The sequence below is a fragment of the Pseudomonas sp. P7779 genome (genome assembly GCF_013386315.1).
Lineage (GTDB): Bacteria > Pseudomonadota > Gammaproteobacteria > Pseudomonadales > Pseudomonadaceae > Aquipseudomonas.
Map to the genome: position 1 here is coordinate 1 of NZ_JACARZ010000034.1, position 53015 is coordinate 53015.

54 protein-coding genes are annotated in these 53015 nt (G+C 60.9%); 21 read left to right on the top strand and 33 right to left on the bottom strand.

The window, feature by feature from the left end; translation table 11 throughout:
- Window positions 1–314 precede the first annotated feature (314 nt).
- The gene (locus HX869_RS11465) at window positions 315–1106 is read right to left on the bottom strand and encodes a crotonase/enoyl-CoA hydratase family protein (protein WP_134326003.1); all 792 of its coding nucleotides are present in this window, start codon (window positions 1104–1106) and stop codon (window positions 315–317) included.
- A 423-nt stretch (window positions 1107–1529) separates the two neighbouring features.
- Here HX869_RS11465 and HX869_RS11470 point away from each other — a divergent pair, with 423 nt between their 5' ends.
- The gene (locus tag HX869_RS11470; RefSeq protein ID WP_003209050.1) at window positions 1530–3203 is read left to right on the top strand and encodes a DEAD/DEAH box helicase; all 1674 of its coding nucleotides are present in this window, start codon (window positions 1530–1532) and stop codon (window positions 3201–3203) included.
- Window positions 3204–3272: 69 nt separating this feature from the next.
- Here the strand turns inward: HX869_RS11470 and HX869_RS11475 are convergent, their stop codons facing one another.
- Window positions 3273–4040 (bottom strand): class III extradiol ring-cleavage dioxygenase, encoded by a 768-nt coding sequence (locus HX869_RS11475; protein ID WP_003209052.1) that lies wholly within the window; start codon window positions 4038–4040, stop codon window positions 3273–3275.
- Between the two features lie 102 nt (window positions 4041–4142).
- Between HX869_RS11475 and HX869_RS11480 the strand changes: the two genes are divergently transcribed.
- The gene (locus tag HX869_RS11480) at window positions 4143–4799 is read left to right on the top strand and encodes a thiopurine S-methyltransferase (protein WP_177069003.1); all 657 of its coding nucleotides are present in this window, start codon (window positions 4143–4145) and stop codon (window positions 4797–4799) included.
- Window positions 4800–4850: 51 nt separating this feature from the next.
- On the opposite strand, the gene htpX is transcribed toward HX869_RS11480, so the two are convergent.
- Together htpX and HX869_RS11490 are read right to left on the bottom strand one after the other, a co-directional pair.
- The gene (htpX, locus tag HX869_RS11485; protein WP_003209055.1) at window positions 4851–5738 is read right to left on the bottom strand and encodes a protease HtpX; all 888 of its coding nucleotides are present in this window, start codon (window positions 5736–5738) and stop codon (window positions 4851–4853) included.
- Between the two features lie 314 nt (window positions 5739–6052).
- On the bottom strand, window positions 6053–7264 hold the full coding sequence (locus HX869_RS11490; RefSeq protein ID WP_003209058.1) for a pyridoxal phosphate-dependent aminotransferase: 1212 nt from the start codon (window positions 7262–7264) through the stop codon (window positions 6053–6055).
- A 202-nt stretch (window positions 7265–7466) separates the two neighbouring features.
- On the opposite strand from HX869_RS11490, the gene msrB reads away from it, so the two are divergent.
- The 3 genes from msrB (at window position 7467) to HX869_RS11505 (ending at window position 8925) form a co-directional block, all read left to right on the top strand.
- Window positions 7467–7859, top strand: a complete 393-nt coding sequence (msrB, locus tag HX869_RS11495; protein WP_003209059.1) for a peptide-methionine (R)-S-oxide reductase MsrB — start codon at window positions 7467–7469, stop codon at window positions 7857–7859.
- Between the two features lie 131 nt (window positions 7860–7990).
- Entirely contained in the window at window positions 7991–8476 is a 486-nt protein-coding gene (locus HX869_RS11500) for a glutathione peroxidase (RefSeq protein ID WP_003209061.1), read from the top strand.
- Entirely contained in the window at window positions 8473–8925 is a 453-nt protein-coding gene (locus HX869_RS11505; RefSeq protein WP_087694772.1) for a MarR family winged helix-turn-helix transcriptional regulator, read from the top strand. Before HX869_RS11500 ends, HX869_RS11505 begins: the two co-directional genes overlap by 4 nt.
- Here HX869_RS11505 and HX869_RS11510 read toward each other — a convergent pair.
- The gene (locus HX869_RS11510; protein WP_003209064.1) at window positions 8909–11218 is read right to left on the bottom strand and encodes a response regulator; all 2310 of its coding nucleotides are present in this window, start codon (window positions 11216–11218) and stop codon (window positions 8909–8911) included. The genes HX869_RS11505 and HX869_RS11510 overlap by 17 nt on opposite strands.
- A 167-nt stretch (window positions 11219–11385) precedes the next feature.
- Between HX869_RS11510 and HX869_RS11515 the strand changes: the two genes are divergently transcribed.
- Window positions 11386–12276: an ATP-binding protein gene (locus HX869_RS11515; RefSeq protein ID WP_003209065.1), complete on the top strand. Its 891-nt coding sequence runs from the start codon at window positions 11386–11388 to the stop codon at window positions 12274–12276.
- On the top strand, window positions 12273–12755 hold the full coding sequence (locus HX869_RS11520; protein WP_003209067.1) for a GAF domain-containing protein: 483 nt from the start codon (window positions 12273–12275) through the stop codon (window positions 12753–12755). The genes HX869_RS11515 and HX869_RS11520 overlap by 4 nt, the downstream gene beginning before the upstream one ends.
- Before the next feature lie 44 nt (window positions 12756–12799).
- Here HX869_RS11520 and HX869_RS11525 read toward each other — a convergent pair whose 3' ends face one another.
- The 8 genes from HX869_RS11525 to HX869_RS11560 all read right to left on the bottom strand — a co-directional run bounded on the left by HX869_RS11525 (window position 12800) and on the right by HX869_RS11560 (window position 21651).
- The gene (locus HX869_RS11525; protein WP_177080299.1) at window positions 12800–16432 is read right to left on the bottom strand and encodes a transporter substrate-binding domain-containing protein; all 3633 of its coding nucleotides are present in this window, start codon (window positions 16430–16432) and stop codon (window positions 12800–12802) included.
- 8 nt (window positions 16433–16440) lie between these two features.
- Complete coding sequence (locus HX869_RS11530; RefSeq protein ID WP_003209072.1) at window positions 16441–17067, bottom strand: response regulator transcription factor; 627 nt, start codon at window positions 17065–17067, stop codon at window positions 16441–16443.
- A 249-nt stretch (window positions 17068–17316) separates the two neighbouring features.
- On the bottom strand, window positions 17317–17724 hold the full coding sequence (locus HX869_RS11535) for a response regulator (protein WP_003209073.1): 408 nt from the start codon (window positions 17722–17724) through the stop codon (window positions 17317–17319).
- A gap of 225 nt (window positions 17725–17949) precedes the next feature.
- Window positions 17950–19281 carry a deoxyguanosinetriphosphate triphosphohydrolase gene (locus tag HX869_RS11540; protein WP_003209075.1) on the bottom strand — a complete coding sequence of 444 codons (1332 nt, stop codon included), beginning with the start codon at window positions 19279–19281 and terminating at the stop codon, window positions 17950–17952.
- A 72-nt stretch (window positions 19282–19353) separates the two neighbouring features.
- Window positions 19354–20517 carry an EAL domain-containing protein gene (locus tag HX869_RS11545; protein WP_008432158.1) on the bottom strand — a complete coding sequence of 388 codons (1164 nt, stop codon included), beginning with the start codon at window positions 20515–20517 and terminating at the stop codon, window positions 19354–19356.
- A 92-nt stretch (window positions 20518–20609) separates the two neighbouring features.
- Window positions 20610–20951, bottom strand: a complete 342-nt coding sequence (locus tag HX869_RS11550; protein ID WP_008432159.1) for a hypothetical protein — start codon at window positions 20949–20951, stop codon at window positions 20610–20612.
- A complete protein-coding gene (locus HX869_RS11555; protein ID WP_003209078.1) occupies window positions 20948–21334 on the bottom strand; it encodes a phage holin family protein in 387 nt (128 codons plus the stop codon). Before HX869_RS11555 ends, HX869_RS11550 begins: the two co-directional genes overlap by 4 nt.
- A 2-nt stretch (window positions 21335–21336) precedes the next feature.
- A complete protein-coding gene (locus HX869_RS11560) occupies window positions 21337–21651 on the bottom strand; it encodes a YqjD family protein (RefSeq protein ID WP_003209080.1) in 315 nt (104 codons plus the stop codon).
- A gap of 348 nt (window positions 21652–21999) precedes the next feature.
- Between HX869_RS11560 and HX869_RS11565 the strand changes: the two genes are divergently transcribed.
- Entirely contained in the window at window positions 22000–23208 is a 1209-nt protein-coding gene (locus HX869_RS11565; protein WP_003209083.1) for an ammonium transporter, read from the top strand.
- Here HX869_RS11565 and HX869_RS11570 read toward each other — a convergent pair.
- Window positions 23195–24916, bottom strand: coding sequence for a monovalent cation:proton antiporter-2 (CPA2) family protein (locus HX869_RS11570; protein WP_102368451.1), 1722 nt, complete (start codon window positions 24914–24916; stop codon window positions 23195–23197). The two genes, HX869_RS11565 and HX869_RS11570, sit on opposite strands and share 14 nt — an antisense overlap.
- 141 nt (window positions 24917–25057) lie before the next feature.
- On the opposite strand from HX869_RS11570, the gene HX869_RS11575 reads away from it, so the two are divergent.
- The 3 genes from HX869_RS11575 to HX869_RS11585 all read left to right on the top strand — a co-directional run bounded on the left by HX869_RS11575 (window position 25058) and on the right by HX869_RS11585 (window position 26659).
- Window positions 25058–25294, top strand: a complete 237-nt coding sequence (locus HX869_RS11575) for a glutaredoxin family protein (RefSeq protein ID WP_177035738.1) — start codon at window positions 25058–25060, stop codon at window positions 25292–25294.
- Window positions 25295–25368: 74 nt separating this feature from the next.
- A complete protein-coding gene (locus HX869_RS11580; RefSeq protein ID WP_003209087.1) occupies window positions 25369–25704 on the top strand; it encodes a hypothetical protein in 336 nt (111 codons plus the stop codon).
- Between the two features lie 70 nt (window positions 25705–25774).
- On the top strand, window positions 25775–26659 hold the full coding sequence (locus HX869_RS11585; RefSeq protein ID WP_177080300.1) for a pseudouridine synthase: 885 nt from the start codon (window positions 25775–25777) through the stop codon (window positions 26657–26659).
- Between the two features lie 57 nt (window positions 26660–26716).
- On the opposite strand, the gene HX869_RS11590 is transcribed toward HX869_RS11585, so the two are convergent.
- Together HX869_RS11590 and mobA are read right to left on the bottom strand one after the other, a co-directional pair.
- Window positions 26717–26938, bottom strand: coding sequence for a YgdI/YgdR family lipoprotein (locus HX869_RS11590; protein ID WP_003209090.1), 222 nt, complete (start codon window positions 26936–26938; stop codon window positions 26717–26719).
- 80 nt (window positions 26939–27018) lie between these two features.
- Entirely contained in the window at window positions 27019–27621 is a 603-nt protein-coding gene (gene mobA / locus HX869_RS11595; RefSeq protein WP_178903111.1) for a molybdenum cofactor guanylyltransferase MobA, read from the bottom strand.
- A gap of 75 nt (window positions 27622–27696) precedes the next feature.
- Here mobA and moaB point away from each other — a divergent pair, with 75 nt between their 5' ends.
- Together moaB and glp are read left to right on the top strand one after the other, a co-directional pair.
- Window positions 27697–28236, top strand: coding sequence for a molybdenum cofactor biosynthesis protein B (moaB, locus tag HX869_RS11600; RefSeq protein ID WP_003209092.1), 540 nt, complete (start codon window positions 27697–27699; stop codon window positions 28234–28236).
- Entirely contained in the window at window positions 28220–29446 is a 1227-nt protein-coding gene (gene glp, locus HX869_RS11605; protein WP_178903112.1) for a gephyrin-like molybdotransferase Glp, read from the top strand. Before moaB ends, glp begins: the two co-directional genes overlap by 17 nt.
- A gap of 143 nt (window positions 29447–29589) precedes the next feature.
- Here glp and HX869_RS11610 read toward each other — a convergent pair whose 3' ends face one another.
- The 5 genes from HX869_RS11610 to minC form a co-directional block, all read right to left on the bottom strand.
- Window positions 29590–30879, bottom strand: a complete 1290-nt coding sequence (locus HX869_RS11610) for a M18 family aminopeptidase (protein ID WP_003209095.1) — start codon at window positions 30877–30879, stop codon at window positions 29590–29592.
- 171 nt (window positions 30880–31050) lie between these two features.
- On the bottom strand, window positions 31051–31686 hold the full coding sequence (locus HX869_RS11615) for an RluA family pseudouridine synthase (RefSeq protein ID WP_008432172.1): 636 nt from the start codon (window positions 31684–31686) through the stop codon (window positions 31051–31053).
- A gap of 96 nt (window positions 31687–31782) precedes the next feature.
- Complete coding sequence (gene minE, locus HX869_RS11620; RefSeq protein WP_003175252.1) at window positions 31783–32037, bottom strand: cell division topological specificity factor MinE; 255 nt, start codon at window positions 32035–32037, stop codon at window positions 31783–31785.
- Window positions 32038–32040: 3 nt separating this feature from the next.
- The gene (gene minD, locus HX869_RS11625; protein ID WP_003209098.1) at window positions 32041–32853 is read right to left on the bottom strand and encodes a septum site-determining protein MinD; all 813 of its coding nucleotides are present in this window, start codon (window positions 32851–32853) and stop codon (window positions 32041–32043) included.
- A gap of 199 nt (window positions 32854–33052) precedes the next feature.
- A complete protein-coding gene (minC, locus tag HX869_RS11630; protein WP_003209099.1) occupies window positions 33053–33790 on the bottom strand; it encodes a septum site-determining protein MinC in 738 nt (245 codons plus the stop codon).
- A gap of 118 nt (window positions 33791–33908) precedes the next feature.
- Between minC and HX869_RS11635 the strand changes: the two genes are divergently transcribed.
- Complete coding sequence (locus HX869_RS11635; protein ID WP_003209101.1) at window positions 33909–34844, top strand: lipid A biosynthesis lauroyl acyltransferase; 936 nt, start codon at window positions 33909–33911, stop codon at window positions 34842–34844.
- A gap of 32 nt (window positions 34845–34876) precedes the next feature.
- The gene (locus tag HX869_RS11640) at window positions 34877–36028 is read left to right on the top strand and encodes a patatin-like phospholipase family protein (protein WP_087694783.1); all 1152 of its coding nucleotides are present in this window, start codon (window positions 34877–34879) and stop codon (window positions 36026–36028) included.
- 140 nt (window positions 36029–36168) lie between these two features.
- Here the strand turns inward: HX869_RS11640 and HX869_RS11645 are convergent, their stop codons facing one another.
- The 8 genes from HX869_RS11645 to puuE form a co-directional block, all read right to left on the bottom strand.
- Window positions 36169–36954: an outer membrane protein OmpK gene (locus tag HX869_RS11645; RefSeq protein ID WP_003209104.1), complete on the bottom strand. Its 786-nt coding sequence runs from the start codon at window positions 36952–36954 to the stop codon at window positions 36169–36171.
- Window positions 36951–37346, bottom strand: coding sequence for a hypothetical protein (locus HX869_RS11650; protein ID WP_134326009.1), 396 nt, complete (start codon window positions 37344–37346; stop codon window positions 36951–36953). The genes HX869_RS11645 and HX869_RS11650 overlap by 4 nt, the downstream gene beginning before the upstream one ends.
- A gap of 43 nt (window positions 37347–37389) precedes the next feature.
- Window positions 37390–38742, bottom strand: a complete 1353-nt coding sequence (locus tag HX869_RS11655; protein ID WP_087694784.1) for a nucleobase:cation symporter-2 family protein — start codon at window positions 38740–38742, stop codon at window positions 37390–37392.
- A gap of 196 nt (window positions 38743–38938) precedes the next feature.
- Entirely contained in the window at window positions 38939–40246 is a 1308-nt protein-coding gene (locus HX869_RS11660) for a urate hydroxylase PuuD (RefSeq protein WP_178903113.1), read from the bottom strand.
- 50 nt (window positions 40247–40296) lie between these two features.
- Window positions 40297–40800: an ureidoglycolate lyase gene (locus HX869_RS11665; protein ID WP_003209110.1), complete on the bottom strand. Its 504-nt coding sequence runs from the start codon at window positions 40798–40800 to the stop codon at window positions 40297–40299.
- 137 nt (window positions 40801–40937) lie between these two features.
- Entirely contained in the window at window positions 40938–41933 is a 996-nt protein-coding gene (gene alc / locus HX869_RS11670; RefSeq protein ID WP_003209112.1) for an allantoicase, read from the bottom strand.
- Between the two features lie 80 nt (window positions 41934–42013).
- Window positions 42014–42529 carry a 2-oxo-4-hydroxy-4-carboxy-5-ureidoimidazoline decarboxylase gene (gene uraD, locus HX869_RS11675; protein WP_102606293.1) on the bottom strand — a complete coding sequence of 172 codons (516 nt, stop codon included), beginning with the start codon at window positions 42527–42529 and terminating at the stop codon, window positions 42014–42016.
- Window positions 42526–43452 carry an allantoinase PuuE gene (puuE, locus tag HX869_RS11680; RefSeq protein ID WP_008432189.1) on the bottom strand — a complete coding sequence of 309 codons (927 nt, stop codon included), beginning with the start codon at window positions 43450–43452 and terminating at the stop codon, window positions 42526–42528. The genes uraD and puuE overlap by 4 nt, the downstream gene beginning before the upstream one ends.
- A 462-nt stretch (window positions 43453–43914) precedes the next feature.
- On the opposite strand from puuE, the gene uraH reads away from it, so the two are divergent.
- Window positions 43915–44268 carry a hydroxyisourate hydrolase gene (gene uraH, locus HX869_RS11685; RefSeq protein WP_134326010.1) on the top strand — a complete coding sequence of 118 codons (354 nt, stop codon included), beginning with the start codon at window positions 43915–43917 and terminating at the stop codon, window positions 44266–44268.
- A 130-nt stretch (window positions 44269–44398) separates the two neighbouring features.
- Here the strand turns inward: uraH and HX869_RS11690 are convergent, their stop codons facing one another.
- From HX869_RS11690 to HX869_RS11700, 3 genes are all read right to left on the bottom strand, one after another.
- The gene (locus HX869_RS11690; protein WP_008432192.1) at window positions 44399–45025 is read right to left on the bottom strand and encodes a LysE family translocator; all 627 of its coding nucleotides are present in this window, start codon (window positions 45023–45025) and stop codon (window positions 44399–44401) included.
- A gap of 63 nt (window positions 45026–45088) precedes the next feature.
- Complete coding sequence (locus HX869_RS11695) at window positions 45089–46435, bottom strand: NCS2 family permease (RefSeq protein ID WP_177022157.1); 1347 nt, start codon at window positions 46433–46435, stop codon at window positions 45089–45091.
- Window positions 46436–46626: 191 nt separating this feature from the next.
- A complete protein-coding gene (locus HX869_RS11700; RefSeq protein WP_003212841.1) occupies window positions 46627–47061 on the bottom strand; it encodes a MarR family winged helix-turn-helix transcriptional regulator in 435 nt (144 codons plus the stop codon).
- 82 nt (window positions 47062–47143) lie between these two features.
- Here HX869_RS11700 and HX869_RS11705 point away from each other — a divergent pair, with 82 nt between their 5' ends.
- Window positions 47144–48310, top strand: coding sequence for a PLP-dependent aminotransferase family protein (locus HX869_RS11705; RefSeq protein WP_134326011.1), 1167 nt, complete (start codon window positions 47144–47146; stop codon window positions 48308–48310).
- A 10-nt stretch (window positions 48311–48320) separates the two neighbouring features.
- The gene (locus tag HX869_RS11710; RefSeq protein WP_008432197.1) at window positions 48321–48923 is read left to right on the top strand and encodes a glutathione S-transferase family protein; all 603 of its coding nucleotides are present in this window, start codon (window positions 48321–48323) and stop codon (window positions 48921–48923) included.
- 105 nt (window positions 48924–49028) lie between these two features.
- On the opposite strand, the gene HX869_RS11715 is transcribed toward HX869_RS11710, so the two are convergent.
- Window positions 49029–49925: a LysR family transcriptional regulator gene (locus HX869_RS11715; RefSeq protein ID WP_178903114.1), complete on the bottom strand. Its 897-nt coding sequence runs from the start codon at window positions 49923–49925 to the stop codon at window positions 49029–49031.
- A 131-nt stretch (window positions 49926–50056) separates the two neighbouring features.
- Here HX869_RS11715 and HX869_RS11720 point away from each other — a divergent pair, with 131 nt between their 5' ends.
- From HX869_RS11720 to HX869_RS11730, 3 genes are read left to right on the top strand one after another with little or no spacing between them, the layout of a single operon-like run.
- Window positions 50057–51349 carry a CitMHS family transporter gene (locus tag HX869_RS11720; protein WP_003213142.1) on the top strand — a complete coding sequence of 431 codons (1293 nt, stop codon included), beginning with the start codon at window positions 50057–50059 and terminating at the stop codon, window positions 51347–51349.
- Window position 51350: 1 nt separating this feature from the next.
- The gene (locus HX869_RS11725) at window positions 51351–52682 is read left to right on the top strand and encodes an acyclic terpene utilization AtuA family protein (RefSeq protein WP_178903115.1); all 1332 of its coding nucleotides are present in this window, start codon (window positions 51351–51353) and stop codon (window positions 52680–52682) included.
- Entirely contained in the window at window positions 52679–52999 is a 321-nt protein-coding gene (locus HX869_RS11730; protein WP_087694789.1) for a hypothetical protein, read from the top strand. Before HX869_RS11725 ends, HX869_RS11730 begins: the two co-directional genes overlap by 4 nt.
- Window positions 53000–53015 lie beyond the last annotated feature (16 nt).

Sequence of the window (53015 nt, forward strand, 5' to 3'; positions counted from 1 at the left end):
CTTTTGATCTGCTTTTGATTTTGATCTGCGGGCCCCGTCAACCACGATGGCCGCAAGTAGGCACGGTGGAGCGGGTAAATCGGCAAGGATGCCGATTTAGCCGCGCCGGGCCATGGATGGCCCGTCGCGGCGGCCCGCGGAACCGGGCCGGAGTGCGGGCATGCCGAGCCTAGGCGAGGCACCGAGTGGTGGGGCAAAGACCTTTTGGTTACTTTTGGGGCGTTTGCCAAAAGTGACCCGCTGTAAGAGCGGAACCATAAGCGGCCGTTACCTAAATAACGGATATGTACCCCACCCCAAGCCCCCCTCCACAATCAACAGCCTTTAAAAACCCCAGGCCGCTTCTCGACCATCGCCCGTACACCTTCCTTGGCATCCTCACTATTCAGCAGTTTCTCCACCAAAACGGGCAACCCGGCCGCCGCCGCGGTCTCCCCCTCGATCCGTGCCTGGCGCGCCGACATCAGCGTGGCCTGCACCCCCAGCGGCGCCTGCTGGGCAATGCGGTTTGCCAGCGCCACCGCCCGGGGCAACAAATCCTCGCTGGCCATTACCTCCTGCACCAACCCCAACCGCAGCGCTTCATGGGCATCAAACTCATCCCCCGTGAGCAACCAGCGCATGGCATTCCCCCACCCCGCGATCTGATGAAAGCGCAACGTCGCGCCCCCAAAAGGAAAAATCCCGCGCTGCACTTCCATCTGCGCAAACCGGGTGTTGCTGGCACACAGATTGATATCCGCCGCCAACATCAACTCGATACCAATGGTCAGGCAGTACCCCTGAGCCGCAACAATCACCGGCTTACTGACCCGGGGCCCCGCGAAAACGCCCCACGGATCACAACCACCCAACGGCGGTTGCCAGCCTTGTGCCATCGTGGGCCCCACATTGGCCAGGTCCAATCCGGCGGTAAAGTGATCGCCATGCCCGAAGACAATGGCCACCCGCGCTTGCTCATTGCGATCAAATTCGCCATACGCCAGGCTCAAATCATTGAGCAATTCCAGGTCGAACGCATTGCGCTTGGCCACGCGATCCAGGCCCAGCAACAGGATATGACCCTGCTGTTCACGGCTGACGCGGCTGTTGGTGGCTTGGTTCATGGGGTGTGCCCTCGGGCGCAAAGGGAGGTTTCGGACCGAAGGGCCCGCTGTTAAGGGTGAACCGTTTAAGCGTCATGACCAACAGGGCCGGGCCTTTGAAAAATAGACCCTGCTGCCTGGATGCGCAAAGCCTTTGATGCAGAGGCGTTTACCTGCGGTTTGCGATAAAAAAAGCTCCCTTTTTCAGCGATTTCCGGTATAGTGCGCGCCGGCCTTTAACCGGGCCGCGTTTAGGTAGCGCAATTCCCCGAAGTCAGCTTCGGCTGCACGTCCGCACAGCGGACTCTTCCTTGACGAATCTTTTTCATTCATTCGTTTTCGCAAATCCCCGCCGACAAAGCAGCCAGGGCGACTCTTGAGTCTCAACACGGCATGCGCAGCTTTGGAGCATGGGTCTTTGCGGATGCACTTAGAGGCAGACCCATGACCCAGGAAACCGGCGGCTTCGCCGCTTTTAATCTTAACCCGAACATTCTTGCTGCCGTCATCGCGACTGGCTACGAAGAACCTTCGGCTATTCAGCAGCAATCGATCCCGATCATCATGGCCGGCCAAGACATGATTGGCCAAGCGCAAACCGGTACCGGTAAAACCGCCGCGTTCGCCCTGCCAATCCTGCACTGCATCGATCCTGCCAAGCGCGAGCCGCAAGCCCTGATCCTGGCGCCAACCCGTGAGTTGGCGCTGCAAGTAGCAACCGCTTTCGAAACCTACGCCAAGCAAATGCCGGGCGTTACCGTTGTGGCCGTTTACGGCGGCGCGCCTATGGGCCCACAACTGAAAGCAATCCGTAACGGCGCACAGATCGTTGTCGCCACTCCGGGCCGTCTGTGCGACCACCTGCGTCGCGACGAAAAAGTGCTGTCGACCGTGAACCACCTGGTTCTGGACGAAGCTGACGAAATGCTCAAGCTGGGCTTCATGGACGACCTGGAAGTCATCTTCAAGGCACTGCCAGCAACCCGTCAGACCGTACTGTTCTCGGCTACCCTGCCACAGTCGATCCGTGCCATTGCCGAACGCCATCTGCGCGATCCGCAACACGTGAAGATCCAGACCAAGACTCAGACCGTTACCGCGATCGAACAGGCTCACCTGTTGGTTCACGCTGACCAGAAGACCTCGGCTGTATTGAGCCTGCTGGAAGTCGAAGACTTCGACGCCCTGATCATGTTCGTGCGCACCAAGCAAGCGACCCTGGACCTGGCCAGCGCCCTGGAAGCCAAAGGCTACAAAGCCGCTGCGCTGAACGGTGACATTGCTCAGAACCAGCGTGAGCGCGTGATCGACTCCCTCAAGGATGGCCGTCTGGACATCGTTGTGGCGACCGACGTTGCTGCCCGTGGCCTCGACGTTCCACGTATCACCCACGTGTTCAACGTTGATATGCCTTACGATCCAGAGTCCTACGTTCACCGTATCGGCCGTACCGGCCGTGCTGGTCGCGAAGGTCGTGCATTGCTGCTGGTGACTCCACGTGAGCGCCGCATGCTGCAAGTGATCGAGCGTGTAACCGGTCAGAAAGTTGCCGAAGTCCGCCTGCCGGATGCCCAGGCCGTTCTCGATGCGCGCATCAAGAAACTGACCAACAGCCTGTCGCCACTGGTGGCTGATGCTGAATCGACCCACGGCGATCTGCTGGACCGCCTGACTGCCGATATCGGTTGCACCCCGCGTGCCCTGGCTGCAGCCCTGCTGCGCAAGGCTACCAACGGTCAGGCCCTGACCCTGGCTGCCATCGAGAAAGAACGTCCACTGGTGCCGAACAACGCTCCGCGCGGTGATCGTCCAGAGCGTACTGGCGACCGTCCGGACCGTGGTGATCGTGAGCGTCGTGCTCCGGTTCCATTGGCTGAAGGCCGTGCTCGCTGCCGTACCGCGCTGGGCGCGCGTGATGGCATCGCTGCCAAGAACCTGCTGGGCGCTATCCTCAACGAGGGTGGCCTGGCACGTGAAGCGATCGGTCGCATCCAGGTGCGTGACAGCTTCTCCCTGGTGGAGCTGCCGGAAGATGGTCTGGAGAAACTCCTGACCAAGCTGAAGGACACCCGCGTTGCCGGTAAGCAGTTGAAGCTGCGTCGCTACCGCGAAGATTGATCCGCCCCCGGGCTGATTGATCGAACATAAAAAATCCCCGACTGGTTCGGGGATTTTTTTTGCCTGCAATCAGGCGAAACGGTAGATGTCCATGCCCAGCGCACCCATGGTAAAGCCTTGGTGGGCCGCGCTGAATTCACCGCCGGCGCCCCGGGCGAAATACAGCGGCAGCAAATGCTCGTCGCTGGGGTGGCTGCGCACGGCATGAGGTGCCTGGCGACGATAGTCGTGCAGCGCGGCTTCATCGTTGGCTGCCAGTTTGCTGACCATCCAATCGCGAAAATCCCGCGCCCAGGGCTCGATGCTCTCCGGCCCGGCATGCCAGTCCAGTTCGCCGAGATTGTGGGTAATGCTGCCGGAGCCGATCAGCAGCACGCCCTGTTCCCGCAGGCTCGCCAGTGCGTGGCCGACACGGGTTTGCAGGGCAGGGCCCATGCGGCTTGGCAGCGATACCTGCACCACCGGGATATCGGCCGCCGGGTACATCAGCGACAGGGGCACCCAGGTGCCGTGGTCGAAGGGGCGCTGATCATCAATGCGCGCTTCCAGGCCGTCAGCCTTGAGCAACTGCACGATTTGGGCGGCCAACTGCGGGTCACCGGGTGCCGGGTACTGCACCGCGAACAGTTCCCGTGGGAAGCCGCCGAAGTCGTGCCAGGTCTCTGGTGCGGCGCTGCCAGTCACGAGCAGCCCCTGGCTTTCCCAGTGCGCCGAGACCACCACAATGGCCTTGGGGCGTGGCAGCTCGGCTGCCAGGCGCTTGAGTGCCGGGCCACTGGCACCGGGTTGCAGGGCAAGCATGGGCGAACCGTGGGAGATAAACAGGCTGGGCAGCATGAGTAGGGTCCTGAGGGTTAAGATGGGACCATCTTCAATCAGATCATTGATCTAAATCTAATATAAGTTTTAGCGCTATTTGATCAAGTTTTAGGGTGAATCATGGAACCTGGATTTTGGCATGAGCGTTGGGCGCGCAATCAGACGGGTTTCCACTTGCCCGAAGTGAATCCTTACCTGCTGCGTCACTGGCCCGGCCTGGGCGTGGCGAACGGGGCGCAGGTGCTGGTGCCGTTGTGCGGCAAGAGCCTGGACCTGGTGTGGCTGGCGAGCATCGGGCATCGGGTGATCGGGGTCGAGTTGTCGGAAAAGGCCGTTGAAGAGTTTTTCAGCGAGCAGGAGCTGATGCCGCAGGTCAGCCAGCGCGGCGCTTTCAAAGTTTTCCAGGCGGGTTCCATCGAGCTGTGGTGCGGGGATTTCTTCGCCCTGGATGCCGGTGCCGTGGTTGGTTGCACAGCGCTTTACGACCGGGCGGCGCTGATTGCCCTGCCACCGTTGATGCGCGAGCAGTATGCGGCGCACTTGAATGGGATTCTGGCGGGAGGCAGTCGTGGCCTGTTGATCACCCTCGACTATGAACAATCGCAGAAGGCCGGCCCGCCGTTCGCGGTGAGCGATGAGGAAGTGCAATTGCTCCTGGGCGGCCGGTGGAGCCTGGATGTGCTGCAGGAGCAGGACATCCTGGGGGACAGCTGGAAGTTTGTTCAGGACGGCGTCACGCGCCTGGACGAGCGGGTGTACCGGTTGGCCAGGCGCTGAAGAGCGCCCACAAAAAAGGGGCGATTGAATCGCCCCTTCTTCTTGTCGCTATCAGCCGCGACGACGCAGTGCGTCAATTCGCTCTTCCAGTGGCGGGTGGCTCATGAACAGGCGAGCCATGCCCTGCTTGATGCCACCGTTGATGCCAAAGGCGGTCAGGGTGTTCGGCATGTGCACCGGCAAGCCCTGTTCGGAGCGCAGGTGCTGCAGGGCGCTGATCATCGCGCCGGTACCGGCCAGGCGTGCGCCGGCTTCGTCTGCGCGGAATTCCCGTTTGCGCGAGAACCACATCACGATCGAGCTGGCGAGGAAGCCCAGTACCAGTTCGGCGAAGATGGTCGCCACGTAGTAGGCCATGCCCTGGCCCTGTTCGTTCTTGAAGATCACCTTGTCGACGAAGTTGCCGATGATCCGCGCGAAGAACATCACGAAGGTGTTCACCACGCCCTGGACCAGCGCCAGGGTGACCATGTCACCGTTGGCCACGTGGCCGATCTCGTGGGCCAGCACCGCCTTGATTTCGTCGGGCGAGAACCGCTCCAGCAAGCCCTGGCTGACGGCCACAAGGGCGTCGTTCTTGTTCCAGCCGGTAGCAAAGGCGTTCGCTTCATAGGCCGGGAAGATCCCGACTTCAGGCATCTTGATCCCGGCTTCGCGGGACAGTTGCTCGACGGTCTGCAGCAGCCATTGCTCATGACGGGTGCGTGGCTGGGTAATGATCTGGGTGCTGGTGCTCATCTTCGCCATCCACTTGGAGATGAACAGCGAGAAAATCGACCCGGCAAAACCAAAGACCGCACAGAAGATCAGCAGCTGATTGAGGTTCAGATCAACCCCGTTGGCCGCCATGATCCCATTGAAGCCGAAAAGGCTCAGCGTGATGCTGGCAATCAGCACGACCGCCAGGTTAGTGGCCAAGAACAGCAGAATGCGCATCATGGTTGTAGAATTCTCCTCATGCTTAATATGTCGCGTACTGCGGGGTATATAAGGTGCGGCATGGGGCTATTCAACCGGGGGACTATTTCAAACTGTGTCCTACAGCCTGAATGTAGAGCCTTGAAGGGAATTTCCGAGGCCTGGTGTGGCTCGGCAGCCTCGCCCCATTACCTTGCAGCCCTGTAATTATAGGGTGATGCCCGAGCAAGGGTGGAGCCGGCAGGCGTAAAAGGCGATACCGCCCGCGCAGGGCAGAGAAGTGTTGCCAGATAATCGCTGTACGACCACGGGTGGGCCGTACAGCGCAATGCCCATTACTGGCGATAGGACTTCAGGAAGTTGCCGATGCGACCGATGGCCATCTCCAGGTCATCCACCCGCGGCAGGGTGACCACCCGGAAGTGATCCGGCCACGGCCAGTTGAACGCCGTACCCTGGACCACCAGCAGCTTTTCCGACAGCAGCAGGTCGAGCACGAACTTCTCGTCGTTGAGGATCGGGCACACTTTCGGGTCGATCCGCGGGAACGCATACAGCGCCCCCATCGGCTTGACGCAACTGACGCCGGGAATCGCGTTCAACAGTTCCCAGGTGCGGTTGCGCTGCTCCAGCAGGCGGCCTTGTGGCAGCACCAGGTCGTTGATGCTCTGGTAGCCGCCCAGTGCGGTCTGGATGGCGTGCTGGCTCGGCACGTTGGCACACAGGCGCATGTTGGCCAGCATGTCGATGCCCTCGATGTAGCTCTGGGCATTGTGCTTGGGGCCGGAAATGGCGATCCAGCCGGAACGGAAGCCCGCCACCCGGTAGGATTTAGACAGCCCGTTGAAGGTCAGGCACAACAGGTCCGGCGCCAGGGAGGCGGTGCAGATGTGCACGGCGTCGTCGTAGAGGATCTTGTCGTAGATCTCATCGGAAAACACCACCAGGTTGTGCTGGCGCGCGAGTTCGAGCATGCCCAGCAACACTTCCCTGGAGTAGACGGCGCCGGTGGGGTTGTTCGGGTTGATGATCACCAGGGCCTTGGTGTTCGGGGTGATCTTGGCCTTGATGTCGGCCAGGTCCGGGAACCAGTCGGCGCCTTCGTCACACAGGTAATGCACCGGATGGCCACCGGCCAGGGTTACGGCGGCGGTCCACAGCGGGTAGTCGGGAGCCGGAACCAGCACTTCGTCGCCGTTGTTGAGCAGGGCCTGCATGGACATGACGATCAGCTCGGACACGCCGTTGCCTAGGTAGATGTCTTCGATGCCGACACCTTCAACCTGCTTCTGCTGGTAGTACTGCATGACGGCCTTGCGCGCGCTGAACAGGCCTTTGGAGTCGCTGTAGCCTTGTGCGGTAGGCAGGTTGCGGATCACGTCCTGGAGGATTTCGTCCGGCGCTTCGAAACCAAAGGGTGCCGGGTTGCCAATGTTCAGCTTGAGGATGCGATGGCCTTCCTCTTCCAGGCGTTTGGCGTGCTTGAGCACCGGGCCGCGAATGTCGTAGCAGACGTTGGCGAGCTTGTTCGATTTGCTGACCTGCATGGCGATGTGATCCTGAAAATGAACGATCCAGACGGTGTGAAGACTACCGTGCTGAGAATCCTGCGTTGGCCTGACCCATAAATACGTTTGAATGCCGGTAACGCGGGTGCCAGACTGGCGCTTTGAAGAGGCGCAATCATACGTGCCGCCTGATCCATGGAAAAGACACAGATCAGGCTTTTTCAGTTGCCGAGGTGTACCGATGGAAAAGTTGCAGAAAACCGTTGAAGAATGGAAAGCCATGCTCGACCCGGAGCAGTACAACGTGTGCCGCCTCAAAGGCACCGAGCGACCGTTCAGCGGCAAGTACAACGGCACCAAGACCGACGGCGTCTACCACTGCATCTGCTGCAATGAGCCGCTGTTCGATTCCAGGGCCAAGTTTGACTCCGGCTGCGGCTGGCCCAGCTTCTACGAGCCGATCGCCGAGCAGGCCATGGTCGAGATCCGGGACGTCAGCCACGGCATGATCCGCACCGAAGTCACCTGCGCCAAGTGCGATGCGCACCTGGGCCACGTGTTCCCGGACGGACCGCCACCGACCGGTTTGCGTTACTGCATCAACTCGGTGTGCCTGGACCTGGTACCGCGCTGAGCCGTCAGGCTCCTGCGGGCTTCGTGCCCGCAGGGGCCGTTATATCAAGGCATAAGTCCCGCCAATTAAATTGCACACAATTGAATTGCCTACTATCGTTTAGTCCTTCTTATCTCTGTAGAGGCACTGCCATGAGCGACAACCTGCTGAGCATCCCTTGCACCACCATCAAGGGTGAGCAAAAGACCTTGGCCGATTTCGCCGGCAAGGCGATTCTGGTGGTCAACACTGCCAGCAAGTGCGGCTTCACCCCGCAATACAAGGGGCTTGAGGAGCTCTGGCAGCATTACAAGGACCAGGGCCTGGTGGTATTGGGCTTTCCCTGCAACCAGTTCGGCAAGCAGGAGCCGGGCAACGAAGGCGCCATTTCGGAGTTTTGCGAGCTGAACTTTGGTGTCAGTTTCCCGCTGTTCAAGAAGATTGACGTCAACGGCAGCGATGCCCATCCATTGTTCGTACAGCTTAAAAAGCAGGCCCCGGGATTGCTGGGCTCCAAGGGCATCAAGTGGAACTTCACCAAGTTCCTGATCGGTCGCGACGGCCAGGTGGTCAAGCGCTTCGCCCCGACCACCAAGCCCCAGGACCTGACCCAAGAGATCGAAGCCCTGCTCAAATGACCGACCTGTCCCTGGCCCTCGACGACCAACTGTGCTTCAAGCTCTACGCCGCCTCCCGCGCGGTCACCCGGGCCTACAAGCCGATGCTCGATCAGTTGGGACTGACCTATCCGCAATACCTGGTGATGCTGGTGCTGTGGGAATGGCAGGCTGCAGCGGTGTCGCAGCCTACGGTCAAGGCCCTGGGCGAGCGCCTGCTGCTGGATTCCGGCACGCTGACGCCACTGCTCAAGCGCCTGGAGCAGCTTACCCTGGTGCGGCGTCAGCGCAGTGCGCTGGATGAGCGTGAAGTGCACCTGAGCCTGACCGATGAAGGCCGGCACCTGCGCGACCGGGTGCAGCCGCTGAAGGCTCGCCTGTTGTGTGACAGCGGCGTTGATCTGAACCAGGCCGATGCCTTGCGTGACGGTCTGGATCAGCTGTTGCGCCAGATCAAAGACTTGTCGTAGTCGGCACCCACAGATCGAGCAAGGCCTTGAGTTCTTCCCGGCGAAACGGCTTGGCCAGGTAATCGTTCATGCCCGCAGCCCGGCAGCGCTCGCGTTCCTCGGACATGGCATTGGCCGTCAAGGCGACGATCGGCAAGTCCGGCCAGCGCCCGCTGCGGCGGATCTGCCGACTGGCCTCATAGCCATCCATCACCGGCATATTGCAGTCCATCAACACCATGTCGAAGCCTTGCTCTTCCAGCAGCTTGAGGGCTTCACCACCGTGGGCGGCGACGATCACCTCGCACCCGAGCTTGCCGAGCATGCCCTTGGCCACCAGTTGATTGACCGGGTTGTCCTCCACCAGCAGGATGCGCGCCCGGTGGGCGAGGGGGCCGGTTTCCAGCTGGATCAGGTCCAGGACCAGGTCCGGATCGGTGCGCAAGTTGCGTTGCAGGACCTGGTACAGCGCGGTGCGGCTCAGGGGGCGGGCCTGTTGCTGCAAGGGGGCCAGGGCCGCGACTTCTTCGCTGGGCATGAAGTTGCCGTAGGCGGTTACCACCAGGATCGGGGCGGTGATCATCGGGCGCAGGCGGAACAGGCATTCGGGGCAGTCGGTGATCAGCAGGTCGGGATTCTGCCCGCTCAAGTCATCGTCGATGGAATAACAGCGCGGAGCCAGGCCCCAACTCGGCAGCAGGCTGGTGAGGAGTTCTGCCAGCCCGCTGCTGGTGCTGGTGATGGCGATTACATCTCCAGCCAAAGGCGCCAGGCGCACCGCCGGCAAGTGGGTCGGCAAGGGCAGGTCGGCACAGAACTGGCTGCCAAAGCCAGCTTCCGAGCTGATGCTCAGGCGGCCCTTCATGGCTTCGCACAGGTTGTGGGTCAGCGCCAGGCCCAGACCTGTCCCGCCGAACTGGCGGGTGATGCCCGCACCGGCTTGGGTGAACGGCTGGAAAATCTTGACCTGGGCATCCTGGGCGATCCCGATACCGGTGTCGCACACCTCGATCCTGACCCGGCCGGCCTGGGCACTGAGGCGTACATCCACCCGGCCGAAACGTGTGAACTTCAGGGCGTTGGACAGCAAATTGCTGACAATCTGCCGTACCCGCGTCGGGTCGCCCAGCACCTGGGCGGGAAACTGCGGGTCGATCAGGCACGTCAGCTCCACGCTGGGCGCGGCGTTTTGCGAGAGCAGGTTGGCGGTGTCTTCCACCAGTGAACCGAGGTCGAACGGGATGCTTTCCAGTTCCAGTTGGCCGGCGTCGAACTTCGACAGGTCGAGGATATCGTTGAGTAGCTCCACCAGTACTTTGCCGGAGTCATGGGCGATCGACAGTTGCTGGCGTTGCTCGGCGTTCAGCGGGCTGTCGAGGGAGAGGGCGATCATCCCCAGCAGGCCGTTCAGCGGTGTACGGATTTCATGGCTCATGTTGGCCAGGAACGCCGCCCGTGCCTGGGCCATGCCCAGGGCCGTCATCTTCGCCGCTTCCAGCTCGTCGTTCGAGAGCGTCAGCCGATGATTGATCGCCTTGAGCTCGGTGGTGCGGGCGGAGACGATGTCTTCCAGTTGGCCGAGGTATTCGGTCAGGCGATTTTCAGCATGCCGGCGTTGCTGGATTTCAGTCTCCATGTTTTCAAACTGTTGGTTGGCAACGTTGACCAGTACGCCGATTTCGTCGTGCTCGTGCCCCGGCGGGCAGTCCAGGCGCTCGTGCTTGCGTGAGCTCAGCTCGCGGATAATGCGCACCAGCGGCTTGGTCAGCATCACGTAGAAAAGCGCCAACAGAATGCCGGTGAGGATCAGGCTGCGGGCGAAGCCGTTGAGCAGGGTGATCTCGGCGCGGTGCAGGAAGCGGCTGCCGAACGCGTAGGTGTCTACGTCAAGACGCAGTACACCGAGGGAATCGTTGGGCATGTGGGCGAGGTAGAGCCGATCTTCGAATTGGCGGTTGGCGCCAAACAGGAAGTCGCTGATGGGCCGGTAGGTGCTTTCCTTGCGCGGGCGATGGACATCGGCCAGCACCAAACCGTTGTTGTCGATCAGTTGTGCATGGGTGATGGCGGGGGAGTGCAGCAGGCCCAGCGTCAGTTCCTGGGCCAGCTCGGCGTCGATGTTGTAGGCGATGCGCGAAGCCGGGTTATGGCTGATTTCAATCAGCGCACGTATTTCCCGGTTGATGGAAGCGTCTTCGCTGGCATAATCAATCCCAATCTGTATCAGGCTGAGCAAGGTTCCCAAGACGAATCCGACCAGCACTGTCAGTCTGGCTTGTTTATAAGACAAGCGGTGGGCGAACTTGATATCCATCGGGTGCTGTACCACTTTACGTTTCCTTTCGCCCGGCAAGCATAGCTGAACATCCACAGGCTCAAACTTGCCCGGCACGAATCGATTTTATTCGGTGCAGCCCTGCACGGTCTGCCTCAGGGTTGCCAATACGCCATCTTTTACAAGAACTTGCCAGAGGAATAGTCGTGGATTCTCGATTGAATGCCTTTCTTGAGCGTGCCGACGCGGTACTGGCTCGCCTGGAGCCCTTGTTGCCTGCCCCGCGCGAAGCCGTTGACTGGAACCATTGCCTGGCTGCCCGTTGGCAGCGCGAAGGTCGCAGCGGCTTTTTATTGCCACTGGAAGTCAGCCTGGATATGCGCCTGTCCGACCTGATCGGCGTGGATAAACAGCGCGAACAATTGGCCCGTAACACCCAACAGTTTCTCGACGGCCTGCCGGCCAACCATGCGCTGCTCTGGGGCTCGCGCGGCACCGGTAAATCGTCCATGGTGCGCGCCTTGCTGGCCCAGCACGCCAAGGCCGGGCTGCGCCTGATCGAGATCGAGCGCGATCACCTGGCGGACTTGCCGCGGGTGGTCGAGCAACTGATCAAATTGCCACAACGCTTTGTGTTGTTCTGCGATGACCTGTCTTTCGAAGCCGGCGAGAGCGATTATCGTGTACTCAAGAGCGTACTCGACGGCTCCCTGGAGCAGGCGCCGGAAAACGTCCTGTTGTATGCCACCTCCAACCGTCGTCACCTGGTGCCCGAGAACCAGAGCGATAACGAGAACTGGAAGACCATAGACGGCGAGCTGCATCCCAACGAAGCGGTGGAGGACAAGATTGCCCTGTCTGACCGTTTCGGCTTGTGGCTGTCGTTTTACCCGTTCAATCAGGAGCACTTCCTGGATGTGGTCGAGCACTGGATCGGCGAGTTGGCGAGCAAGGCCGGTCTGCAGTGGCAACGCGATGAAGAGTTGGACATCCTCGCCGTGCGCTGGGCCACCGGGCGCGGTAATCGCAACGGCCGTTGTGCCTATCAGTTCGCCCGCTACTGGGTGGGCCTCAAGTTGTTGGAGCGTCAACCATGATTGATTTGCAACAGGCTGGAACCGGCCTCGATGGCTACGCCATGCTGCATGCGCAGCTGGAATCGCTGTTGGCGGATGAGCGGGATTTCATTGCCAATGCCGCGCAGTTTTCTGCGTTCCTGTTCAACCAGCTGGATGATTTGAACTGGGCAGGCTTCTACCTCAACCGCAATGAAGAGCTAGTGCTCGGGCCGTTCCAGGGGCAGATCGCCTGTGTGCGCATTCCGTTCGGTCGCGGTGTGTGCGGCGCGGCAGCGGCCTCGCGGCAAACCCAGCGGGTGGAAGACGTGCATGCATTCCCGGGGCATATCGCCTGTGACAGTGCGTCCAACAGCGAGTTGGTCGTCCCGTTGGTCAAGGACGGGCGCTTGATTGGTGTGCTCGACCTGGACAGCCCATCGCTGTCGCGGTTTACCCCGCAGGATCAGGCCGGCATCGAGCAGTTGGCGGCGATTTTCCTGCGGTTGACCGATTGTTGATGGGGTGAGTCTCCTGCAGGAGCGAGCAAGTTCGCTCCTGCAGGCTATCGACAGTCCAGCACGTCCAGTTGCATCTGCAGCATCCTCTCCAGCTCAAGCATGGATTTCTCTATTGCCTTGATGCCCGCCTCGATAACGTGTGGTGTCTCGCGTTCGCCACACGCCTGCTCCAACGCTTCGCATTGTCCGGACAAGGTATCGGCCTGGATGATCCGGGCGGCGCCCTTGATCTTGTGGGCCTGGTCGATCAGGTCGCCGGGCGCGGCTTGCCGTGCCAGCATGGCCATCAGCTCGACCCGATCATTCCGGCTGCTGCTGAGCAACTCCTCGAGCAAACGCCGGCTCAACTGTGGGTCACCGCCCGTCATCGCGTCCAGGCTTTGCAGGGTAAACACGTTGCGGGTGGGCAGCGGATCGACCTGCGCCAGGTGCTGTTCCAGCGCAGTAAGACTGATGGGTTTGAACAGGCAGTCATTCATGCCGGCGTCAAAGCAGCGTTGTTTCTCCTCGGGCTGCGCGTTGGCGGTGAAGCCGAGTATCACGCACGGGGTTTTCTGCTCGCGCTCCTCATACTCGCGAATGGAGTGACTCAATTCGTAGCCGTTCATGATCGGCATATTGCAGTCGGCAATGACCAGGTCGAAGTGTTCCTGGCGCCAGGCCTGGAACCCCGCAGCACCATGATGGGCCGCGGTGAACTGATGCCCCAGGAAACCCAGTTGCTGGCACATCAGCAAGCGGTTGGCCGGATGGTCATCCACCACCAGCACGTTGAGTACTGGCGCCGGCGTGGCCGCGGCCGGTTCAAGCTTGTCTACGGCCTTGACCGGCGGCAGGCTGGTCATCTTCAGGCTGACGTGGACCTGGGTGCCTACCATGGGTACGCTGCTCAGGCTCAATTGCCCGCCCATCATGGCGCACAGGCTGCGACAGATCACCAGGCCCAGGCCGGCGCCGCTCCTGGCCAGGTGCCCGGAGTTGTCGGCCTGGGCGAACGGCTCGAACAGGCGTAGCTGGTCTTCGCGATTGATCCCGATGCCGGTGTCCTCCACTACCAGTTTCATCTCGATCTGTTGAGGTTGCCCGGTCGCCTTCAGCTGCACCTTGATCTTCACCTGCCCGCGTTCAGTGAACTTGATCGCATTGCTCACCAGGTTCGAGAGCACCTGCTTGAACCGCAGAGGGTCGATCAGTACGTCGGTATCCTCGACATCGGGGGTGAACTCCAGCACCAGGCTCAGGGTTTTCTGGCGCGCCAGGCCATCGAACACGCGGACCACCGACTCGATGACTTCGCGCAGGTTGACCCGCTCCGGGGCCAGGCTCAATCGACCGGACTCGATACGTGCAATGTCCAGAATGTCGCCGATCAACTCCAGCAGGTCCTTGGCCGAGTTGTAGGCGACCTCGATCGCAGGGCGATCGAGATGTCCCTGATCGGCGCGCTTGAGTGTCAATTCCAGCATGCCAATGACGGCGTTCATCGGCGTGCGGATTTCGTGGCTCATGGTGGCCAGGAACGTGCTTTTCGCGCGATTGGCCTCGTCGGCGCGTTCCTTGGCGGCGCGCAACTCGTCGAACAACTGGCGCCGTTCGCTGATATCGATCCAGCCGCCAATGATGCCCTGGACCTCGCCCACGGAGTCGCGGTAGGGGAGGATCCAGTGGTAGATCGTGAGTTTTTTCCCGTGCACGTGCAGGGTGCGATCAAGGATCAACGGTTTACCCTCGGCCACTACCCGCTGGTAGTCGGCATGGTACTGCGCCGCCTCCGTCTCAAGGGCCATGCTCATCTGCGTGATGCTTTTGCCGATGACGTCTTCACGCTTGATGTCGAACGTCTGCAGGTAGCTATCGTTGCAGGTCTGCAGATAGCCGTTGTGGTCGCGTACGTAGATCGGATGGGGCGTTTCATTGACCAGCGCCCGCATGAACTCGAACTGGTCGTTAAGGGCGCGCTCGGCCAGTTTTCGGTGCTTGATCTGGCGCTGCAGGTAGCCGTTCCAGGCCAGGGAAATCAACAGCAGCAGCCCAGTGCCGATGATGATCTGGGCAATCAGGCGATGGTAATTGCGCCAGTAGCCATCGGACGCTGCGTTGTAGCCGCGCCAGCGGCTGTTGATCGCCGCCATCTCATCCGGGGCGATACTCAGCAGTGCCTTGTCCAGGATCGAACTCAGCTCCGTGGCGTGTCGGGACGTCGCCAGGGCAAACGTCGCAGGCAACGTGCCGATGCTGGAACTGATCTGCAGTTTGTCCTGGAATGCCGGAGAAGAAAGCAGGTAGTTGGCGATCACCAAAGGGTTCACTGCGCCCTCGACTTGCCCCTGTGCCAGCAATTCCGATGCCTTGAAGGTATCCCCGGTTTCCACCAGGTTTATCTGGGCAAATGCCTGCTGCAGGAATTTTTCCAGCTGATTGCCCTGGGTAATCGCCAGGCGCTTGCCGGCCAGTTCTTGAAGGCTTGTGGGCGCGCCCGGCTCTTTACGGGTCAATAATACGTAGGAGTTTTCCAGGTAGGGGCGGCTGAAGTTCAACTGGGACTCGCGCCCGGTACTGGGGGTAATTGCGCCGATGATGTCGGCTGCGCCGGTCTGCACCAGTTCCATCATGTTGGCGACGTCACGCACGTGTTGAATCTCGAAGCGCAGGCCGGTTCGCAGGCGGATCAGCTCCAGCACGTCGGCGGTGACGCCCCGGAACTTGCCGTCGGTATCGAAGAACGTCAGGGGGGCGAGGGTTTCATTGACCACCACCTTCACCACGGGGTTGTCCTTGAGCCAGCGCTCTTCGCGCAGGCTCAGTTGCAGCTTGCGGTCGGTCAGCAGAATGTCGCTGCCCGCACTCCAGCGCTTGGCGATGCTGTCACGTTCATAGGTTGATACGCCATCGAGCACTGAGTCGATGATACTCAGGAGAATGGGTTGATCCTTGCGCAAGGCGAAGCTGAACCCGTGGGCCTCGTGCTTGCCGAAGTTGGCCATGCGGATATTTTTCAGGTAGCCCTTGTTGATCATGTAGTGAGTGGAAATGGTGTCGCCCAGGAATACGTCAGCCTGGTCGAATGCCACGGCATTCAAGGCATTTTGATAGGACGGGTAGGCGTGGATGGTCGCCTTGGGGTACAGCGCCTGCACTTCGTCCATGGGCAGGTAATGGTAGACAAGACTCAGGCGCAGGCCGGCCAGGCCGTCGCCAAGGTCGCGGTTCTCACCTTCACGGGTCACCAGTACCGGCTGATCCACTGCGTAGGGCAGTGACAGCACGATGTCGGGATTCGCCGCTTCAAAACCGTTGGCAGACCCCAGAAAATCGATTTCGCCGTTTGCCAGCGCCTGGATCGCGGCTTCACGGGAGGAGTAGCGCAACACGGTGAGCGGTATCGCCAGTGTCCTGGCCAGCAGCCCGGCGTAATCGGCAGTCAGCCCTTCATAATCACGCCCGCTGGAGGTGATGTCGAAGGGCGGATAGTCGGGTGCAGAGGTGCCCAGTATCAGTTCCCGTTTGTTCTGCAGCCACTGGCGTTGTGTCTTGTTCAGGGGGGTGTCCAGTTGAACGGCACCGGCACGCCCCAGCAGGGCATATTGCTCGGGAACAGTTTGTTCGGCAGGCACGGAAGTGCTGAGGCACACCCCGATACTCAATATGATTAGATAGTCCTTTAATCGCCTGGGCATCCGATTTCTCACACTAGCGCGTTACGTTTTGCCATCTCGATAAGTTCTACCAAGGATTTGGCTTTCAGTTTTTGCATGAGCCTTTTTTTGTAAGTGCTGACGGTCTTGTTGCTGAGAAACATGCCCTTGGCGATTTCCTTGTTTGTCCGGCCTTGGGCAAAAAGTTGTAATACCATGAGTTCACGATCGTTGACGACTTTGAACAGTTCAAGCTCTTCATTGTTATCCGTTTCGTTAGTGCTGCCGTTAAGGGCCTGGCTCGGGAAGTAGTTGTAACCTGACAAGACCGCCCTGATGGCACTGAGCAGTTCGCTCAAGTCACCTTCCTTGCACACATAGCCATCCGCGCCGGAGCGCATGCACCGGGTAGCAAAGAGCTTGGGGGTCTGGGCAGTGAGTATTAACGTCTTGGTCGGCGTACTCATTGCGTTGAACCGGCACAGCACTTCCAGGCCATCGAGTTTCGGAATGCCGATATCAAGGATAATCAGGTCAGGCTGACACTCCTTGACCATTTGTATCGCATCACAACCGTTATCGGCTTCTCCCACTACTTTATAGCCTTCGTGTTCTAACAACATCCGAATGGCAAGTCGGATGACGGGGTGGTCGTCAATAATAAAAACTGAGTTCATGATCAAATTCCATACAGGCGCAAATAAAGTCGGCACATTAGCTCACATGGCAATGAAGGAGGATGAACTTGATGTGGAACAAACGTAAAACAAGAATAATCCTACATCAAAAAAAGCAAGGGATTACGCTCTGTGAGGTGTTTGTTGTTTGGGTGTAAGAGTTTTGCGTGGGTGGAATTTAAAAGTAACTGGTCGTGAGAGGGCAGCGTTATAAAGAGGCGTTTTCGGATTGCCCGGGTGTTTAACTTCCTACTTTTCTGTTGAGCGAGTAAGGCGTGATTGGCGTATGAGTTCATTCAGCTCAAGGTGGCTTAACGGCTTCGACAAATAGCCAAGTAATGGAAAGTTGCGTCGGGATGCCTGGGCCATCAGGTGTTCCAGTTCATTGACGGGCAGGCCGCTGAGCAATATCGCGGACCTTATAAAGCCTCTGCGGTTGGCAATTTCAATCAACTCCAGCCCGGGCAAGTCGGGCAAACATTGATCACAGAGCAGAATATCGAATGGCACGTCGGTTTGTGTCATCAGCCGCATTGCCTGTTCTGCATTCTCGGCCAGTGCCAGGTCGTGGTAGCCATAGTTTCGTAGCAGGCATTGGGTGGCCAGCAATTGAAAGGGGTGATCCTCCACCAACAGGATGCGAAGTTGTTCGAGCATGGTTTTTTCCATGGAATGGACAAGAGCCCTGAAGACGCTCCACCAGGGCGTGTAGTAAGAAGTTAATGGGCCCGCCAGCTATCGGGCGCAGGAGCAGGTCGAAAGACTGCGGTCAGGGCGCGCGATTATTCATCGCGGCGGGGAAGAACTTCGATCAGGCCGCTCTGTTCCGTGCGTAGGGCGATTCTTTGAAAAGTCGCCCTGGCCATCAGCCAGGGCTCCGATTTATTGCGGGCTGGAGCGGCCGGTCATCTCGCGGGCCATCTCGCTGGCGTAGCTGTCAGTCATGCCGGCGATAAAGTCGATCATGCGCAGGAAGGACGCGTGCAATGACCAGGAGGGATCCGGGGCGCTATTGCCCAACAGGTCGAGGATGCGTCGGTTCTTGAACGACGGGGTGCGACCGCCATGTTGTTCCAGGGCCGCGCCGCAGAAGGCATTCAAGAGGATTTCCAGGGTGGTGTAGGCGCCGATCTCATGCAGGGTCTTGCGCTTGTCCTGGAAGATCTTCTTGCGGGCCATGTCCTTGGCATCCAGCACGCAGCGCTTGGCCGGGCCGTGCATATGTTCCACCAGGTCCCCCGGCAGGGTGCCGGCCAGCAGCGCGTCCTGTTGTTCGACGAACGCCCGGGCCGCGGCGTTGGTCAGGTGTTCGATGGCCTTGCCTCGCAGGATCGCCAGCTTGCGTCGCCGGGAATCCAGCGGGCCGAGTTGCCGATAGGTTTGCGGCAAGTCGTCGCCCACCAGGTCCAGCAGCAGTGACTCGACCTCGGCGTATTCCAGCAGCTCCATTTCCAGGCCGTCTTCGAGGTCGATCAACGCGTAGCAGATATCGTCGGCCGCCTCCATCAGGTACACCAGCGGGTGCCGGGCCCAGCGTTGTTCTTCCAACTGCGGCAAGCCGAGCTTCTGGGCGATCTGCTCCAGGATCGGCAGTTCGCTCTGGTAGCAGCCGAACTTGTGTTTCTTGTAGCCCAGGGAGTCGGCGTGGCGGGCGGTCCAGGGGTATTTCAGGTAGGTGCCCAAGGTGGCGTAGGTCAGGCGGGTGCCACCATCAAACTGGTGGTATTCCAGTTGCGTGAGTACCCGGAAGCCCTGGGCATTGCCTTCGAAATTGAGGAAGTCATTGCGTTCGGCGCTGCTCATGTCATCCAGCCAGCCACGGCCTGAAGCTTGCTGGAACCAGTGCCGGATCGCGTCCTCGCCGGAATGGCCGAAGGGTGGGTTGCCGATGTCATGGGCCAGGCAGGCCGACTGCACCACCATGCCCAGGTCGCTCGGGTCGCACCAGTCGGGCAGGGCACTGCGGATGGTCTCGCCTACGCGCATGCCCAGGGATCGTCCCACGCAACTGACTTCCAGGGAGTGGGTCAGCCGGGTGTGGATGTGATCGTTGCTGGTCACCGGGTGCACTTGCGTCTTGCGGCCCAGGCGGCGAAACGCACCGGAAAAGATGATGCGGTCATGGTCTTTGTGAAACGGACTGCGCCCCAGTTCTTCCGGGCTGTGCAGGGGTTTTCCAAGGCGTTCGCGGGTAAGCAGGGTGGGCCAATCCAAGGCGGGTACTCTCCGTGCGGTGAATGACGGCTCCCAGCTTCCCGGTTCAGCCAGGCCTTCGCAAGCGAAAAACTACAGGCCGGCGGCGTCGATATCGATTAACAGCAAGCGCTGACCGTTATCAAAGAATTGTCCGGCAGTCAGGCAGTACTGGTTGGTCGTGGCATCGCGATAGGTTGAGGACAGGGTCAGCCGCCGCTCCTCCCAACCTTCGGCCAGCAAATGATAAAAATACGGACGCCATGACCAGTTGTGGCCCAGGTAGCGGCTATCGGCTTGCCAGGCGCCCTGGTGCCATTCGAAGTTGGGTGTCAGTTGCGTGCCATGCCGGTCGCACTGGTAAAAACGCAGCAGCCAGGGAAACGCCGGCAATTGCGGCAGGTGGCTCAGCGGTGCGCGGGTGTGGGCCCAGGTTTGCAGGATCTGCATCAGCTCCGCCAGTTGCTGGCGCAGTTGCATGATCCGGCCACGTTCGGCGAGCTTCTGTTGGACATAGCCGGTGCGCAGCTGGGCGAAGCGCGGCACGAATGCGTCGGTGTCGAACCAGTCCAGTTGGGCCTGGGCGAACAGGTAGCCCTGGACATAACGCGAACCGCATTCCAGGGCGAAATTCAGTTGGGCCTCGGTTTCCACCCCTTCGGCGATGATCCAGCAGCCGGTTTTTTCCGCCATTTGCGCCAGTGCCCGTACCACCTCACCGCTCGGGCCACCGCGGGCCGCGGCCTGGAACAGGCGCATGTCCAGCTTGAGAATGTCCGGCTGCAAGGCCAGCACCCGGTCCAGCTGCGAATAGCCGGCGCCGAAGTCATCAATGGCAATCCGCGCGCCGGCCTCGCGGTAGCGCTCGACGACTTCGGCCAGGCGCAGGATATCGCCGCCCAGTTCAGTGATCTCGAACACGATGCGGCGCGGGTCGACGTTATGCAGTTGCAATTGCTTCAGGCTCGGCAGTGCCTGGCCCGGGCGCAGGCGGGTGATCCAGCGTGGCGAGATATTCAGGCTGAGGAACCACTCCTGCGGGGCTTCATGCAGGCGGCTCAGGGCATTGTCACGGATCTGCCGGTCCAGGCGGCGCAAGGCCACCGAGGGCGTACGCGGGTCGGCGAACAGCGGACCCACCGAGCGCAGTTGGCCATTCGCCTGGCGTAGGCGGCCCAGGGCTTCTACGCCGGCGATGCGGCCGGTGGCGGTGTCGATGAATGGCTGGAAGCAGGCGAGCGGTTGCCCGTCGATCACGGGGCCTCCTTAAAAGACCGGAAATAAAAAAGGCCCGGCCCTCAATGGAGAGGGCCGGGCCTGATCTGTTTGCAAGAATGCAGCCAGCACGCTCAACTTTTGCGCGAAGCACCTTGCATGGCCAGTTTGATCAGCGGGATCAGGCCGGCACCCAGCCGCACCAGGCGGGTCATGGTGCCGATTCCGCCGCCCTTGGCGCCTTTGCCGGTGAGAAACCCCAGCAGCGTCACCACGCCCACGCCCCACAGCGGCGCGTGCTTGATGCCAAAACCGTCCTGCCAGCTCTGGCCCATGTTGCGGACCTTTTGCAGCGGCAGCATCAGTTGCTGGGACTCGTGACGGATTTCCTGGCGGTGCATTTCCATGCGCAGGCGGATCAACGCCTTGCGCATTTCTCGCCGGGAAGTGTTTTGCGGCAATTCAGTCATGCTCATGGCAGCAGGCGCTCCCGGTCGTTGGCCAGCTCTTCGAGGGTGGCGTGGAACGGCGTGGACTCATCGAACACCGCCGCCTTCAGGCGCAACCCGCAGAATGCTGCGGCCAGTATGTAGAACACACACAGGCTGATAATCCCGGTCAGGCGGTAGGTATCCCACACCAGGATCATCACCAGCGCCGACAAACCCACCAGCAACAGCAAGGCAAACACCAGCGCCAGGCCGGCGAACAGCAACAGGCTGACGGTGCGGGCTTTCTGCTCCTGCAACTCGATGCCGAACAGCTCGACATGGCTGTGCAGCAAACCCAGAACAGCCGCGCCCAGGCGCCGTGAAGTAGAACTTGGGCCCGTGGACGAGCCGGATTCGCCGATAGACATGATTAGCGCCTTGTAGCCAGCAGGCCGATCAAAAAGCCCACGCCGGCCGCAATGCCGACGGACTGCCAGGGGTTGGCCTGCACATAGTCTTCAGTGGCCGTGACCGCCGCCTGGCCGCGTTCGCGCAGGGAGTCTTCGGTCAGTTGCAGGGTTTCACGGGCCTTGAGCAGGCTTTCGTGAATCTTGCTGCGAAGCTCGTCAGCCTGGTCACCGGCGAGGATCGCCGTGTCGTCCAGCAGCTTCTCGGTATCGCTGACCAGGGTTTGAAAATCCGCCATCAGTATTTCTTGAGCAGTCTTTGCCGTTTTTCTGGCCATGGTTATCTCCGTGAGTGGCTGGTCTGTTTACTTCTGGTTTCGAGTCACCGGTGTCGGTGAAGGTTCACTGCAATTGTCTGGTACAGCTTTTGCTTTGCCTTGGTGCGCAGGCCCGGGGCCTTGCGCTGAATCCGGGCGGTTGGGGCTCAAACCCTGAAAAACCTTACCCTAAATAACTAAAACTCGCGGAAAAACCCTGTCGGATTCTGCCTTTTTCAATGATCGCTGCGCCAAAGCGGTTCACGGCCTCAAACGAGGGTCGGATCGTTGGTGCCAATTTAGTGCGCATCATGAAGGTCATGAACTGCTTTGGTGCTTTTTCCTGCATCTGCAGGCCTGCCATCCTCCATGGAAAATTTGCAAAGCGCGGTGGACACCCTCGTCCACAGCTCCAACACGCTGTTCATTCTGATTGGTGCGGTCATGGTCCTGGCCATGCACGCCGGCTTTGCCTTCCTGGAAGTCGGCACGGTGCGCCAGAAGAACCAGGTCAATGCCCTGTCGAAAATCCTCAGTGACTTCGCGATTTCAACACTGGCCTATTTCTTTATAGGCTATTGGATCTCCTACGGGGTGACCTTCATGCAACCGGCGGCGGTGATCAGCGCCGACCACGGCTACGGCCTGGTGAAGTTCTTCTTCCTGCTGACCTTCGCGGCGGCGATCCCGGCGATCATTTCCGGGGGAATCGCCGAGCGTGCACGGTTTGTTCCGCAACTGTGTGCCACTGCGTTGATCGTAGCCTTCATCTACCCGTTTTTCGAAGGCATGGTGTGGAACGGCAACTACGGCCTGCAAGCCTGGTTGCTGGCCACCTTCGGCGCCAGCTTCCATGACTTTGCCGGCAGCGTCGTGGTGCACGCCATGGGCGGCTGGCTGGCGCTGGCGGCGGTGCTGTTGCTGGGGCCAAGGCAGGGGCGTTATCGGGAAGGGCGCCTGGTGGCGTTCGCGCCGTCGAGCATTCCATTTCTCGCGTTGGGCTCGTGGATCTTGATCGTCGGCTGGTTCGGCTTCAACGTCATGAGTGCGCAAACCCTGTCCGGGGTCAGCGGGCTGGTGGCGGTCAATTCGTTGATGGCGATGGTCGGTGGCACGGTAGCGGCATTGGTGATCGGCCGTAACGACCCAGGCTTCTTGCACAACGGTCCATTGGCCGGGTTGGTGGCGATCTGTGCCGGTTCCGACCTTATGCACCCGGTGGGCGCGTTGGTGACCGGCGTGGTGGCGGGCGGCTTGTTCGTCTGGTTCTTCATTGCCGCCCAGGATCGCTGGAAAATCGACGATGTGCTGGGTGTATGGCCATTGCACGGGCTGTGCGGCGTGTGGGGCGGGATTGCCTGCGGGATCTTCGGCCAGACCGCCCTGGGCGGCCTGGGCGGCGTGAGCCTGATCAGCCAGTTGATCGGCACCGCGCTGGGGGTAGTGGTAGCCCTGGCCGGCGGCTTCCTGGTGTATGGCGTGATCAAACGCGTGCATGGCCTGCGCTTGAGTCAGGAAGAAGAGTATTACGGCGCGGATTTGTCGATCCACAAGATTGGCGCGGTCAGTCAGGATTGAGGGGCGCGTCCCCTTCGTTCTGGTTGCAGCCATGTAACAGGCGGTACCGGCTCTGGCGCACTTCATCGACACGGCCTTGCACCTGCTGCTCCGACAACCCCAGCAGGATCAACGCATGGGAGGCGAGCATCAGGCTCGACTCCAGCAACTCGGGCACCACTTCAGTGGCGCCGGCGGCTTTCAGTTCGGCCAGCTGACTGTCGTCGCGGGTGCGTACCAGGATCGGCACGGTCAGGTTGATCCGCCGCGCTTCGTTGAGCACGGCCAGGGCGACGTCGCTGTTGTCCACCGCGATCACCACCAGGCGCGCACGTTCCAGGCCGACCGCGCTGAGCAGGGCGCCACGGCGGCAGTCGCCGTAATGCACGGCGCTGTCTTCGGTAGACGCTTCCTGGACTCGCTCCGGGTCGTCATCAAGGGCAATGAACGCCTGTTGTTCACGGTGCAGGAAGCGTCCGATGGACTGGCCAACCCGGCCGTAGCCGCAGATCACCGCGTGGTCGCGCAGCTCGGCATTCAGGGCCGTAATCTCTTCAAGCTGTACTTGCTGGTTGGGCTTGCGGTGCAGGCGCAGGGCAATCGCGGGTGCAGCCCTGAGCAACAGCGGAGTCAATAGCATCGAGCAGAAGGTGGCAGCCAGCAGCAGGCCGCTGATGTCGGCGGGCAGCAGGCGGCTTTGCTGCATTTGCGCCATCAAGGCGAAACAGAACTCGCCGCCCTGGGCCAGCGCCAGGCCGCTGCGCCATGCGGTTTCACCGTCGCTGCCGCGCAGTTGCACCAATAGCGCGACCACACAGCCTTTGATCAACATCAGCGTGAGGGTCAGGCCGAGAATCAACAGGCTATGACTGACGAACAGTTGCAGGTCGATCAGCATGCCGATGCTGACAAAAAACAGTCCCAGCAGGATGTCGCGAAACGGCCGGATATCGGCTTCGATCTGATGGCGGTAATGGCTTTCCCCCAGCAGCATGCCGGCGAGAAACGCACCGAGTGCCGGGGACAGGCCCAGCAAGTGGGTCAGCCAGGCGGTGAGCAGTACGATCACCAGTGCCAGCAGCACGAACAATTCGGCCGAATGGGACGCCGCCACCTCACGGAACAAACGCGGCAGCAACCAGCGGCTGGCCAACAGCAGGCCAAGGAACAGCACCACGGTTTTGCCCAGGGTCAGTGGCAATGCCCAGTACCAGGCTTGCTCGCTGTTACCGGCGAACACTGGCACGAGGGTCAGCAGCAATACGGCCACTACATCCTGGAACAGCAATACCCCAATCGCATTCTGGCCATGGCTGCTGAAGATTTCGCCGAGGCTGGTCAGCTCCTTGCTGACGATGGCGGTGGACGACAGTGCCAGTCCAGCACCGAGCAACAGCGCGGTCGTCGGCGACAGGCCGAACAGTGCCAGCAAACCGCCCAGCAGCAACCCGCAGCACAGTACCTGCAGGCTGCCCAAGCCAAACACCACCCGGCGCAGGCTGAGCATTTTGTTGAGAGAAAACTCCAGGCCCAGGGAAAACAGCAGGAACACCACACCCAGTTCGGCAAGGTCTGGCAACTCTTCGCTGTCATTGACCCAGTCGAGGGCGGTGGGGCCCACGGCCAGGCCAACACACAGATAGCCCAGCACCGGCGGCAGTTGCAGGCGACGAAACAGCGCAATCACCACCAGGGAGGAGGCCAGGATAATCAGCAGGTTGGCAAACACATGCAGCTCCATTGCAGGTATTACGGGAAAAAAGTCGCGAGAGTCGCTGAATCAGTTATACGCCATGCTGATCTGGGTCAGGCTTTTGCAGTGTCCCGACGCTGTTAGAATAGGCACCTGATTCTTCTCGGACCCTTTGCCATGCTTCCTGAATGTCAGTTGTTCGGCACCCTGGGCTGCCATCTGTGTGAGTTTGCCGAAGCCGAAATCATGCCGTTGGTCGAACACGGCCTGCTGGTGGAGTTGGTGGATATCGCCGATTCCGAGGCCCTGTATGAAGCCTACGGCCTGCGGATTCCGGTGCTGCGCCGGGTAGACACGGGCGCGGAGCTGGAGTGGCCGTTCGACAAAGCGCAGGTAGTGAACTTTCTTAGCTAGCACTCGGCGATGGCGAGTTCCCGATTATTCGGTTACTGTATGTTTGTACAGCGATTGAATGAGAGGGAACGCCCGTGGTGAATGTTGAACAACTGAAAAGCAGCGTCAATCGCATGTCCGCCGACGTCGTGCGTGACGCGGTGAACGAGCTGCGCCTCGATGGCCTGGTCACGGAAGGCAAGACGCCGTTTAACAAAGTGCATTTCAACACCTGCTTTGCCGAGATCGAGGCGCTGTTCCAGCGCGCGGGTTATCACAAGCAACTGGATGTGGTGGGTTACCAGGGCTTGCTGTATGCGCTTTACGACCCGGGCCGCTGGGAAGCGGTGGATGTGCTGCGCTGGCTCAAGGAATTCACCGAGGCGGCCAGTGCGTCACCGGTGTTGCGCGCGGAATTGGCCAAGGCCTGAATCTGTGCTGGGCCTGATCCGGCTGCATGCGGGATAATGCGCGCCTGTATGTCCACGTCTTGAGCCTGCCATGTCCGTTTTTTCCGCTGCCCAGCACCAAGCCAGCACCTTGTACCTGCCGCCAGGCGCCTGGGCCACCGTGCTGGATTGCCTGTGTGAGCACTTCCAGGCCATCAGCCGTGAGCAATGGCTGGACCGCATCGCCCGGGGCAGGGTACTGGACATCAATGGCACCCCCATCAATCAGGACCTCGCCTACCGCGAAGGCCTGTGCATCTACTACTTTCGCGAAGTACCGAACGAGAAAGTAATCCCGGTGCAGGAGACGATCCTGTACGCCGATGAACACCTGGTGGTAGCCGACAAGCCGCACTTCCTGCCGGTCACGCCTGCCGGTGAATACGTCGAGCAGACCCTGTTGCGGCGTTTGATCCGTCGCCTCGACAACCCGGCGCTGGTGCCGCTGCATCGCATTGATCGGCATACCGCAGGGCTGGTGCTGTTTTCGGCCGACCCCCAGACGCGCTCGGCGTATCAACAGCTGTTTCCCACGCGCAAGATCGACAAGTTCTACGAAGCCATTGCCCCTGCATTGCCTGGGCTGACCTTTCCGCTGGTGCACAAAAGCCGGCTGGTGGATGGCGAGCCGTTCTTTCGCATGCAGGAAGGCGCGGGGGCGAGCAACACCGAGACGGCGGTCGAGGTGCGGGAAAAGAATGGCGACCTGTGGCGCTATGGCCTGTTTCCGGTGACCGGCAAGAAGCATCAGTTGCGGGTGCACATGACGGCCCTGGGCGCGAGTATCTGCAACGATCCGTTCTACCCCGACGTTATCAAGGATGCCGAGGACGACTACGCCAACCCGCTCAAGCTGCTGGCCCAGGGGGTGCGTTTCATCGACCCGGTCACCGGCCTTGAGCGCGACTTTCGCAGCGAGATCAGCCTGGACTGGTAAACCCCAGCAACGAAAAAGCCCGCATTACGCGGGCTTTTTTGTATCTGGCGTTAAGACTTACAGGTCTTTAACGGTGCGAACCTGATCCTTGTTGATCTGGGTGCGCTTGCCATCCAGCTGTTCGAATTCGTAGAAGCCGGTGGACTTGTCGAATTTAGGAGTGTCGACGGCCTGGATTTCGCGACCGTCATTCAGGGTGATCACTGTCGGCGAGGCGCAACCGGCAAGGGTAGCGAGGCCCAGTGCAAGCATGAGAGCGGCGATGGTCCGTTGAGTCATGAGTTTGTCTCCGAGAGAATGCTTTGTTGAGTACTGACCTTGTGACGTGTGTAACGTCGGCAAAGTTCCTTGTTCGACGCTCATTCTGACACGCTGGGCGGGCGGTGCAACAACTCCGGTGTATTGAGGTTGGCCAGGCGCGGATCGTCGGCGGGGCAATTCAGGGCCTTGGCCCCCAGCGCCTGCATGATCTGGCGCGGGCTGCGCTCGCCGGCTGCCCAGGCCCGTTCGAAGGGCTCGCGCAGCGAAGTGGGGATCACGCAGAGCAGCGGTTCCCAGAAATCGCCGTGGCGCACCATCACCGGCAGCAACGGGTTTTGCTGCGCCGTGCTGCGCAGGTCGGCGAGCAATCGTGCATCGATCTGCGGCACATCGCACGGCAATACCAGCAGATGCCCATGCTGCGCCACCGCCAGTCCTGCGCGAATGCCGGCCAGTGGCCCTGGAAAGTCGGGGCTGTCATCGCCGACCAATCGGTCGGCGTAGGCCGCGTACTGCGCCTGGTTGCGATTGCAGGAGATGATCAGGTCGTCGGTCAACGGCCGCACCAGGCGATGCAGGTGCGCGATCAGCGGCTGCCCGTGCCAGTCCAACAGGCCCTTGTCGAGGCCGCCCATGCGCTGGCCACGACCGCCGGCCAGCAAAAGGATCGAACAGGGCAGTGGGGAAGAATGGCTTGGCATGACGGCTCCTGCGGGCAGTGAAATGGGGGGCTGTGATATAACATCGGGCTGTTCCTTCGACAACCGGACCGAGCCATGAAAGCCAAGGCTGATGCGCCCTTTGTACCCCTGAATATCGCTGTATTGACGGTCAGCGACACCCGCACCCTGGAAACCGACACCTCGGGCCAGGTCTTCGTCGACCGCCTGACCGCCGCCGGTCACCTTCTGGCCGAGCGGGTTCTGCTTAAAGATGATCTGTACAAAATCCGTGCGCAAGTGGCGCACTGGATTGCCGAAGACGTGGTGCAGGTGGTGTTGATCACCGGCGGCACCGGCTTCACCGGCCGCGACAGCACCCCGGAAGCGGTGAGCTGCCTGCTGGATAAACAGGTGGATGGTTTCGGCGAACTGTTCCGGCAAATCTCCGTGGCCGATATCGGCACCTCCACCGTGCAATCCCGTGCCCTGGCCGGCCTGGCCAACGGCACACTGGTGTGCTGCCTGCCGGGCTCCACCAACGCGGTGCGCACCGGTTGGGACGGGATTCTCGCCGAGCAATTGGATAACCGTCACCGCCCGTGCAACTTCGTCCCGCATTTGAAACAGGCCGAGCCCTGTGAATCCCGTGGGTAAGCCGGGCAAGACCGGCGCGTTGATGCCGGTGGAAGACGCCCTCGAACAATTGCTGGCGATGGCCGAGGCAGCGCCGATTCGCGAGCAGGAAACGTTGGCGCTGGCCGAGTGTGATGGTCGGGTGCTGGCCCAGGCGTTGATCTCCACGCTGGACTTGCCGCCCTGGCCCAACAGCGCCATGGACGGATACGCCCTGCGCCTGGCGGACTGGACCGGTGAGCCACTGGTAGTCAGCCAGCGCATTTTTGCGGGCACGGCACCCGAGCCCTTGGCTGCCGGTACCTGCGCGCGGATCTTCACCGGAGCCCCGGTACCGGAGGGCGCGAACTGCGTCGAGATGCAGGAAAACGCCGTGGTCCATGCCGATCAGCGGGTGAGCTTCACCGAAGCGTTGCAGGTGGATCAAAACATCCGTCCCCAAGGCCAGGAAACCACGGTGGGCGAGTGGGTGTTGCCAGCAGGTACACGCCTGGGCCCGATCGAGTTGGGCCTGGCGGCTTCGCTGGGTCGTGATCGGCTGGAGGTGGTACGACGCGCCCGCGTGGCTGTGCTGTCCACCGGCGACGAGTTGATCGAGCCGGGCCTGCCGCTGGGCCCCGGGCAGATCTACAACAGTAATCGCCGGGTGCTGTGCAGCTGGCTGGAGCGCCTGGGCTGCGAAGTGGTGGATGCCGGGATCCTGCCGGACGACCTGGAACAAACCCGCGAACGCCTGGGCGCATTGGGCTCGGTAGACCTGATTCTGTCCACCGGCGGTGTGTCGGTGGGGGAGGCGGATTTTCTCGGGATTGCGCTGCGGGAAGAAGGGGAGCTGGCGCTGTGGAAGCTGGCAATCAAGCCGGGCAAGCCGCTGACGTTCGGGCATTTCCGTGGTGTACCGGTGATCGGTTTGCCGGGCAATCCGGCGTCGACGCTGGTGACCTTTGCCTTGCTGGCGCGGCCTTACCTGTTGCGCCGCCAGGGCGTGGAAGACGTGCAGCCGCTGCGCATTGAAGTGCCCGTGGGATTTGTCTGGCCCAAGCCGGGGAATCGCCGCGAGTATTTGCGCGGGCGGCTGGAGCAGGGCAAGGCGATCATCTACCGCAACCAGAGCTCGGGTGTGCTGCGTAGCGCGGCGTGGGCCGAAGGTTTGGTAGAAGTGCTGGAGGGGACGACGCTGGAGATCGGTGACCGGGTCAACTTCATTCCGCTGAGTGAAGTCTTGAACTGAGCCCGATCTATCAAACAATGAAGATCAAAATGTGGGAGCTGGCTTGCTCGCGAAAGCGGTGGATCAGTCACCCGATGTATTGACTGACCCTCTGCATTCGCGAGCAAGCCCGCTCCCACATTTGATTTGTGTTCATCCTGCAATTACGGCAAATCACGACTCGCGTAAAACGCACTCAACACCTTCACCAGGTGCGCCAGGTCGTGGCTGCCGCACAGCTCGCGAATCGAGTGCATCGCAAACGTCGGCAAGCCGATATCCACGGTGCGCACGCCCAGGTGGCTGGCGGTGATCGGGCCGATGGTCGAGCCGCAACCCATGTCGCTGCGAACCACAAAGCTTTGCACCGGCACTTCTTCGGCCATGCACAGGTGGCGGAAGAACCCGGCGGTTTCGCTGTTGGTGGCGTAGCGCTGGTTGCTGTTGACCTTGATCACCGGGCCGGCATTGAGTTTCGGGCCGTGGTTGGCGTCGTGCTTCTCGGCGTAGTTGGGGTGCACGCCGTGGGCGTTGTCGGCAGACACCAGCAGCGACTTCTGGATAGTGCGTACGAACTCATCGCCCTCGGGCAGCAGGCGGCGCAGGGTCTGCTCCAGCATCGGGCCGTCGGCACCGCAGGCGGAGCACGAGCCGACTTCTTCGTGGTCGTTGCATACCAGCACGCAGGTTTCATCGGTTTCGGCGGTGAGCAGGGCTTGCAGGCCGGCGTAGCACGACAGCAGGTTGTCGAGGCGGGCACCGGCGATAAAGTCGCCATTGAGGCCGATCACGGCCGCGCTCTGGGTGTCGTAGAAGCTCAGCTCATAGTCGAGCACCACGTCAGCGTTCAACCCGTGTTCACGAGCCAGTTGCTCGGTCAGCACTGCGCGGAAGTCCACGCGCTCGTCACCGGCGAACTGCGCAAGGATCGGCGGCAGTTCGGTCTGGGCATTGATCGCCCAACCCTGGTTGGCTTCACGGTTCAGGTGAATGGCCAGGTTGGGGATGATCGCGATGGGCAGCTTGAAGTCGATCAACTGGCTTTCGACCTTGCCGTCGCGGCGGAAAGTGACGCGGCCGGCCAGGGACAGATCGCGGTCGAACCACGGCGCCAGCAGCGCGCCGCCGTACACTTCCACACCCAGTTGCCAGAAGCCCTGGCGTTGCAGTTCAGGCTGTGGCTTGACCCGCAGGCACGGGCTGTCTGTGTGGGCGCCGACCAGGCGGATGCCGCCTTGCAGGGGCGAGTGGCGGCCGAGCTTGAAGGCGATGATCGAGGAGTCGTTGCGGGTCACGTAGTAGCGCCCGTTGGCCTCGGTGGTCCAGGTCTCGCGCTCGTCAAGACGCTGGAAACCGGCCGCTTCCAGGCGCTGTGCAAGGGCGGCGGTGGCATGGAACGGGGTAGGGGAGGCCTTGAGGAAGTCGATCAGGCCTTGGTTCAACTCTTCGCGCATAAGTAGCTCCAGACAGCAATGGCGCGAGTTTACCGTCCGACGGGATAAGTGCACAGAACAAATGTGGGAGCGGGCTTGCTCGCGAATGCGGTGTGTCAGTCGCCGAATGAGCTAACTGATCCACCGCATTCGCGAGCAAGCCCGCTCCCACATTTTAATTGCGTTTACAGCTTAAAACGGCGCGGGGCACTCGAAGCGCAGACGCTCGCCGCTCTGGGGATGGGTGAAGCTCAGCATGCTGGCGTGCAGGCACAGGCGTGGCCAGGCAGCCAAGGCCTGTTCGTGGGCGTACAAGCCATCGCCCAGCAACGGATGCCCGATGGACAGCATATGCACGCGCAGTTGATGTGAACGGCCGGTGATCGGCGTCAGCTCAACCCGGCACCAGTCGCCGCAACGCTCCAGGACTTTCCAGAAGGTCAGCGCGTTCTTGCCGAACTCGTGGTCCACCACGTGCCGTGGCTTGGTCGGCGGGTCGTAGCGCAAGGGCAAGTCGATGCTGCCGCTGTCCAGTTCCGGTTGGCCCCAGCACAGTGCGGTGTAGGCCTTTTCGGTTTCCCGGTCATGAAACTGGCGGGACAGTTCACGGTGGGTATCCGCGTCTCGGGCCAGCAGGATGATCCCGGACGTTTCCCAGTCCAGGCGATGGACGATGCGGGCTTCGGGGTAGCCGTTTTCCTGCAGGCGGGTGATCAGGCAGTCCTTGTTGTCGTCGGCGCGACCGGGCACCGAGAGCAGCAGGGTAGGCTTGTTCACCACCAGGACAGCAGCGTCCTGATGAAGGATATGGACATTGGACAACGGCATTAAAACAGCCTCGTAACAAACGCCAACGGCGGCTCGCTCACCCGGCCCCGTGAGGGGAGCCAGGTAACCGAGCCGCCGTGGCGACCGCCTTTTCGATCAACGATCAGGCAGGGTGATATTGAGTTCCAGAATCGAGCAGCTGCCGTCATTTTCCAGGGCGACATGCACGTCATCGTTACCGATATTGACGTACTTGCGGATCACTTCCACCAGTTCCTTCTGCAGGGCTGGCAGGTAATCCGGGGTGCTGCGTTGGCCGCGTTCGTGCGCCACGATGATCTGTAGACGCTCTTTCGCTACCGACGCGGTACTTGGCTTTTTGTTGGCGCGAAAGAAGTCGAGAAATTTCATTGTTTAGTTGCCTCCAAAGATACGCTCGAAGAATCCCTTCTTCTTAACATCGAGGAAGCGATGTTCCACGGTCTTGCCCAGCAAGCGATCTACCGCATCGCTGTACGCCTGGCCGGCGTCGCTCTGGTCGTCAAGAATCACCGGCACACCTTGGTTGGATGCCTTCAGGACGGCCTGGGATTCCGGGATCACACCCAGCAGGGTCACGGCGAGGATTTCCTTCACGTCTTCAACGCCGAGCATTTCGCCATTGCTGACGCGCTCAGGGTTGTAGCGGGTCAGCAGCAGGTGTTCCTTGATCGGATCTTCACCTTTCTCGGCGCGCTGGGACTTGCTGGCCAGCAGGCCGAGCATGCGGTCCGAGTCACGTACCGAGGAGACTTCAGGGTTGGTCACGACGATGGCTTCGTCGGCGAAGTACATCGCCAGGTGAGCACCGGTCTCGATACCCGCCGGGGAATCGCACACCACGTATTCGAAGGTTTCCTTCAGTTCGGCGAGGACCTTGCCCACGCCTTCCTTGGTCAGCGCGTCTTTGTCGCGGGTCTGGCTGGCGGCCAGTACATACAGGTTCTCAAGGCGCTTGTCCTTGATCAGGGCCTGTTGCAGGTTGGCTTCGCCATTGACGACGTTGACGAAGTCGTAAACCACGCGGCGTTCACAGCCCATGATCAGGTCGAGGTTACGCAAGCCGACGTCGAAGTCGACGATAACTGTCTTGTGGCCGCGCAGAGCGAGGCCGGTACCGATAGCGGCGCTGGTGGTGGTCTTACCCACACCACCCTTGCCGGATGTAACCACGAGAATCTTGGCCAAGGTGTTTCACCCCTAAGGAAAAAGGACTTTTTAGTCCCTGAAAAACATCTCTTGTCACTCGCTGCAGGCGGGCAGCTCTTGTAGGAGAAAGCACGGTTTGCCTGGGCAAACCCCACCTTAAAATTATTCCTACACAAGTTTTGCCGTTTTCGCTGTGCTATCAGAGTCCAGAGATGCTTGGAAAATGCGGCAGTATCCGTTAAAGACGAACGATGTTCAACACATCGCCCGACAGGCTGACTTGTACCCCGGCCCCCCACAGCGGATCGCGGCGCAAATCTTCCGAAACCTTGTACTGGCCTGCGATGGACACTAGCTCAGCGGTCAACTGCTGGCAAAAAATACGGGCCTTGGTGTCACCTTTTATGCCGGCCAGGGCACGACCACGCATGGGGCCGTATACATGGATGTTTCCATCGGCGAGAAGTTCCGCCCCCGGGCTGACCGGGGCGATGACGACAAGGTCGCCACCCTGGGCGTAAATCTGCTGCCCGCCCCGTACGGGAGAGGTGATGATCTTTGTCGGCTTGATCGTCGGCTCCGGCGGTTTCTCCGGTTTTTTCTTCTCTTCGCCGACCAACGGGTCGAGCGGACGCTCGCGGGCACCCGACGGCGGCAGTACTGGCAGTTCAATGGCGATTGCCGCGGCGATGTCTTCGATACGGCTGGCACGGATCGCCAGGGTGCGCAGGCCATGCTGGCGGCACACGCGCATCAGCCCGGGCAGGTCGACCGCGCCCTGGCCGGCCGGGAGCTTGTCCAGGGCCAGCACCAGCGGTGCATTGTTGAAGAAGTTCGGCGCCAGGGCGACCTTGGCGGCGAGCTGGCGGTCCAGGGCATCAAGGTCGTTGCGGGCCAGTTCCAGCACGGTAATGGCGAGCATGCTGCCTTTCAACTGGAACACGGGATCTTGGTCTAGCGGTTCGGTTTGGCTCATGGTCGGCAAAGCGGCTTGTCACGAAAAGTGTCGAGACTTATAACGAGAACATCCGCTAGCCGCAAGCCGGGTCGAACCGTTGTAGAATGCGCGGCCGTTGTCTTTACCGGAATCTTGAATGGATCGCCCGCGTTTTCGAGCTGTATTTTTTCATCCGCGCTTCTGGCTGTTATGGCTGGGGCTGGGTTTGCTGTGGCTGATTGTGCAGTTGCCGTACCGGGCTTTACTGGGGATTGGCCGTGCTTTGGGGGCGGGAATGTACCGGGTGGCCGGTGAACGTCGACGTATCGCCGCACGAAACCTGGAACTGTGTTTCCCGGAAAAGTCCGCTAAAGAGCGTAAACATTTGCTCAAGGAAAACTTTGCCTCCACCGGCATCGCGTTCTTCGAGATGGCCATGAGCTGGTGGTGGTCCAAGCCGCGCCTGGCGCGCCTGGCCCATGTCGAAGGGCTGGAGCACCTCAAGCAGGCGCAACTGGAAGGCAAGGGCGTGATCCTCATGGCCCTGCATTTCACCACCCTGGAAATCGGCGCCGCCTTGCTCGGGCAGAAGCACACCATCGACGGCATGTACCGCGAGCACGGCAACCCCTTGTTCGATTTCGTCCAGCGCCGTGGCCGCGAGCGGCACAACCTCGACTCCCTGGCCGTAGAGCGCGAAGACGTGCGCGGCATGCTCAAGCTGCTGCGGGCCGGTCGTGCGATCTGGTACGCACCGGACCAGGACTACGGCGCCAAGCAAAGTATCTTCGTGCCATTGTTCGGCATTCAGGCCGCCACCGTGACCGCCACCAGCAAGTTCGCCCGCCTGGGCAAGGCTCTGGTGGTGCCGTTCACCCAGGAACGCCTGGCCGACGGCAGCGGTTATCGCCTGGTGATCCATCCGCCGCTGACCGACTTCCCCGGTGAAACCGACGAGATCGATTGCCTGCGCATCAACCAGTGGGTCGAAGCCTCCGTGCGCGAATGCCCCGAGCAATACCTGTGGACGCACCGCCGCTTCAAGAGCCGGCCGCCAGGTGAACCTAAACTGTATGAAAAACGCCGCCGTTGATCTGAAGTCCCCAAGCACCATGGAGTGATGCAATGCGCCCAGCTGAACCGGTCACAGGCTTGATTCTTTCCGGCGGCGGGGCGCGGGCCGCCTATCAGGTGGGGGTACTGGCGGCGATAGCCGAGCTGTTGCCGCCGGGCGCGGCCAATCCGTTTCCGGTGATCGTCGGCACCTCGGCCGGGGCGATCAATGCAGTGAGCCTGGCCAGTGGCGCCATGGACTTTACCGCCGCCATCCAGCGCCTGACCGCCTTCTGGCAGGGCTTTCGCAGCCACCTGGTGCTGCGCAGCGACTGGCCCGGGGTGATCAGCCAGGCCAGTCGATTCCTTATCCACAGCCTGCTGGGGATGGGGGCGCAGGTGCCAGTGGCGCTGCTCAACAGTTCGCCGCTGCGGGACTTGTTGCGCGACAAACTGCACCTGGAAGGCATCGCGCAGTCGATCCGCGAGAAACACCTTCATGCTGTGGCGGTGACCGCGTTCGGATACGAGTCCGGGCAAGCCGTGACCTTCTATCAGGGCGGCGGCACCATCGATGCCTGGTTGCGGCATCGGCGCATCGGCATTCCCACCCAATTGACCGTTGAACATTTGCTGGCCAGCTCGGCGATTCCGTTGCTGTTTGCGCCGGTCAAACTCGGCCAGGAATATTTTGGTGACGGGGCGGTGCGCCAGTCGGCGCCGATCAGTCCTGCGTTGCACCTGGGCGCCAGCCGCGTGCTGGTGGTGGGGGTCAGTGGCAACCCGCGCGGCAACGATCCATCGAACCCGGCGCGCACCTTCACCGGCCAGGAGCCGACGTTGGCGCAGATCGGCGGGCACATGCTCAACAGTACGTTCATCGACAGCCTGGAAAGCGATATCGAATTGCTCGAGCGCCTGAACCAGTTCAGCCACGTGTTGCCGGCCAACGCGGCGATACAAGGTTTGGCGCCAGTGGAAGTATTGGTGATCGCTCCCAGTCAGCCAATCGACGAAATCGCGGCACGTCACCGCCAGGAATTGCCGGCGGCATTGCGCCTGTTTCTGCGCGGGCCGGGGGCGACCAAAACCAGTGGCGCGGGTGTGCTCAGCTACCTGCTGTTCGAGGCGGGGTATTGCAGCGAATTGATCGAGCTGGGAAGGCGGGATGCGCTGGCCAAGCGCGAAGAGTTGCAGCGGTTCCTGGGCCTGACACCGGACTGAATGTGGGAGCGGGCTTGTGTGGGAGCGGGCTTGCTCGCGAATGCGGTGTGTCAGTCGCCAGATGTATTGACTGACCCACCGCATTCGCGAGCAAGCCCGCTCCCACATAAACCCGATTCCACAGGGGATAGGCGGTGTGGTTAGAAGTGGTACTTCACCAACAGGCTCGCAGTGTCCTGGTTGGTCTCGAACGCGCCGCTGTCCTGGATCCCGTACTTGTTCTTCCAGTAGTCGTATTCGATACCGACATACAACTGCTTCTCGCCCCAATGCAACGCCTTGCCCAGGTCATATTTGATCTGCGGGTTGAAGTGCAGGTTGGCGTGGTAAGTGCCGCGGGCGTTCTTGTCGTTATCCACCACCCAGTCCATGAAGCCGTCGATCAGCACATTGGAGTTGCCCACCGGGATCGTGTACGACCACACCGGTGTGATCTGCCATACGCCGTCACCCGGGCGATTGCCTTCGGTCTGGCGCTGGTAGAAGTTCAGCTGGAAGTAGTCGAAACCAGGGATTGCCAGGTCGAAGCCCGGGCCGAGCAAGTACGACTCGTTGTCGCCTTCGCCGAACTCGTAAGTGAACGCCAGCAACACGTCCTTGATCGGACCGAACGACAAGTCCTTGTCGAAAATCTTGCCGAACGACAAGCGTGGGCTGAACTCGCCGTAGTAAGTACTTGGGCCGACATTGCCGTCTTCCTTGCCGTTGTAAAAGATGCGGTCGAGGAAGAAGAAGTTGTCGCCGTACTTCCACGCGTCGGCGTGTTCGAAGGTCACGGTTTGCTGGATCTGCGGGTTAACAGTGAAGTTCTTGCCCCACAGATAAGTCAGGCTGTTGTTCTGCCACTGCAGCAGATCACCGGCCATGGCCTGGCCCCCGGCCAGCAGGGATCCTGCCAGCATCAGGCTGTTCACGGTACGTTTCATTCGGTTGCTCCCGAGGTAAAGGTTTCTGGTTTTTTTTCTAAGCGGACGCTCTGGTGTGGCGTCTTTTGGCTTGCCGCAAAAATCGTCTGTTCGGTCAGCTTTGATGCTTTTAGCAAGAGCTGCGCCAAGGTGTTTAAAAAGCCAAAAAATCCCCGTCGGCTGTGATGAACACAGTCGAATTCGGAGAGTTTTTGCACACGTTGGCTGCGGACGTGGGGCCGGGATAAGTTGGCCTTGCAGTCAGCTTTTACATTCGCTGTTTTTTTTTGAGTCGATTTGAGCGGGCGCCGAGAATACTGACTCCCAGGCCTGTGCTCAAGTGCGCCGTTAAAGAGCGCGCGGGGCGAGAATGGGGCACGGCGCGTGGCCGGCCCCGGGTGAATGGCGTACATGGTGTGTTCCCTGATCGTTATTGTTTTTGTTGTGACGCAGGAATCAATGTGGGTGTGCGTGAGCGCTTGGGGCAGCGCGTTCGGCGCCGCCCAGGATGTTGAATAACAGGTTCAGCGACAGCGCGCTGATAGTGGCCATGGCGATGCCGCTGTGAGTGATCGGGCTCATCCATAGCGGCAGCTGTGCAAAGAATTCGGGACGTACCACCGGGATCAATCCCATGCCGATACTCACCGCCACCAGCAACTGGTTACGACGGTCGGCAATGTCGGCTTCCTGGAGGATCTTGATCCCGGTGGCTGCCACCATGCCGAACATGGCAATCGCCGCGCCGCCCAGCACTGCGGGTGGAATCGACGCTACCAAAAAGGCGGCCTTGGGCAGCAGGCTCAGCACAATCAGGAACGCGCCGGCCACGATCGTCACCGAACGGCAGCGCACGCCGGTCATCTGCACCAGGCCGATGTTCTGCGCGAACGAGGAGTGGGTGAAGGTGTTGAAGAACCCGGCAAAAAAAGATGCGCCGGCGTCACACAACAGGCCACGGCGGAGCATTTTCGGCGTGACTTCCTGGCCGGTGATCTTGCCCAGGGCGAGGAACATCCCGGTGGACTCGACGAAGATGATCACCACCACCAGGCACATCGACAGGATCGGCGCCAACTCGAACTTGGGCATGCCGAAATGCAGTGGCGTCACCACTTGCACCCACGGGGCGCGCGCCAGGCCGCTGAGGTCGACCATGCCGATCATCCCGCACAGCCCGTAGCCGAGGGCCATGCCGATCAGCACCGAGATATTCACCCAGAAGCCGCGCATGAAACGGTTGATCAGCAGGATGGTGGCCAGCACCAGCGCGGCAATCGCCAGGTAAATCGGTGAGCCAAACGTGGACGCCGCTGCGCCACCGCCGGCCCAATTGACCGCGACGGGAAACAGCGAAAGACCAATGGCGGTGATCACGGTACCGGTCACCAGCGGTGGAAAGAAGCGCACGACCTTGGACATGAACGGCGCGATCACCATGCCGAAAAAACCGGCGGCGATGGTCGCACCGAAGATCCCCTGCAGACCGATGCCGGGCATGCCGGCCATGGCCACCATGCTGCCGACAGCGGCGAAACTGGCGCCCATCATCACCGGCATACGAATGCCTACCGGGCCGATACCGAAGGACTGGACCATGGTTGCGATGCCCGCCACCAGCAGGTCGGCGTTGATCAGGAAGGCGATTTCTTCACGGCTCAGGCCCGCGGCCTGGCCGATGATCAAAGGCACGGCGACGGCGCCACCGTACATCAGCAAGACGTGTTGCAGGCCTACCAGAATCAGTTGCAAGAGGGGCAGCCGCACCATGGCGGGCGCGGCAGGAGTCTGCGTTTCTAGCTGGGACATGCAACACCTCGGATCTTTTTATTGTTGTGTTGTTCGGCATTCAATTGCCGGGTGGAACTCATTCGTCAAAGCACACCGCAGATCCCATGTGGGAGCGGGCTTGCTCGCGAACGCGGTGGTTCAGTCACCTGAAGTGTTGAATGACACACCGCATTCGCGAGCAAGCCCGCTCCCACACTAGTCCTGCGTTAATCAGTCAGTTGGTACGCGCCCCCTGAGTGATCCAGGTGCCAATCAAGTCCCGTTCCTGCTGGGTCATCTGGGTGATATTGCCTAGCGGCATGATCTGGCTGGCCACGGCCTGTGCCTGGATGCGCGGGGCCATTTGCTGGATCTGCTGCGGCGTATCAAACATCACCCCGGCCGGCGCGGTGCTGAACAGCGGGCTTGTCGGTTTGGCCGAATGGCACACCGCGCAGCGCTCCTGGATCACCCCGTGGACCTTGTCAAAATCAATCGATGCCTGGGCCGGTGCTGCTTCGGCAGGTGCCGGTGCAGGTGCCGGTGCCACTGGAGCAGCCGGTTTAAGCCCGCCACCCAACGCCGTTTCCGGCAGCGGCTGGTATTCGATGGCCGCAGGAGCCTTGGCCACATCCGGTGCAGTCGCCACCGGTTTTGGGCCGGTCACGTAGGCCAGGCAAATCATCGCCAGTGCGCCCACCGGCAAGGTCCAGGCGTATTTCTGGCTGTTGTGACGGGTGTTGAAGTAGTGACGCACCAACACCGCCGCCACCGCGATACCTGCGAGGATCAGCCAGTTGTATTGGCTGCCGTAGGTGCTCGGGAAGTGGTTGCTGATCATGATGAACAGCACCGGCAAGGTGAAGTAGTTGTTGTGGCGCGAACGCAGCAAACCCTTGGCCGGCAGTGCCGGGTCGGGCGTGCGGTTTTCGGCGATGGCCGCCACCAGCGCACGCTGGGCCGGCATGATGATGCGGAACACGTTGCCCACCATGATGGTGCCGATCACGGCGCCCACGTGCAGGTACGCACCACGACCGCTGAACACCTTGCTGAAGCCGTACGCGGCGGCAATCAACAGCACGAACAGGATCAGGCCGAGCAGGGCGGGGCGCTTGCCCAGTGCCGAGTCGCACAGAAAGGAGTAGATGAACCAGCCGGCCAACAGCGAGCCGAGGCCCAGCAACACACCTTCCGGACCGCTGAGGCTGCTGCCCGGGGCCAGCAGGTACAAAGTCGGGTTGGCGTAGAACACCACGCACAGCAGCGCGATGCCGGACATCCAGGTGAAGTAGGCTTCCCATTTGAACCAGTGCAGGTTGTCCGGCATGGTCGGTGGGGCCAGTTTGTATTTTTCCAGGTGGTAGATACCGCCACCGTGGATCGCCCACAAGTCACCGGCGAGGCCGTCCTTGGGGTTCACGCGGTTGAGGTTGTTTTCCAGCCAGACGAAGTAGAACGAAGCGCCGATCCAGGCGACGCCGGTGATCATGTGAACCCAGCGCACGCTCAGGTTCAGCCATTCCATCAAATGTGCTTCCACAGTCTTTACCTCTCGCCTGTCACTCTGTCGTCGAGTGATCAGACCTTCTCTTATTGGTGGGGGGCGAGGATCAACCGCTCATCCTCTTTAAAAAAATGCTCATCGCAGTTATTGCCTGTGCCACTGCGATCAACCACCAGGAAGTCATCCCGCTTTTCGATCGTCAGCACCGGGTGGTGCCAGACGCCGCGATGGTAATTAATGCCCTGCCTGCCGTTGGTAACGAAGGCGCGGACCAAGCCCGATACAGGTTCATCGCCAAGTGGCGCGACCACGATCAGAAAGGGGTTGCCGAGCAGCGGGATGAAAGCCTGGCTGCCCAGCGGGTGTCGTTCCAGCATGCACACGGTCAGCGGCATGTCCTGCGCGTCGGCGCGGAAGATGCTGATGATCGCGTTATCTTCTGGCGTGGCGGTTTCAACCGTCGCCAGTTTATGAAAGCGCATGGTCGACCCGTTGTTGATCATGAAGTGATCGCTGCCATCGGTTTCGATAACGTCTCCGAAAGGGGCGAAGGCTTCTTTGGTCAGGGGTTCGATCATCAGTGTGCGCATGGCTGTCTTCTTAATCTTGTGTATGGATCGTTCCCACGCTCTGCGTGGGAACGCCGCCCTGGACGCTCTGCGTCCGCTCTTGTGACGCAGAGCGTCACGGTATGCATTCCCACGCAGAGCGTGGGAACGATCGGGTGTTACTTCGAGACCTTACCGAGAACCCGCAGGCGGCTCACACCACCATCCGGGAACACATTCAGACGAATGTGGGTGATCGGGCCCAGCGCCTTGATCTGCTCGGCAAACGTGTGTTCAGCGTGCATTTCCAGTTTCTGCGCCGGCAGCAGTTCGCGCCAGAACAGCGATTGGGTTTCGATCTGGCTGTCGGTGCCGCCCTTCACGAACGCGCCCTGGATCGAGCAAGTGTCCGGGTAGTTGCCCTTGAAGTGCAGGGTGTCGACCACGATCTTCTCGATCTCGCCCGGGTGGCCCAGTGCGACGATCACCCAGTCATTGCCCGGCGTACGACGACGTGCGGTTTCCCAGCCGTCGCCCATGTTGATGCCACGGCCCGGGTTGAGGATGTTGCTCATGCGCCCGAAGTGTTCATCGGAGCAGGCCAGTGCGCGGCCGCCGTTCAATGCAGCAGCCAGGTCCACCTGTTCGTTGTCGCCCACCGCCGACCAGTCGCGGAACGGAATGCCGTACACACGCAGACGGGCCACGCCACCATCCGGGTAGATGTTGAAACGCAGGTGGCTGAAGGCCTGGTCGTTGTTGATTTCGTGGAAGTGATGGCTGTTGCCTTGCAGCTCCACCGCCGACAGCACTTCAACCCATTGGGTGTTGTCATCCGGCTCGCCGGACGCCAGGAAGCAGGCTTCCAGGGACGCCGATGGCGGGAAGTTGCCGGTGAAGAATGAAGTGTCGATGTCCACGCCTTTGATCGAACCCGGTACGCCCAGGCGGATCACGGCGCTGTCGTAGCCTTCGAAGCGCTTGCGGCGCGACTCCCAGCCGTCCATCCACTTGCCGTTGTCATCGAAAACGCCCTCCTTCCACACGGCCGGGGTCGGCTGGAACAGGCGGTTGGCGTCGGCGAACCAGTCATCGGTGACAGAGATGATCTTTGTGCCCAGGCGGGCGTCGGCCAGGTTGACGAACTTTTCGAAAGGTACGGGTTGCGCTTTCATTCTTCTTGTCTGCCTTAAAGTAAGTGGCTTGGGATGCTCGCCAGGCCCTGGGCGTTCATGAATCGCTCGGGCCAGGTCTGCTAAAGGGTCAGTAATCGGAACAACGCGATTTTATTGATCTCGGCCAGCGCACATTTGAACTCGGCTTCCACCGAGTTGTGAATGCGCGTTTCAAACGCGGCAAGGATCTGGTGCCGGTTGCTGCCTTTTACCGCCATGATGAAGGGAAACTTGAACTTGGCCTTGTAGCCATCGTTCAGCTCGGTGAAGCGCGAAAACTCGTCGCTCGAGCATTGGTGAATACCGGCGCCAGCCTGTTCATTAGTGCTGGCTTCGGTCAACTGGCCCTGGACGGCCGCTTTGCCCGCCAGGTCCGGGTGAGCGTTGATCAGGGCCAGTTGACTGGTGTGATCGGCGCTCAACAGGATGTCGCTCATGCGCTGGTGCAGGGTTTCAATCTCGTCGATCGAAGCGTCCTGGCCCAGGTCGAAGGCCTTTTCGGCCACCCATGGCGAATGTTCGTAGATGTCGGCGAAGGCTTTGACGAATTCGTCGCGGCTCAGGGTCGACGGTTTCAGGGTTTGGAACGCGGTCATTTGGCGGCTCCCTGGAAAGGGTGTACGTCATGCCAGTGACGGGCGATGTCGACGCGGCGGGTGAACCACACCTGATCATGGCCCTTGGCGTATTCGATAAACCGCTTGAGGGCGGCCAGGCGTGCCGGGCGGCCGATCAGGCGGCAGTGCAAGCCGATGGAGAGCATTTTCGGTGCGTCCGCGCCTTCGGCATACAGCACGTCGAAGGCGTCTTTCAGGTATTCGAAAAAGTCGTCGCCCTTGTTGAAACCCTGGACCTGGGTGAAGCGCATGTCGTTGGTGTCCAGGGTGTAGGGGATCACCAGGTGCGGCTTGCCGGTCGGGTTGTTGGGTTCCCAGTAGGGCAGGTCGTCGTCATAGGTGTCGCAGTCATAGAGGAAGCCGCCTTCCTCCATCACCAGCCGCCGGGTGTTGGGGCCGGTGCGGCCGGTGTACCAGCCCAGTGGGCGCTCGCCGGTGAGTTCGGTGAGGATGCGGATCGCTTCGAGCATGTGCTCGCGTTCCTGGGCCTCATCCATGTATTGGTAGTCGATCCAGCGGTAGCCGTGGCTGCAGATCTCGTGGCCGGCGGCGACCATCGCGCGGATCACATCCGGGTGACGCTGGGCGGCCATGGCCACGGCGAAGATGGTCAGCGGGATATCGAATTCCTTGAACAACTTGAGGATGCGCCACACGCCGGCACGGCTGCCGTATTCGTACAGCGACTCCATGCTCATGTTGCGCTCGCCTTGCAGCGGTTGCGCCGAGACCATCTCGGACAGGAAGGCTTCCGACTCTTTGTCGCCGTGCAGGATGTTGCGCTCACCACCTTCTTCGTAGTTGAGTACGAACGACAGGGCGATACGGGCCTTGCCCGGCCAGTGTGGGTGAGGAGGGTTACTGCCGTAACCGATCAGGTCGCGTGGGTAGTCAGCGCTCACTGCAGTCTTCCTTCTTGTTCGTGGTAGCGGTGTGTGTGGCGGCCGGGCAGCGGAAAGACTGGGTGGCGTCACAACGATGACTGATTGTATACAACTTAGTGTGCACTTTGTAAGCCTGTATTTCTGCATTTTTTCCGCAAGGTCTTTGCAGAATAGCACTGCAAGAAACCTGCCTGACTGGTCAGCTAAATTGAAAAAAACCTCGTTCACTGTAGGAGCGAGCTTGCTCGCGAAAAACCTGAGAGCGCCTCGTTAACCCTGAAGCGCTGCGTTATCGTTAACGATCTTCGCGAGCAAGCTCGCTCCTACAGTATCGGCGTCAGCAACGGAACGCAGGCTTGTTGAATTTATTGTGTACAATTTTTTTGAAAAGTGTCTTAATCAGCCATCGCCGGCTTTTTCAGTGACCTGAAAAGGTGCGGTCTTTCACTTTTTACTGACTTCGGGAGGCGCGCAGACGCTATGGGACGTTTGACCACACACGTATTGGACGCCGCGCATGGCTGCCCTGGCAGCGCAATCAAGGTTGAGTTGTACCGTGTCGAGGGCGCACAGCTTGAGCTGGTCGCCAGCACCCTGACCAACAGCGACGGCCGCTGCGATGCACCCCTGCTGCAAGGCGATGACTACCGCAGCGGTGTCTATCAGTTGCAGTTCAACGCCGGTGATTACTACCGCGCCCGCGGTGTGCAACTGCCCGAACCTGCATTTCTCGATGTGGTGGTGCTGCGCTTCGGCATCAGCGCCGAACAGGATCACTACCACGTGCCTTTGCTGATTTCGCCTTACAGCTACTCCACCTATCGCGGTAGCTGAGTCGTCACCGCGCTTCACACCCCCAAAGCTCTTCGTTGGTTTTTCGCCCGCTCACACTGCGGGCTTTTTTTCGCCTGCTGATTGCACCATAAAGGCGGCCCCGATCTTCAGTGCGATCGGGGCTGGATCTTCAGCGGCTCAATAGCGACGCAGCGCCGGCGCCTGTGAACAAGCCCGCACTGATCCGGTTGAACCAGCTCTGGCCCCTGCCGCTGCGCAGGTAGCGCGCGGCACCATGGGCGCCGAGGCCGTAGGCCAGTTTGCACAGCAGGTCGAGCACGGTCCAGGTGGCGATCATGATCAGCAACTGCGGCAAAAAGGCCTGCTGGGCACTGAGGAATTGCGGCAGGAAGGCGGCGAAAAACAGGATGTCCTTCGGGTTGCTGGCGCCCAGCACAAAGGCCCGGCCAAACAGCGCACGAAAACGCGGGGTGGCGGCCACTTGCGGTACGTCGGCGACGTGGGCCGGTTGCCGGGATTGCTGCCAGCTCTGCCAGGCGAGGTAGAACAGGTACAGCGCGCCGACGATCTTCAGGGCGCTGAACAGCTGTTCCGATGCCAGCAACAACGCACCCAAACCCAGCGCCGAGGCGCTCAGCAGGCAGATGGAAGCAATCACCCCGCCGAGAAAGGCCGGGTACGAACGGCGCAGGCCGTAGTTCAGGCTGTTGCTGATCATCAGCAAGGACAGGGGGCCGGGGATCAGGATCACCACCAGCGCAGCGCCGCTGAACAGCAGCCAGGTTTCCAGACTCATTGCATTCCTCCATTCGTACAAAAGCCCCACCCGACGGGGTGAGGCAGGGTCAAGCGGGTTGGCCTACAGGAACGCGAACTTGGCGATGAAGATCGCGCAAAGCACCCACAGGCTGATGGAAATTTCCTTGCGTTTACCCGTGCCGGCCTTCAGCGCCACGTAGGTGATGAAACCCAGGGCGATGCCGTCGGCCACCGAGAAGGTCAGGGGCATCATGATGGCCGTGACGATCGCCGGAATGCTGTCGGTGGCGTCGTCCCAATTGATATGGGCCATGCCGCTCATCATCAGCATCGCCACATAGATCAACGCGCCGGCGGTGGCATAGGCCGGAATCATGCCAGCCAGCGGGGCAAAAAACATCGCTGCGATAAACAACACGCCAACCGTAACCGCCGTCAGCCCGGTGCGGCCACCAGCGGCAACCCCGGCGGCGCTTTCCACGTAACTGGTGACTGGCGGCACGCCGACCATGGCGCCGAACACGCTGGAGGCGCTGTCGGCTTTCAGGGCGCGGGAGAGGTTTTCGATCTTGCCGTCGGCATTCACCAGGCCTGCACGCTGGGCCACGCCCATCAAGGTGCCGGCGGTGTCGAACATGTGCACAAACAGGAAGGCGAACACCACGCTGATCATGCTGACGTTGAACACGCCCATCACGTCCATGGCCATCCAGGTCGGCGCCAGGCTTGGCGGGGTGGCCAGGATGCCGTGGTACTCCACCAGGCCCAGGCCCCAACCGGCGAGGGTCACGGCGATGATGCTGATCAGGATCGCGCCGAATACCCGGTGGTAGCTGAGGATCGCAATCAACAGGAAGCAGATGGCCGCCAGCAATGGGGCGGGTTCATGCAGGGAGCCGAGCTTGATCAGGGTGGCCGGGCTTTGCACGATGATGCCGGCGGTTTTCAGGCCGATCACCCCGAGAAACAATCCGACGCCGGCGCCCATGGCATGGCGCAGGCTCACCGGAATGCTGTTGAGCAGCCACTCGCGAATGCGTGAGAGCGTCAGGATCATGAACAACACACCGGAGATAAACACCGCGCCCAGTGCCGTCTCCCAGTTGTAGCCCATGGTCCCGACCACGGTGTAGGTGAAAAACGCGTTCAGGCCCATGCCCGGCGCCAGGCCTACTGGCCAGTTGGCGTACAGGCCCATCAGCAGGCAACCCAGCGCGGCGGCGATGCAGGTGGCGACAAACGCCGCGCCGTGATCGATGCCGGCGTCGGCCATGATGTTGGGGTTGACGAAGATGATGTAGGCCATGGTGATAAAGGTCGTGAGGCCAGCGATCAGCTCGGTCTTCACTGTGGTGCCATGCAAGCGGAGTTTGAACAGGCGTTCCAGCCAACCGTTGTGGGTTGGCGAGAGGTCGAGCGTAGGGGCTTCGGATTTGCGGCTTTCCACAGCAAGTACTCCTCAAGAGTTTTATTGTTATTTCCAGCGCCGGACACATGAGTGGGCAGCAGCGCTTTGAGGTACCAGCGGGTTTTGTTGACCAATAGGTCAGGAACTCGCACGAAGCGAATTATGCTTTTGTATACAAATAAAGCAAATAATGTTTTCTATTTTGTGTGCGAAAGGGGATGAAAGGCAATTCAGGATTGGCCACTGAGTGCCTTGTTTACCGCCAGCCAGCCTTCTACCGCCGTCTCGCCTGCCTCGGCAAACGCCCGTTGCAGCAGCTTTACCTGTTCGCGCCGCAGCGATTGTTCGAAACGCCGGCCTTCCTCGGTCAACTCCAGCAGGCGCTTACGCTTGTCGGTCTCGGACGCCACGCTGTCCACCAGGTGCATTTCCTGCAGTTGGCGCAACGGCATATTCAGCGCCTGTTTGCTCACGCCGAGCAGTTCCAGCAGCTCCTTGACGCTCAAGGCCGGGTAGCGCGCGATAAAAAACACGATGCGTTGATGCACCCGGCTCAAGCCGCGGCGCTCCAGCATTTCGTCAGCCTTGGCGGTGAACGCCTGGTAGCCGAAGAAGAAGGCTTCCATGGCGGTTTGCTGGCTGGTCTGGTTTTTAAGGTCAAGCATATTGACGTATCTGCCCAAGTCGTCGTAATTTCGGTCAAGCAGTTTGACGTATTTTCCCCAGGCTTTGCTACCGGTGACCCTTATGGCCTTCTCAGAACGTGTTTCGCGTCTTAAAAGTTCCCTGATCCGTGAAATCCTCGCGGCGGCGCAAAAGCCGCAGGTGATGTCCTTCGCCGGTGGCCTGCCGGCCGAAGTGATGCTGCCCACGCTGGATTGGGAAGGCATGCCGCTGAATATCGGCCAATACGGCATGAGCGAAGGCGAGCCACAGTTGCGTGAATTGCTGGCGGCCGAGGCGCGGGTGCTGGGTATTGCCTGCGATGCGCGCCAGGTCATGGTGGTCAGCGGCTCCCAGCAAACCCTGGACCTGGCGGCCAAGCTGTACATCGACAAGGGCACCAAAATCCTCCTGGAAGGCCCGACTTACCTTGCGGCATTGCAGATTTTCCAATTGTTCGGCGCCGATTGCCTGACCGTACAGCTTGAAGCGGACGGTCCGGACCTCAGAGCCTTGCGCAGCAGCCTTGAGCAGCATCGCCCGTCCTTCGTCTACCTGATCCCGACGTTCCAGAACCCTTCGGCGGTGCGCTACAGCGATGCCAAGCGCGAGGCCGTCGCCGCGTTGCTGGACGAGTTTGGCGTAACCCTGATCGAAGACGAACCCTACCGCGAACTGACCTTCGACGGCGGCAGCGCGCAACCCATCGTCAGCCGGCTGAAAAAGGCCAGCTGGATCTACACCGGCACCGTATCCAAGACCTTGTTGCCCGGCCTGCGGGTCGGCTACCTGATCGCCAGTCCGGACCTGTTCCCGCACTTGCTCAAACTCAAGCAATCAGCCGACCTGCACACCAACCGCGTTGGCCAGTGGCAGGCGATGCAATGGATCGGCACCGAGAAATACCAGCATCACCTGGTAGCGTTGCGCAGCTTTTACCGGGGCCGGCGCGACGCTTTCCAGGCTGCACTGGCGCGGCATTTCAGCGACCTGGCCGACTGGCAAATACCCCAGGGCGGATTATTCTTCTGGCTGACCTTGAAACAGCCGCTCGATACCCGCACCTTGTTGGCACCTGCGCTCGACCAGGACATCGCGTTCATGCCCGGTGAACCGTTCTTTTCCGAGCCGGACAATCATCACGGTCACCTGCGGCTCAATTTCAGCCATATCGACCCGGCGCGCTTGGACGAAGGTCTCAAGCGTCTCGCTGCGGTGGTCCGTCAAGCACAGCACGCGCAAGCGGCATAGGGGAGCCTCCATGTACAAGGTCTACGGCGATTACAAATCGGGCAACTGCTACAAAGTCAAACTCATGCTCAGCCTGTTGGGCATCGACTATGAGTGGATCGATGTCGACATCCTGAAGGGCGACACCCAGACCGCGGAGTTCCTGGCCAAGAACCCCAACGGCAAAATCCCGGTGCTGGAGCTGGAAGACGGCACCTGCCTGTGGGAGTCCAATGCGATTCTCAACTTCCTGGCCGATGGCAGCGAGTTCCTGCCCAGCGAACCGCGCCTGCGCACCCAGGTTCTGCAGTGGCAGTTTTTCGAGCAGTACAGCCACGAGCCGTACATCGCGGTGGCGCGGTTTATCCAGTTTTACCTGGGGCTGCCGGAAGATCGCCTGGAGGAATACAAGAAGCTGCACAAGGGCGGTTATAAAGCCCTGAAGGTGATGGAGCGCCAGTTGCAATTGACACCGTATCTGGTGGGCGACCAATTCTCGATTGCCGACGTGGCGCTGTATGCCTACACCCATGTGGCGGATGAAGGTGGCTTTGACCTGAGCGCCTATCCAGGCGTGCAGGCGTGGTTGAAGCGCGTGGCCAGCCATCCCAAGCATGTGCCGATGCTGGGCTGAAATGCGGTCAAAAATGTGGGAGCGGGCTTGCTCGCGAAAGCGGTGGATCAGCCAACCTATGCATTGGCTGACACACCGCCTTCGCGAGCAAGCCCGCTCCCACATTTAGTTTTGCGGTGCGCCAGGTAATTCTTCACTGAGCAACTCAAAACAGCGCTGCGCCGCTGGGCTCAACGGCTGTCCACTGCGACTGATCAACCCGATCTCCCGGTTCACCCCCGGATGATCAATGGTAATCCGCTTCAACCCCTCCAGACTGTCCGCCGCCGATTCCGGCAACACACTGATCCCCAAGCCCTGCCGCACCAACGCCAACACGGTCGACATGTAGTTGGCCTCCATCCCCGCGAGCATCGTCAGGCGTGTTTCATCGAACAACGCGTCCACCTGTTCCCGCACGCTGCTGTCGCGGCCGGTGAGGATGATCGGCTGGTCGGCCAGTTGCTCCAGGCTCAACTTTGCAAAACGAGTCAGCGGATGATCCAGCGGCACGAACGCACATAACCGATCATTCAGCACCGGTACAAACCCCAACCCGTGGCTCAGCCGCGCCCGCACACCAATACCGAAATCCACCTCGCCCGAACGCACTTGCGCATGAATGCGGTGAGCAACCAGGTCATGCAAGCGCACCTCGATCCCGGCAAAACGCTCGCGAAACAGGCGCAGGGCGGGAGGCAACGCGCCGGCGCACACGGAGGGCAGGGCGGCGATGGTCACCACGCCTCGTCGTAGCGCTGCCAGGTCACGGGAGCCGGTGACGATGTTGTCCAGGTCCAGCAACAGCTTCTCCATCGGCCCGCGTGCATCCAGCCCGGCGGCGGTGATGCTGACGTGGCGCGGGCTGCGGTCGAGCAGCGCGACGCCCAGCCATTCCTCCAGTTGTTGCACCTGCACGGTCAGCGCCGAGGGCGACAAATGCAGTTCGTTGGCGGCCTTGGTAAAGCTGCCCGTGCGGGCAACGGCGAGAAACGCCTGGATATGCTGGATCGAATTTTTCATTTTTATTTTGCTCGAGCGTTTTGTTTTTTCGAATGTGGAGTGCCGAATATTCCAATTTACAAAGCCTAACGCGATTCCAATACTCCAGGGAAAACAATAACCGGCCGAAAACGCCGTTCTGGAGCTACCCCATGCTCGCTACCCTGGGTGTCATCACCATCCTGTGCCTGCTCACTGCCGTCATGAGCAAACGCCTGTCGCCACTGGTGGCCCTGATCGCCTTGCCGATCATCGCCGCGCTGCTGGGCGGTTTCGGCCTGCAAACCAGCGCCTTCATCATCACCGGCATCAAGAACGTCGCCCCCGTGGTGGGGATGTTTGTGTTCGCGATCCTGTTCTTCGGGATCATGACCGATGCCGGCATGCTGGATCCAATCATTGATCGCATCCTGCGCACGGTAGGGACGCGTCCTACAAGGATTGTCGTCGGTACCGCGACCCTGGCCCTGCTGGTGCACCTCGACGGCTCCGGCGCGGTGACCTTCCTGGTGACGGTGCCGGCGATGCTGCCGCTGTACACGCGGCTGGGAATTGATAAACGCATCCTCGCGTGTGTGGCGGCGATGGCGGCCGGGGTCAACTTCCTGCCGTGGACCGGCCCGGTACTGCGTTCCTCGGCGGCGCTGCACGTGCCGGTGGCGGACTTGTTCCAGCCGCTGATCCCGGTGCAGATCGTCGGCCTGGTCTTTGTATTCGCCTGCGCCTGGTGGCTGGGCCACCGGGAAGAAAAACGCCTGGGCCTGGGCGCTGGTTCCAGCGTGGACGCCGTGCCGCAACGGGTGCTCAGCGACGATGACATTGCCCTGCGTCGCCCGCGGCTGTTCTGGGTCAACCTGGTCCTGACGGTACTGGTGATGGTGGTGATGATCGCCGGTTGGGTCGACCCGGTGGTGATGTTCATGCTCGGCACCGTGGTGGCGCTGTGCATCAACTACCCGAACGTCGACGCCCAGCGCGCGCGGATCGACGCCCACGCAAAAACCGCCCTGACCATGGCCAGCATCCTGCTCGCCGCCGGTGTGTTCACCGGCATCATGCAAGGCACCGGCATGCTCAAGGCCATCGCCGAAGTGGCGGTGGCGCAGATTCCGGCGGGCCACGGCAAGTTGATCCCTGCGGTGGTGGGCTTCCTGTCGATGCCGCTGAGCATGCTGTTTGACCCGGATTCCTACTACTTCGGCGTGATGCCGGTGATCGCCGAAGTCGGCAAGGCCTTGGGCGTCGACCCGCTGCAAGTGGCCCAGGCCTCGTTGCTGGGCGTGCACACCACCGGCTTTCCGGTCAGCCCGTTGACGCCGGCGACCTTCCTGTTGGTGGGCCTGTGCAAGATCGAATTGGCCGATCACCAGCGCTTCACCATCCCCTTTCTGTTTGCCGCGTCGGTGTTGATGACTCTGACGGCTTTGCTCCTGGGAGTGATTTGAAATGAAAACCTTGCGCATCGGTTCCGGCGCCGGCTACTCCGGCGACCGTATCGAACCTGCGGTGGAATTGGCCGAACAGGGCGACCTGGATTACCTGGTCTTCGAATGCCTGGCCGAACGCACCATCGCCCTGGCGCAACAGGCGCGGATCAGCGATCCACAAGGCGGTTACGACCCGCTGTTGAGTGAGCGCATGCGCCGCGTGCTGCCCTTTGTCGGCCGGTCCGAAGGGCGCCGACGCCTGCGGGTAATCACCAATATGGGCGCGGCCAATCCGGTGGCGGCGGCGGTTGAAGTGCGGCGGATTGCCAGTGAATTGGGGCTTAACCTCAAGGTGCTGGCGGTGGTTGGCGACGACGTGCTTGAGACCTTGCGTGCCCAGCCGGAGCAGTTGCTCGACAACGGTCAGACCCTTGGCTCGTTGGGCGAGCGGTTGATTTCCGCGAACGCCTATTTGGGCGCCGACGGCATTATCGACGCCTTGCGCGCCGAGGCCGACGTGGTGATCACCGGCCGGGTCGCAGACCCTTCGTTGTTCCTGGCGCCGCAGATGTTCGAATTCGGCTGGGCTGCGGATGATTGGCAACGGCTGGGGCGCGGCACGCTGGTGGGGCATTTACTGGAATGTGCGGGGCAGGTCAGCGGCGGCTACTTTGCCGATCCGGGTTTCAAGGACGTGGACGATCTGGCACGCCTGGGCTTTCCATTGGCCGAGATTGACCCAGACGGCGAGGCCTTGATCACCAAGGTCGCAGGTTCCGGTGGGCGGGTCAGCCGTGCCACGTGCACCGAACAATTGATCTACGAAGTGCACGACCCGGCGGCCTACCTCACACCGGACGTGTGCGCGGATTTTTCCCAGGTGGCGTTTACCGAAGAAGCCGTGGACCGGGTGCGTGCCCACGGCGCGAGCGGACGGCCACGTCCCGAAGCGTTGAAAGTCAGCGTCGGTTATCTGGACGGCTGGATCGGTGAGGGGCAGATTTCCTACGGTGGCCCGGGCGCGGTCGCTCGTGCGCAACTGGCTCGCGATGTGGTCCTGAAACGCTTGGAGTTGACCGGTGTGCGCATGCAGGACGTGCGTGCCGAATTGATCGGCGTCGACTCCCTGCACGGCCCGCGCAGCACGGTTGAACCGTGGGAAGTGCGCCTGCGCATCGCCGCCCGCTGCGCAGAACGCAGCGAGGCGGTGCGTGTCGGCAATGAAGTGGAAACTCTCTACACCAACGGCCCGTCCGGCGGCGGTGGCGCCAGCAAGAGCCTGCGCCAGGTGGTGGCGGTGGCATCGTTGCTGCTGCCTCGTCACGCGGTCAACCCGAGGATCGAAGCATGAAGTTGCACACCCTGGCCCACTCCCGAACGGGAGACAAGGGCGACACCTCGAACATCTCGATCATCGCGTATCGGGCCGAGGACTATCCGCTGCTCTGCGAGCAACTCACGGCTGAGGTGGTGGCGGCGTTTTTTGCGCCGTTGCTGGAGGCGGGTGCCGCACCGGTGCGGCGTTATGAACTGCCCAATGTGCAGGCACTGAACTTCGTGTTGCCGGGGATCCTGCGGGGCGGGGTGACGCGGTCGCTGGCGCTGGACGCCCATGGCAAGTGCCTGGGCTCAGCATTGCTGGATCTTGAATTGGCAATACCAAACTAATGTGGGAGCGGGCTTG

What these genes read in the sequence shown, in the direction of transcription:
- uraH (WP_134326010.1), top strand. Translation starts at nt 43,915, where the DNA reads ATGGGACGTTTGACCACACACGTATTGGACGCCGCGCATGGCTGCCCT.
- HX869_RS11725 (WP_178903115.1), top strand. Translation starts at nt 51,351, where the DNA reads ATGAAAACCTTGCGCATCGGTTCCGGCGCCGGCTACTCCGGCGACCGT.
- HX869_RS11490 (WP_003209058.1), bottom strand. Translation starts at nt 7,264, where the DNA reads ATGCAGGTCAGCAAATCGAACAAGCTCGCCAACGTCTGCTACGACATT.
- HX869_RS11510 (WP_003209064.1), bottom strand. Translation starts at nt 11,218, where the DNA reads ATGGATATCAAGTTCGCCCACCGCTTGTCTTATAAACAAGCCAGACTG.
- minC (WP_003209099.1), bottom strand. Translation starts at nt 33,790, where the DNA reads ATGAGCCAAACCGAACCGCTAGACCAAGATCCCGTGTTCCAGTTGAAA.
- HX869_RS11475 (WP_003209052.1), bottom strand. Translation starts at nt 4,040, where the DNA reads ATGCTGCCCAGCCTGTTTATCTCCCACGGTTCGCCCATGCTTGCCCTG.
- uraD (WP_102606293.1), bottom strand. Translation starts at nt 42,529, where the DNA reads ATGACCGCGTTCCAAACCCTGAAACCGTCGACCCTGAGCCGCGACGAA.
- HX869_RS11520 (WP_003209067.1), top strand. Translation starts at nt 12,273, where the DNA reads ATGATTGATTTGCAACAGGCTGGAACCGGCCTCGATGGCTACGCCATG.
- HX869_RS11640 (WP_087694783.1), top strand. Translation starts at nt 34,877, where the DNA reads ATGCGCCCAGCTGAACCGGTCACAGGCTTGATTCTTTCCGGCGGCGGG.
- moaB (WP_003209092.1), top strand. Translation starts at nt 27,697, where the DNA reads ATGAAAGCCAAGGCTGATGCGCCCTTTGTACCCCTGAATATCGCTGTA.
- HX869_RS11505 (WP_087694772.1), top strand. Translation starts at nt 8,473, where the DNA reads ATGACCGACCTGTCCCTGGCCCTCGACGACCAACTGTGCTTCAAGCTC.
- HX869_RS11525 (WP_177080299.1), bottom strand. Translation starts at nt 16,432, where the DNA reads ATGCCCAGGCGATTAAAGGACTATCTAATCATATTGAGTATCGGGGTG.
- HX869_RS11655 (WP_087694784.1), bottom strand. Translation starts at nt 38,742, where the DNA reads ATGTCCCAGCTAGAAACGCAGACTCCTGCCGCGCCCGCCATGGTGCGG.
- HX869_RS11585 (WP_177080300.1), top strand. Translation starts at nt 25,775, where the DNA reads ATGTCCGTTTTTTCCGCTGCCCAGCACCAAGCCAGCACCTTGTACCTG.
- minE (WP_003175252.1), bottom strand. Translation starts at nt 32,037, where the DNA reads ATGAAATTTCTCGACTTCTTTCGCGCCAACAAAAAGCCAAGTACCGCG.
- HX869_RS11590 (WP_003209090.1), bottom strand. Translation starts at nt 26,938, where the DNA reads ATGACTCAACGGACCATCGCCGCTCTCATGCTTGCACTGGGCCTCGCT.
- HX869_RS11565 (WP_003209083.1), top strand. Translation starts at nt 22,000, where the DNA reads ATGGAAAATTTGCAAAGCGCGGTGGACACCCTCGTCCACAGCTCCAAC.
- HX869_RS11710 (WP_008432197.1), top strand. Translation starts at nt 48,321, where the DNA reads ATGTACAAGGTCTACGGCGATTACAAATCGGGCAACTGCTACAAAGTC.
- HX869_RS11650 (WP_134326009.1), bottom strand. Translation starts at nt 37,346, where the DNA reads ATGTACGCCATTCACCCGGGGCCGGCCACGCGCCGTGCCCCATTCTCG.
- HX869_RS11465 (WP_134326003.1), bottom strand. Translation starts at nt 1,106, where the DNA reads ATGAACCAAGCCACCAACAGCCGCGTCAGCCGTGAACAGCAGGGTCAT.
- HX869_RS11535 (WP_003209073.1), bottom strand. Translation starts at nt 17,724, where the DNA reads ATGCTCGAACAACTTCGCATCCTGTTGGTGGAGGATCACCCCTTTCAA.
- HX869_RS11610 (WP_003209095.1), bottom strand. Translation starts at nt 30,879, where the DNA reads ATGCGCGAAGAGTTGAACCAAGGCCTGATCGACTTCCTCAAGGCCTCC.
- mobA (WP_178903111.1), bottom strand. Translation starts at nt 27,621, where the DNA reads ATGCCAAGCCATTCTTCCCCACTGCCCTGTTCGATCCTTTTGCTGGCC.
- HX869_RS11530 (WP_003209072.1), bottom strand. Translation starts at nt 17,067, where the DNA reads ATGAACTCAGTTTTTATTATTGACGACCACCCCGTCATCCGACTTGCC.
- HX869_RS11550 (WP_008432159.1), bottom strand. Translation starts at nt 20,951, where the DNA reads ATGAGCATGACTGAATTGCCGCAAAACACTTCCCGGCGAGAAATGCGC.
- HX869_RS11720 (WP_003213142.1), top strand. Translation starts at nt 50,057, where the DNA reads ATGCTCGCTACCCTGGGTGTCATCACCATCCTGTGCCTGCTCACTGCC.
- msrB (WP_003209059.1), top strand. Translation starts at nt 7,467, where the DNA reads ATGGAAAAGTTGCAGAAAACCGTTGAAGAATGGAAAGCCATGCTCGAC.
- HX869_RS11480 (WP_177069003.1), top strand. Translation starts at nt 4,143, where the DNA reads ATGGAACCTGGATTTTGGCATGAGCGTTGGGCGCGCAATCAGACGGGT.
- HX869_RS11635 (WP_003209101.1), top strand. Translation starts at nt 33,909, where the DNA reads ATGGATCGCCCGCGTTTTCGAGCTGTATTTTTTCATCCGCGCTTCTGG.
- HX869_RS11560 (WP_003209080.1), bottom strand. Translation starts at nt 21,651, where the DNA reads ATGGCCAGAAAAACGGCAAAGACTGCTCAAGAAATACTGATGGCGGAT.
- HX869_RS11690 (WP_008432192.1), bottom strand. Translation starts at nt 45,025, where the DNA reads ATGAGTCTGGAAACCTGGCTGCTGTTCAGCGGCGCTGCGCTGGTGGTG.
- HX869_RS11555 (WP_003209078.1), bottom strand. Translation starts at nt 21,334, where the DNA reads ATGTCTATCGGCGAATCCGGCTCGTCCACGGGCCCAAGTTCTACTTCA.
- HX869_RS11665 (WP_003209110.1), bottom strand. Translation starts at nt 40,800, where the DNA reads ATGCGCACACTGATGATCGAACCCCTGACCAAAGAAGCCTTCGCCCCT.
- HX869_RS11615 (WP_008432172.1), bottom strand. Translation starts at nt 31,686, where the DNA reads ATGCCGTTGTCCAATGTCCATATCCTTCATCAGGACGCTGCTGTCCTG.
- HX869_RS11575 (WP_177035738.1), top strand. Translation starts at nt 25,058, where the DNA reads ATGCTTCCTGAATGTCAGTTGTTCGGCACCCTGGGCTGCCATCTGTGT.
- HX869_RS11715 (WP_178903114.1), bottom strand. Translation starts at nt 49,925, where the DNA reads ATGAAAAATTCGATCCAGCATATCCAGGCGTTTCTCGCCGTTGCCCGC.
- HX869_RS11500 (WP_003209061.1), top strand. Translation starts at nt 7,991, where the DNA reads ATGAGCGACAACCTGCTGAGCATCCCTTGCACCACCATCAAGGGTGAG.
- htpX (WP_003209055.1), bottom strand. Translation starts at nt 5,738, where the DNA reads ATGATGCGCATTCTGCTGTTCTTGGCCACTAACCTGGCGGTCGTGCTG.
- HX869_RS11645 (WP_003209104.1), bottom strand. Translation starts at nt 36,954, where the DNA reads ATGAAACGTACCGTGAACAGCCTGATGCTGGCAGGATCCCTGCTGGCC.
- HX869_RS11700 (WP_003212841.1), bottom strand. Translation starts at nt 47,061, where the DNA reads ATGCTTGACCTTAAAAACCAGACCAGCCAGCAAACCGCCATGGAAGCC.
- HX869_RS11730 (WP_087694789.1), top strand. Translation starts at nt 52,679, where the DNA reads ATGAAGTTGCACACCCTGGCCCACTCCCGAACGGGAGACAAGGGCGAC.
- alc (WP_003209112.1), bottom strand. Translation starts at nt 41,933, where the DNA reads ATGAAAGCGCAACCCGTACCTTTCGAAAAGTTCGTCAACCTGGCCGAC.
- HX869_RS11470 (WP_003209050.1), top strand. Translation starts at nt 1,530, where the DNA reads ATGACCCAGGAAACCGGCGGCTTCGCCGCTTTTAATCTTAACCCGAAC.
- HX869_RS11705 (WP_134326011.1), top strand. Translation starts at nt 47,144, where the DNA reads ATGGCCTTCTCAGAACGTGTTTCGCGTCTTAAAAGTTCCCTGATCCGT.